This window comes from Mesorhizobium sp. B3-1-6, assembly GCF_006439555.1.
Taxonomy (GTDB): domain Bacteria; phylum Pseudomonadota; class Alphaproteobacteria; order Rhizobiales; family Rhizobiaceae; genus Mesorhizobium.
This window is the reverse complement of sequence record NZ_VFTM01000012.1, coordinates 113,396-166,292: the sequence shown is the minus strand read 5'-3', so window position 1 is coordinate 166,292 and position 52,897 is coordinate 113,396. Positions and strand designations below refer to the sequence as shown.

50 protein-coding genes and 1 pseudogene (1 of these 51 only partly in view) are annotated in these 52,897 nt (G+C 64.4%); 30 read left to right on the top strand and 21 right to left on the bottom strand.

Features of this window, described 5'->3' with window-relative positions; genetic code table 11:
* From FJ414_RS13340 to FJ414_RS13270, 15 genes and pseudogenes are all read left to right on the top strand, one after another.
* Positions 1 to 747: pseudogene (locus FJ414_RS13340) on the top strand (extracellular solute-binding protein); the annotation flags it as partial.
* Positions 748 to 855: 108 nt separating this feature from the next.
* Positions 856 to 1,803 (top strand): sugar ABC transporter permease, encoded by a 948-nt coding sequence (locus tag FJ414_RS13335; RefSeq protein ID WP_140644837.1) that lies wholly within the window; start codon positions 856 to 858, stop codon positions 1,801 to 1,803.
* Complete coding sequence (locus tag FJ414_RS13330; protein ID WP_041001244.1) at positions 1,800 to 2,750, top strand: carbohydrate ABC transporter permease; 951 nt, start codon at positions 1,800 to 1,802, stop codon at positions 2,748 to 2,750. The genes FJ414_RS13335 and FJ414_RS13330 overlap by 4 nt, the downstream gene beginning before the upstream one ends.
* Before the next feature lie 214 nt (positions 2,751 to 2,964).
* Positions 2,965 to 3,168 carry a hypothetical protein gene (locus FJ414_RS13325; RefSeq protein ID WP_140644836.1) on the top strand — a complete coding sequence of 68 codons (204 nt, stop codon included), beginning with the start codon at positions 2,965 to 2,967 and terminating at the stop codon, positions 3,166 to 3,168.
* Positions 3,169 to 3,170: 2 nt separating this feature from the next.
* Complete coding sequence (locus tag FJ414_RS13320; protein ID WP_140644835.1) at positions 3,171 to 4,277, top strand: ABC transporter ATP-binding protein; 1,107 nt, start codon at positions 3,171 to 3,173, stop codon at positions 4,275 to 4,277.
* Positions 4,270 to 5,283, top strand: a complete 1,014-nt coding sequence (locus FJ414_RS13315) for an ABC transporter ATP-binding protein (RefSeq protein WP_140644834.1) — start codon at positions 4,270 to 4,272, stop codon at positions 5,281 to 5,283. The genes FJ414_RS13320 and FJ414_RS13315 overlap by 8 nt, the downstream gene beginning before the upstream one ends.
* Positions 5,284 to 5,359: 76 nt before the next feature.
* Positions 5,360 to 7,000: a dihydroxyacetone kinase subunit DhaK gene (locus tag FJ414_RS13310; RefSeq protein ID WP_140644833.1), complete on the top strand. Its 1,641-nt coding sequence runs from the start codon at positions 5,360 to 5,362 to the stop codon at positions 6,998 to 7,000.
* Between the two features lie 10 nt (positions 7,001 to 7,010).
* The gene (dhaL, locus tag FJ414_RS13305) at positions 7,011 to 7,610 is read left to right on the top strand and encodes a dihydroxyacetone kinase subunit DhaL (RefSeq protein WP_140644832.1); all 600 of its coding nucleotides are present in this window, start codon (positions 7,011 to 7,013) and stop codon (positions 7,608 to 7,610) included.
* The gene (gene dhaM, locus FJ414_RS13300) at positions 7,610 to 7,999 is read left to right on the top strand and encodes a dihydroxyacetone kinase phosphoryl donor subunit DhaM (protein ID WP_140644831.1); all 390 of its coding nucleotides are present in this window, start codon (positions 7,610 to 7,612) and stop codon (positions 7,997 to 7,999) included. The genes dhaL and dhaM overlap by 1 nt, the downstream gene beginning before the upstream one ends.
* A 19-nt stretch (positions 8,000 to 8,018) precedes the next feature.
* On the top strand, positions 8,019 to 8,321 hold the full coding sequence (locus tag FJ414_RS13295) for an HPr family phosphocarrier protein (RefSeq protein WP_140644830.1): 303 nt from the start codon (positions 8,019 to 8,021) through the stop codon (positions 8,319 to 8,321).
* 41 nt (positions 8,322 to 8,362) lie between these two features.
* Positions 8,363 to 9,937: a phosphoenolpyruvate--protein phosphotransferase gene (ptsP, locus tag FJ414_RS13290; protein ID WP_140644829.1), complete on the top strand. Its 1,575-nt coding sequence runs from the start codon at positions 8,363 to 8,365 to the stop codon at positions 9,935 to 9,937.
* 7 nt (positions 9,938 to 9,944) lie between these two features.
* Complete coding sequence (locus FJ414_RS13285) at positions 9,945 to 10,376, top strand: hypothetical protein (protein ID WP_140644828.1); 432 nt, start codon at positions 9,945 to 9,947, stop codon at positions 10,374 to 10,376.
* A 79-nt stretch (positions 10,377 to 10,455) separates the two neighbouring features.
* Positions 10,456 to 11,442, top strand: coding sequence for a dihydroxyacetone kinase subunit DhaK (dhaK, locus tag FJ414_RS13280; RefSeq protein ID WP_140644827.1), 987 nt, complete (start codon positions 10,456 to 10,458; stop codon positions 11,440 to 11,442).
* A 281-nt stretch (positions 11,443 to 11,723) separates the two neighbouring features.
* The gene (locus FJ414_RS13275) at positions 11,724 to 12,749 is read left to right on the top strand and encodes a nucleotidyltransferase family protein (protein ID WP_140644826.1); all 1,026 of its coding nucleotides are present in this window, start codon (positions 11,724 to 11,726) and stop codon (positions 12,747 to 12,749) included.
* Between the two features lie 7 nt (positions 12,750 to 12,756).
* Positions 12,757 to 13,740 carry a formyltransferase family protein gene (locus tag FJ414_RS13270; protein ID WP_181181605.1) on the top strand — a complete coding sequence of 328 codons (984 nt, stop codon included), beginning with the start codon at positions 12,757 to 12,759 and terminating at the stop codon, positions 13,738 to 13,740.
* 120 nt (positions 13,741 to 13,860) lie between these two features.
* Here FJ414_RS13270 and FJ414_RS13265 read toward each other — a convergent pair whose 3' ends face one another.
* From FJ414_RS13265 to FJ414_RS31440, 4 genes are all read right to left on the bottom strand, one after another.
* Positions 13,861 to 14,844 carry a serine kinase gene (locus FJ414_RS13265; RefSeq protein ID WP_140644824.1) on the bottom strand — a complete coding sequence of 328 codons (984 nt, stop codon included), beginning with the start codon at positions 14,842 to 14,844 and terminating at the stop codon, positions 13,861 to 13,863.
* Positions 14,841 to 15,272 (bottom strand): lasso peptide biosynthesis B2 protein, encoded by a 432-nt coding sequence (locus FJ414_RS13260; RefSeq protein ID WP_140644823.1) that lies wholly within the window; start codon positions 15,270 to 15,272, stop codon positions 14,841 to 14,843. Before FJ414_RS13260 ends, FJ414_RS13265 begins: the two co-directional genes overlap by 4 nt.
* Positions 15,272 to 15,559: a PqqD family protein gene (locus FJ414_RS13255; RefSeq protein ID WP_140644822.1), complete on the bottom strand. Its 288-nt coding sequence runs from the start codon at positions 15,557 to 15,559 to the stop codon at positions 15,272 to 15,274. Before FJ414_RS13255 ends, FJ414_RS13260 begins: the two co-directional genes overlap by 1 nt.
* A gap of 531 nt (positions 15,560 to 16,090) precedes the next feature.
* A complete protein-coding gene (locus FJ414_RS31440) occupies positions 16,091 to 16,276 on the bottom strand; it encodes a hypothetical protein (protein ID WP_181181604.1) in 186 nt (61 codons plus the stop codon).
* Between the two features lie 150 nt (positions 16,277 to 16,426).
* On the opposite strand from FJ414_RS31440, the gene FJ414_RS13245 reads away from it, so the two are divergent.
* The 3 genes from FJ414_RS13245 to FJ414_RS13235 all read left to right on the top strand — a co-directional run bounded on the left by FJ414_RS13245 (position 16,427) and on the right by FJ414_RS13235 (position 20,401).
* Positions 16,427 to 18,334, top strand: a complete 1,908-nt coding sequence (locus tag FJ414_RS13245) for a propionyl-CoA synthetase (protein WP_140644821.1) — start codon at positions 16,427 to 16,429, stop codon at positions 18,332 to 18,334.
* Between the two features lie 123 nt (positions 18,335 to 18,457).
* Positions 18,458 to 19,537: an acyltransferase gene (locus FJ414_RS13240; protein WP_140644820.1), complete on the top strand. Its 1,080-nt coding sequence runs from the start codon at positions 18,458 to 18,460 to the stop codon at positions 19,535 to 19,537.
* 150 nt (positions 19,538 to 19,687) lie between these two features.
* Positions 19,688 to 20,401, top strand: coding sequence for a metallophosphoesterase (locus FJ414_RS13235; protein WP_226892031.1), 714 nt, complete (start codon positions 19,688 to 19,690; stop codon positions 20,399 to 20,401).
* A gap of 10 nt (positions 20,402 to 20,411) precedes the next feature.
* Here the strand turns inward: FJ414_RS13235 and FJ414_RS13230 are convergent, their stop codons facing one another.
* The 6 genes from FJ414_RS13230 to FJ414_RS13205 all read right to left on the bottom strand — a co-directional run bounded on the left by FJ414_RS13230 (position 20,412) and on the right by FJ414_RS13205 (position 27,988).
* Entirely contained in the window at positions 20,412 to 22,793 is a 2,382-nt protein-coding gene (locus FJ414_RS13230; RefSeq protein ID WP_140644818.1) for a polysaccharide biosynthesis tyrosine autokinase, read from the bottom strand.
* Positions 22,794 to 22,960: 167 nt separating this feature from the next.
* On the bottom strand, positions 22,961 to 23,857 hold the full coding sequence (gene galU / locus FJ414_RS13225; protein ID WP_140644817.1) for a UTP--glucose-1-phosphate uridylyltransferase GalU: 897 nt from the start codon (positions 23,855 to 23,857) through the stop codon (positions 22,961 to 22,963).
* 28 nt (positions 23,858 to 23,885) lie between these two features.
* Positions 23,886 to 24,872 (bottom strand): glycosyltransferase family 2 protein, encoded by a 987-nt coding sequence (locus tag FJ414_RS13220; RefSeq protein WP_140644816.1) that lies wholly within the window; start codon positions 24,870 to 24,872, stop codon positions 23,886 to 23,888.
* Positions 24,862 to 25,800 (bottom strand): glycosyltransferase, encoded by a 939-nt coding sequence (locus tag FJ414_RS13215; RefSeq protein WP_140644815.1) that lies wholly within the window; start codon positions 25,798 to 25,800, stop codon positions 24,862 to 24,864. Before FJ414_RS13215 ends, FJ414_RS13220 begins: the two co-directional genes overlap by 11 nt.
* A complete protein-coding gene (locus tag FJ414_RS13210) occupies positions 25,800 to 26,789 on the bottom strand; it encodes a glycosyltransferase family 2 protein (protein WP_140644850.1) in 990 nt (329 codons plus the stop codon). Before FJ414_RS13210 ends, FJ414_RS13215 begins: the two co-directional genes overlap by 1 nt.
* 23 nt (positions 26,790 to 26,812) lie before the next feature.
* Positions 26,813 to 27,988, bottom strand: coding sequence for a glycosyltransferase (locus FJ414_RS13205; RefSeq protein WP_140644814.1), 1,176 nt, complete (start codon positions 27,986 to 27,988; stop codon positions 26,813 to 26,815).
* 195 nt (positions 27,989 to 28,183) lie between these two features.
* Here FJ414_RS13205 and FJ414_RS13200 point away from each other — a divergent pair, with 195 nt between their 5' ends.
* Both FJ414_RS13200 and FJ414_RS13195 read left to right on the top strand, forming a co-directional pair.
* Positions 28,184 to 29,680, top strand: a complete 1,497-nt coding sequence (locus FJ414_RS13200) for a lipopolysaccharide biosynthesis protein (RefSeq protein ID WP_140644813.1) — start codon at positions 28,184 to 28,186, stop codon at positions 29,678 to 29,680.
* Between the two features lie 46 nt (positions 29,681 to 29,726).
* Positions 29,727 to 30,749: a phosphoribosyltransferase gene (locus FJ414_RS13195; protein WP_140644812.1), complete on the top strand. Its 1,023-nt coding sequence runs from the start codon at positions 29,727 to 29,729 to the stop codon at positions 30,747 to 30,749.
* 4 nt (positions 30,750 to 30,753) lie between these two features.
* Here FJ414_RS13195 and FJ414_RS13190 read toward each other — a convergent pair whose 3' ends face one another.
* The 9 genes from FJ414_RS13190 to FJ414_RS13150 form a co-directional block, all read right to left on the bottom strand.
* Positions 30,754 to 31,833, bottom strand: a complete 1,080-nt coding sequence (locus FJ414_RS13190; protein ID WP_140644811.1) for a glycosyltransferase — start codon at positions 31,831 to 31,833, stop codon at positions 30,754 to 30,756.
* Positions 31,834 to 31,877: 44 nt separating this feature from the next.
* On the bottom strand, positions 31,878 to 33,098 hold the full coding sequence (locus FJ414_RS13185) for a glycosyltransferase family 2 protein (protein WP_181181603.1): 1,221 nt from the start codon (positions 33,096 to 33,098) through the stop codon (positions 31,878 to 31,880).
* Between the two features lie 34 nt (positions 33,099 to 33,132).
* The gene (locus FJ414_RS13180; RefSeq protein ID WP_140644809.1) at positions 33,133 to 33,576 is read right to left on the bottom strand and encodes a hypothetical protein; all 444 of its coding nucleotides are present in this window, start codon (positions 33,574 to 33,576) and stop codon (positions 33,133 to 33,135) included.
* Positions 33,577 to 33,587: 11 nt separating this feature from the next.
* The gene (locus tag FJ414_RS13175) at positions 33,588 to 35,036 is read right to left on the bottom strand and encodes a GMC family oxidoreductase (protein WP_140644849.1); all 1,449 of its coding nucleotides are present in this window, start codon (positions 35,034 to 35,036) and stop codon (positions 33,588 to 33,590) included.
* Positions 35,037 to 35,126: 90 nt separating this feature from the next.
* Positions 35,127 to 36,458, bottom strand: a complete 1,332-nt coding sequence (locus FJ414_RS13170) for a UDP-glucose/GDP-mannose dehydrogenase family protein (protein WP_140644808.1) — start codon at positions 36,456 to 36,458, stop codon at positions 35,127 to 35,129.
* 132 nt (positions 36,459 to 36,590) lie between these two features.
* Entirely contained in the window at positions 36,591 to 37,475 is an 885-nt protein-coding gene (locus FJ414_RS13165; protein WP_140644807.1) for a glycoside hydrolase family 16 protein, read from the bottom strand.
* 131 nt (positions 37,476 to 37,606) lie between these two features.
* The gene (locus tag FJ414_RS13160) at positions 37,607 to 37,984 is read right to left on the bottom strand and encodes a hypothetical protein (protein ID WP_140644806.1); all 378 of its coding nucleotides are present in this window, start codon (positions 37,982 to 37,984) and stop codon (positions 37,607 to 37,609) included.
* 124 nt (positions 37,985 to 38,108) lie between these two features.
* Positions 38,109 to 39,149, bottom strand: a complete 1,041-nt coding sequence (locus FJ414_RS13155) for a glycosyltransferase family 2 protein (RefSeq protein WP_246672385.1) — start codon at positions 39,147 to 39,149, stop codon at positions 38,109 to 38,111.
* 4 nt (positions 39,150 to 39,153) lie between these two features.
* Positions 39,154 to 40,428, bottom strand: coding sequence for a nucleotidyltransferase family protein (locus tag FJ414_RS13150; RefSeq protein WP_140644805.1), 1,275 nt, complete (start codon positions 40,426 to 40,428; stop codon positions 39,154 to 39,156).
* A gap of 500 nt (positions 40,429 to 40,928) precedes the next feature.
* Between FJ414_RS13150 and FJ414_RS13145 the strand changes: the two genes are divergently transcribed.
* The 6 genes from FJ414_RS13145 (at position 40,929) to FJ414_RS13120 (ending at position 46,834) form a co-directional block, all read left to right on the top strand.
* Entirely contained in the window at positions 40,929 to 41,081 is a 153-nt protein-coding gene (locus FJ414_RS13145; RefSeq protein ID WP_127229803.1) for a lasso RiPP family leader peptide-containing protein, read from the top strand.
* A 156-nt stretch (positions 41,082 to 41,237) separates the two neighbouring features.
* Complete coding sequence (locus tag FJ414_RS13140) at positions 41,238 to 41,537, top strand: PqqD family protein (RefSeq protein WP_140644804.1); 300 nt, start codon at positions 41,238 to 41,240, stop codon at positions 41,535 to 41,537.
* Positions 41,521 to 41,937, top strand: coding sequence for a lasso peptide biosynthesis B2 protein (locus tag FJ414_RS13135; protein WP_246672384.1), 417 nt, complete (start codon positions 41,521 to 41,523; stop codon positions 41,935 to 41,937). Before FJ414_RS13140 ends, FJ414_RS13135 begins: the two co-directional genes overlap by 17 nt.
* A gap of 3 nt (positions 41,938 to 41,940) precedes the next feature.
* On the top strand, positions 41,941 to 43,851 hold the full coding sequence (locus FJ414_RS13130) for a lasso peptide isopeptide bond-forming cyclase (RefSeq protein WP_140644803.1): 1,911 nt from the start codon (positions 41,941 to 41,943) through the stop codon (positions 43,849 to 43,851).
* A complete protein-coding gene (locus FJ414_RS13125) occupies positions 43,848 to 44,930 on the top strand; it encodes a serine kinase (protein ID WP_246672383.1) in 1,083 nt (360 codons plus the stop codon). The genes FJ414_RS13130 and FJ414_RS13125 overlap by 4 nt, the downstream gene beginning before the upstream one ends.
* An 8-nt stretch (positions 44,931 to 44,938) precedes the next feature.
* Positions 44,939 to 46,834: an ABC transporter ATP-binding protein gene (locus FJ414_RS13120; protein WP_140644802.1), complete on the top strand. Its 1,896-nt coding sequence runs from the start codon at positions 44,939 to 44,941 to the stop codon at positions 46,832 to 46,834.
* Here the strand turns inward: FJ414_RS13120 and FJ414_RS13115 are convergent.
* Entirely contained in the window at positions 46,808 to 47,080 is a 273-nt protein-coding gene (locus FJ414_RS13115) for an exopolysaccharide production repressor exox (RefSeq protein WP_140644801.1), read from the bottom strand. The two genes, FJ414_RS13120 and FJ414_RS13115, sit on opposite strands and share 27 nt — an antisense overlap.
* Positions 47,081 to 47,687: 607 nt before the next feature.
* Here FJ414_RS13115 and FJ414_RS13110 point away from each other — a divergent pair.
* The 4 genes from FJ414_RS13110 to FJ414_RS13095 all read left to right on the top strand — a co-directional run bounded on the left by FJ414_RS13110 (position 47,688) and on the right by FJ414_RS13095 (position 52,270).
* The gene (locus FJ414_RS13110) at positions 47,688 to 48,365 is read left to right on the top strand and encodes a sugar transferase (protein ID WP_140644800.1); all 678 of its coding nucleotides are present in this window, start codon (positions 47,688 to 47,690) and stop codon (positions 48,363 to 48,365) included.
* Between the two features lie 186 nt (positions 48,366 to 48,551).
* Positions 48,552 to 49,733 carry a polysaccharide biosynthesis/export family protein gene (locus FJ414_RS13105; RefSeq protein WP_140644846.1) on the top strand — a complete coding sequence of 394 codons (1,182 nt, stop codon included), beginning with the start codon at positions 48,552 to 48,554 and terminating at the stop codon, positions 49,731 to 49,733.
* A gap of 120 nt (positions 49,734 to 49,853) precedes the next feature.
* A complete protein-coding gene (locus FJ414_RS13100) occupies positions 49,854 to 50,945 on the top strand; it encodes an acyltransferase (RefSeq protein WP_140644799.1) in 1,092 nt (363 codons plus the stop codon).
* A gap of 41 nt (positions 50,946 to 50,986) precedes the next feature.
* Positions 50,987 to 52,270, top strand: coding sequence for an O-antigen ligase (locus FJ414_RS13095; protein WP_140644798.1), 1,284 nt, complete (start codon positions 50,987 to 50,989; stop codon positions 52,268 to 52,270).
* Here the strand turns inward: FJ414_RS13095 and FJ414_RS13090 are convergent, their stop codons facing one another.
* On the bottom strand, positions 52,271 to 52,897 hold the end of the coding sequence (locus FJ414_RS13090; RefSeq protein WP_140644797.1) for an ABC transporter permease subunit. The gene runs 1,470 nt beyond the window's last position; the window shows 627 of its 2,097 coding nt (coding positions 1,471–2,097); its start codon lies beyond the right edge, outside the window — the gene reads right to left on this strand; it ends in the stop codon at positions 52,271 to 52,273. It abuts the gene before it with no gap.

Below are 52,897 nucleotides of genomic sequence, written 5' to 3'. Positions count from 1 at the left end.
ACCTCGGCCGCTTCATAGATGTATTCGGGGATCGAGCGCGGCTCGGAAGGCATCACCATGGGCGCCATGGACGTGCTCTACAGCTATGGCTTCCAGTATGAGAACCCGAAGAAGCCCTACGAGATGGAAGGCTTCGTCAACTCCGAGAAATCGGTGAAGGGGCTGGAATTCTACAAGTCGCTCTATGATTGCTGCACGCCGCCCGGCGCCTCCAACAGCTACATGGGCGAAGGCGTCGACGCCTTCAAATCCGGCCAGGTGGCGATGCATATGAACTTCGCCTTCACCTGGCCCGGCCTGCAGAAGGACGAGAATGTCGGTGGCGACAAGATCGGCTATTTCGTCAATCCGAAGGGTCCCGACGGCGCCCAGTTCGCGCAGCTCGGCGGCCAGGGTATCTCGGTGGTTTCCTACTCCGACAAGCAGGAATCGGCGCTGAAATACATCAAGTGGTTCGCCAACAAGGACGTGCAGGCCAAGTGGTGGTCGCTCGGCGGCTATTCCTGCCTGAACTCGGTGGTCAAGGACCCGAAATTCCCGTCCAGCCAGCCCTATGCGCAGGCCTTCCTCGACTCGATGGCGATCGTGAAGGACTTCTGGGCCGAACCCAGCTACGCGCCGCTGCTGCAGGCCTCGCAGAAGCGCTTCCATGATTATGTCGTGGCCGGCCAGGGCTCGGCCAAGGACGCGCTTGACGGTCTCGTCAAGGACTGGACGCAGGTGTTCCAGGACGACGGCAAGATGTAACCGCTCCTCCCGAGCAACATCGACGCGTCCCGTGCTGCCCTTGGCACGGGACGCAGTTCAGATAAATTCCATAGCCGAGACTTACCCGTGACCGAAGCAGGACTTACCATGCTCAATCGGACTGCGGACAACGTTGCCCGGGCGACGCCGGAGCCGTTGGCCAAGAAGATCCGGGGCATCAGCGACAAGGGCCTCGCCTGGCTGTTCATCTCGCCGACGATCCTTTTGCTGTTGGCCATCAACATCTTCCCGCTGTTCTGGGCGATCTATCTCTCCTTCACCAATTATCGCGCCAACCGCCCCAACGAGGTGGTGAAGAACCTCGGGCTCGCAAATTACCAGCGCATCCTCGGCGACCAGGACATCTGGATCGCCATGCAGACGACGGCACATTTCGTGTTCTGGACGATCCTCTTGCAGACCGTCATCGGCTTCACGCTGGCCTGGCTGATCGACCGCAAGTTCCGTGGCCACGCCTTCTGGACCACCATCATCCTGGTGCCGATGATGCTGTCGCCGGCTGTGGTCGGCAATTTCTGGCGCTTCCTCTACGAGCCGCAGATCGGGCTGTTCTCCTATGTCATCTCCTTCGTCACCGGTATTCCGCCGACGAATGTCCAGATGCTGTCCAATGTCGAACTGGCGCCGTGGGCAATCATCATCGTCGACACCTGGATGTGGACGCCTTACGTCATGCTGATCTGCCTCGCCGGCCTGCGCTCGATCCCCGAATACATCTATGAAGCGGCCGAGGTCGACCGCGCCTCCAACTGGCGGCAATTCTGGTCGATCACGCTGCCGATGGCGCTGCCCTTCATCATGCTGGCCGTGCTGTTCCGCGGCATCGAGAACTTCAAGATGTTCGACATGGTCAACCTGCTGACCGGCGGCGGACCCGGCTCGACCACGGAAGTCGCCTCGATCACGCTGAAGCGGCAGGCCTTCGAGAGCTGGCGCACCGGTTATTCCTCGGCCTTCGCCATCATCCTGTTCGTAGCGGTGTTCGGCCTCGCCAACATCTACGTCAAGGCGCTCAACAAGGTGAAGCAGAGATGAGCCTGACCACCGCCCATTCCGTCGTAGCACCCTCGTCGAACGCGAAGCTGATCGCCGGCACGATCATCATAGCCTATGCGCTGATCTCGATCGTGCCGCTGTTGTGGATCTTCGCCACCAGCTTCAAGACGCCGCCGGATTCGATCGCCTACCCGCCGAAGATCGTCTTCCAGCCGAGCATCGAGGGCTATTGCAACCTGTTCACCACCCGCACCCGGCAGACGCCGGAATACATCAACTCGCTCGGGCCGGCGACCGGCTTCTGCGACGAGACCGTGCGCAAGCGCAACATGGTGATCGCCGGGCCATCGAACTTCCTGCCGCGCTTCGTCAACTCGCTGATCATCGCCTTCGGCTCGACCTTTTGCGCAGTGTTCCTCGGCACGCTCTCGGCCTATGGCTTCTCACGCTTCAAGGTGCCTTTGGCCGACGACCTTCTGTTCTTCATCCTGTCGACGCGCTTCATGCCGCCGATCGCGGTGGCGATCCCGATCTACCTGATGTATCGCGAGCTCGGACTCTCCGACACAGCGCTCGGCATGATCCTGCTCTACACCGCGGTCAACGTCTCTTTGGCCGTGTGGCTTCTCAAGGGCTTCATCGACGAGATCCCGCGCGAGTACGAAGAGGCCGCGATGATCGACGGCTATACGCGGCTGCAGGCCTTCTGGCGCACCGTGCTGCCGCAGGCGACCACCGGCATCGCGGCGACCGCCATCTTCTGCCTGATCTTTGCCTGGAACGAATATGCATTCGCAGCGCTCTTGACCTCCGGCACGGCGCAGACAGCGCCGCCCTTCATCCCGACCATCATCGGCGAGGGCGGCCAGGACTGGCCGGCGGTGGCGGCGGGCACGACCATCTTCCTGGTGCCGATCCTCGTCTTCACCATTCTGCTGCGCAAGCAGCTCCTGCGCGGCATCACCTTCGGCGCGGTGCGCAAATGAGCAGTGTGGGAATAAGTCGACCCCCACTCCGTCGAGCTTCGCTCGACACCTCTGCCCCGATCGCCGGGGTAGAGGAAGGGCGCGAACTTCATTCAGCCAGGCTCCCTTCCTCTCCCTCTGGAGGAAGGAGAGGTGGCGCTGCGAAGCAGCCACGGAGTGGGGGAACCACCTGGCAACCATCTCTCCCCTTGAACGAGAAGGAAGCGAGGAACGCATGAGCCGCACCGTTGTCTCCAAGCGCTCCTCTTGGCCCCGCTGGGCAAGGCGCGGCCTGATGGAAAACATCGCGACCGCAGTCATCGCGATCGGCTTCCTGATGCTGTTCCAGCCCTTCGCGCTGTCGCTCTACACCTATTCCTTCATCACCATGCTTGCCGGCACGGTCATGTTCATCATCGTCTCGAAATTCCCGGAATAACGATGGCCGAGATCCGTGTTCAGAACCTGAGGAAAGCCTTCGGCGCATTCGTCGCCGTGCAGGATTCCAATTTCGTCGTCGAGGACGGCGAGTTCTTCGTCATGCTCGGGCCGTCCGGCTGCGGCAAGACGACGACGCTGCGCATGATCGCCGGCCTCGAGCTGCCTACCGGCGGCAAGATCCTGCTCGGCGGCGAGGACGTCACCATGCGCCGGGCGCGTGAGCGCGACATCGCCTTCGTCTTCCAGCTCTTCGCGCTCTACCCGCATATGAACGTGCGCCGGAATATCGGCTTTCCGTTGCTGGCGCAGGGCATGGCGTCGGCCGAGATCCGCAGCCGCGTCGAGGAGACCGCCAAGCTGCTGCGCATCGACCATCTGCTGGACAAGTCGGTCTCCGGCCTCGCCGGCGGCGACCGCCAGCGCGTCGCGCTCGGCCGCGCCATCGTGCGGCGGCCGAAATGCTTCCTGATGGACGAGCCGCTCGGCACGCTCGATACCGAGTTCCGCGACCTGATGGTGCATGAGCTGCGCGAGCTGCACAACCGCATCCACGCCACGACCGTCTATGTCACGCACGACCAGATGGAAGCCATGTCCATGGCCGACAAAATAGCGGTGATGAACCATGGCGTCATCGAGCAGTTCGGCACGCCGCGCGAGATCTACGACCGGCCGGCGACGATGTTCGTCGCCGATTTCATCGGCTCGCCGCCGATGAATTTCCTGAAGTTCGGCGGCGGGCTTGCCAGGGGCGCGAAGGAGGTCGTCGTGCAGGGCGCCAAGGTGGCGGTGCCGGAAGTCCGCGAGGACATCGAACCCGCCGACATGGCGCTCGGCATCCGGCCCGAGCACATCCGCTTCGACGATGCCTCGAAGCTGCGCGGCGCCATCTACGGCACCGAATATCTCGGCACCACGCAGATCGTCGCGGTCGAGACAGCCGACGGCATCATCAAGGCGCGGGTGCCGGCCGGCATCCATCTCAGCCCCGGCGAACAGGTCGGACTGGCCTTGAGCAGCGCCCGGTTGTCGCTATTCGAAAAGGGCTCCGGACGTGCGGTCAGGACCGCCATGCATGATCAAGCAGTGGAGGCGCGCCATGGCTGATGTCCATATCAAGGGCGTGACCAAGAGTTTCGGCGACACCGTCGCGATCAACGATCTCGACCTTGCCATCAAGGACGGCGAATTCGTCGTGCTGCTCGGTCCGACCGGCGCCGGCAAGACGACGACGCTGAGGCTGGTCACCGGGCTGGAGCGGCCGGACAGCGGCACGATCCATATCGGCGGCCATGACGCGACCGCGCTGTCGCCGGCCGAGCGCGACACCGCCTTCGTCTTCCAGCAATATTCGCTCTATCCGCATCTTTCGGTGTTCGACAACCTCGCCTTCCCGCTGCGCTCTCCGGCGCGGCGTTTTCCGGAGGAGGCGGTGCGGCGCCGCGTCGAGGAAGTGGCGCGCATGGTGCGCATCGACCACAAGCTCGACAACCGCTCGACGAAACTGTCGGGCGGCGAGATGCAACGCGTCGCCATCGGCCGCGCCCTGGTGCGCAAGCCGGCGATCTACCTGATGGACGAGCCGCTGTCCTCGCTCGACGCCAAGCTGCGCGCCGATCTCAGGCTCGAGTTGAAGCGGATCCAGTCCGAGCTCGGCGCCACCATGCTCTATGTCACGCACGACCAGATCGAGGCGATGACCATGGCCGACCGCATCGGCATCCTCGCCGACGGCGTGCTGGTGCAGATCGGCACGCCGCGCGCGATCTATTCGGAGCCGGCAAACCTTCATGTCGCGGCGCGCCTCGGCCAGCCGGCGATCAACCTCCTGCCGGCCGGGCTGCTGCCCGACGGCGGCGCGCCGACCGGAACGGCGATGATCGGCGCCCGCACCGAGCATCTCGCGATCGAGAAGGCGATGAACGGCCATGCCGACGGCGTGGTCGACTCGGTCGAGCATCTCGGCGACCAGAACCACCTGCATGTGACCGTGGGAGCGAAGAAGCTGGTGACGCTGACCGATCCCGACACGCCGCTCGCAAAGGGGGACAAGGTGACGATCCGCTACATGGCGCCGCTCTATTTCGGCTCGGACGGGCAAAGATTGATGTAGCGGGGGACTGATGTAGCCGCCTCCCGCCTTATTCGCACACCTATCGACGACCGCAGATACGGACTGGACGAAATCCATGAAGCACTTTTTCAACCGCAAGGACACGATCGTCACCGAAGCGCTCGACGGCTTCCTCGCCACGGCGGGATCGGGCGCGCTCGCCCGCCTCGACGGCTATCCCGAGATCAAGGTCGTGCTGCGCGCCGACTGGGACAAGACGAAGGTGGCGATCGTTTCCGGTGGTGGCGCCGGGCATGAACCCTCGCATGCCGGCTTCGTCGGCGCCGGCATGCTGACGGCGGCCGTCTCCGGCGAGATCTTCGCCTCGCCGAGCGTCGAGGCGGTGCTGGCGGCGATCCGCGCCACGACCGGGCCCGCCGGCTGCCTGCTGATCGTCAAGAACTACACCGGCGACCGGCTCAATTTCGGGCTGGCCGCGGAGAAGGCGCGCGCCGAGGGCCTTGCGGTCGAGATGGCGATCGTCGGCGACGATATCGCGCTGCCCGATATCGTGCAGCCGCGCGGGGTCGCCGGCACGCTGTTCGTGCACAAGATCGCCGGGCATCTTTCCGAAAGCGGCCGTGACCTGGCGTCGGTCGCGGCCGCGGCGCGCGCGGCGGCGAAGGACATCTTTTCGCTCGGCATCTCACTGTCCTCCTGCTCGATCCCCGGACAGGCGCATGAGGAGCGCTTCGGCACCGAGGACGGCGAGCTTGGCCTCGGCATCCATGGCGAGCCGGGCGTCGAGCGCATCGCCCTGCAGAGCGCCGGCGCATTCGTCGCCATCATGGCGGAGCGCCTCGCCGCGCGGCTTGACACCGGCAGCCGCTATGCCTTGCTGATCAACAATCTCGGCTCGGTGCCGCCGCTCGAAATGTCCTTGATCGCCAATGCGGTGCTCGCCTCGCCGCTCTGCAAGGCCGTGGCGCTGACGATCGGCCCCGGGCATCTGATGACGGCGCTCAACATGAACGGCTTCTCGCTGTCGCTGATCAAGCTGGACGCCGAGCGCGAGGCGGCGCTGCTCGCGCCCGTCGGCCCGCATGCCTGGCTGCCGGCGAAGCCGGTTCGCGCGCCGGTCGTCGTGGCGATGGCCAAGCCCGCCATCGGCACAGCCACAAAGCCAGCTAGCCACGATGCGGCCGCCGAGCGGCTGATCAGAGCCGTCTGCCAAAGGCTGATCTCGCTGGAAGAGCCGCTCAACGCGCTCGACGCCAAGGCAGGCGATGGCGACACCGGCTCGACCGTGGCGACCGGGGCGCGCAGCATCCTCGAGCGCATCGAGACGCTGCCGCTTGCCGATCGCGCCGCGACCGCCGCCGCGCTCGGCGATACGCTGGGCACGTCGATGGGCGGTTCCAGCGGCGTGCTGTTGTCGATCTTCTTCACCGCCGCGTCGCAGTCTCTCGGCGCCGGCGCGTCGGTCAGCAAAGCCTTGCTCGCCGGGCTCGACCGGATGACTTTCTATGGCGGCGCCAAGGTCGGCGACCGCACCATGGTCGATGCGCTGGAGCCGGCGCTGCGGGTTCTCGACGCGACCGGACTGGAAGCGGCGGCACAAGCGGCGCGGCAAGGCGCCGAGGCAACCGCCGCGATGCGGAAGGCGAAGGCCGGCCGTTCCGCCTATATCGGCAGGCAGCTCGACGTTGCGGATCCCGGCGCCTTCGCGGTGGCCGAAGTCTTCGCTGCTATGGCGGCGCTGTTTGCCCCGGCATGAAGGACAGAAAATGGCCGCAGCCGATTTCTCCAGACTGATCGCGGCGGCGGCCGATACGATCGCGGCGCATGCCGAGGAACTGACCGCGCTCGACCAGGCGATCGGCGACGGCGACCACGGGCTGAACATGAAGCGCGGCTTCGAGGCCGTGCGCGCCGAGGCGGACGCCTTTTCGGCCAAGCCGCTGCCCGAGGCGCTGAAGGCGGTCGGCACCAAGCTGGTGATGACCGTCGGTGGCGCCTCCGGGCCGCTGTTCGGCACGTTGTTCATGGCGCTCGGCAAGGACATGCCGGCAGCACCCGATCGAAACGGGCTGGCCGCGGCGCTGGGCAAGGCGATCGAGGCGGTCGCGGTGCGCGGCAAATCGCAGCCGGGACAAAAAACCATGCTCGATGTGCTGCAGCCGGTGTATGAGGCGCTGACGCAAGGCAAGACGGCCACCGAAATCGCCAATGCGGCCGACAAGGCGGCGGAAGCCACGGTGCCGATGAAGGCCCTGCGCGGACGCGCTTCCTTCCTGGGAGAGCGCTCGATCGGGCATATGGACGCCGGAGCGCGCTCGACCGCGCTGCTGGTGCGCGCAGTCGCGGAAGCGATAGAGGGTATTTGATGAGCAATGTCGGGATCGTCATCGTGTCGCATTCCCCCCTGGTCGCCGAGGGCACGGCCGACATGGTGCGCCAGATGGTAGGCGACGAAGTGCCGCTTGCATGGTGCGGTGGAAACGGCCATGGCGGGCTCGGCACCAGCGTCGAGGCGATCATGGATGCGATCGACAAAGCCTGGTCGGAAGCGGGCGTCGCCATACTTGTCGATCTCGGCGGCGCCGAGACCAATTCGGAGATGGCGGTCGAGATGATCGGCGAGCCGCGCTCCCACAGAATAGTCGTCTGCAACGCGCCGATCGTCGAAGGCGCGGTGATGGCGGCGACCGAATCCTCTGGCGGCGCCTCGCTCAAGGAAGTGGTGGCGACGGCGCATGAACTGTCGCCGGCGTGAACGAACGGGAACCGACTGAATGTCCGCATCCGCCGAAGCAACGGTCCTGATCACCCACGCCGTGGGCCTGCACGCGCGCCCTTCGGTGAAGTTCACCAAGCTCGCGAAGTCGTTCGCGGCCGAGGTGGAAGTGGCGGTGGCTGCAAACGGTCCCTGGTTCGACGCCAAGAGCATCGTCAAGGTGATGGCGGCGAAGGCGCCGAAAGGGACCATGCTGCACATCCGCGCCAAGGGTGACGGCGCGGTCCAGGCGGTGAAAGCGCTGGTCGATCTGGTGCAGCGTGACTTTGACGAGGACGCGGATCATGCCAGGTCCGCTTGAGACGGATCCGCATGCCCATAGGCCCGCAAGGAAAGCGAGCCATGCGGATTGACGGCATTCCCGCCTCCCCCGGTTACGCCGAAGGCCCGCTGTTCGATCTCGACCAGTCTCCGGCCGGCTACGAAGCCAAGGCGGGCGCGGCGGAAGAGAAGGTTGCGCTGGAAGTGGCGATCGGCAAGGCCGTCGGCCGGCTGGCGGCGCTGATCGAAACCGCCGACGGCGACGCCGCCGGCATCCTCGAATTCCACATCGCCATGCTGGAGGACGACGCGCTGAGCGGTCCGGCCTTCGCGGCGATCGGTTCCGGGCAGGCGGCGGACGCCGCCTGGCGCGCGGCGCTGGACGGCGAAGTCGCCGGCTACGAAGCGTCGGACCAGGACTATTTCCGCGCCCGCGCGGCGGATCTGCGCGACATTCGCGATCAGGTGCTGCGCGCGCTGAGCGAGGACAGCGAGGCCGCGGCGCCCCCGGGCGCGATCCTCTATGGCGAGGACATCGCGCCGACGCGTTTTCTCGAAACCAATTGGAGCAAAGGCGGCGGCATTGCGCTCAAGCGTGGCAGCACCGCCAGCCATGTCGCCATGCTGGCGCGCTCGCGCGGCGTGCCGATGGTCGTCGGTCTCGACATCCCGGCTGGACCGCTCACCGGCGCGGCGCTGCTCGATGCCGAGCGCGGCGGGATCGTTTTCTCGCCGTCGCCGGCCGAGATCGAAGCCTTCCGGCAATCCGCCTCCGCCTTCGCCGACCGGCAGGGCGCGGCGCGGACATTCCTGACGGAGCCGGCGGTGACCAAGGCCGGCACCACGGTGCGCGTCCAGGTCAACATCGCCTACCCGTCCGACGTCGACGGCATCGATATCGCAAGCTGCGACGGCGTCGGCCTGATGCGCACCGAATTCCTGTTCGGCAAGACGCTGCCGGACGAGGAGACGCAATACCGTGCCTACCGCAAGGTGCTGGACTGGGCCGGCGACAAGCCGGTGACCATCCGCACCGTCGACGCCGGCGGCGACAAGCCAATACCGGGTTTCACGGTCGAGGAAACCAATCCGTTTCTCGGCTTGCGCGGCATAAGGCTGTCGCTGGCGCGGCGCGATATCTTCCGCGTACAGATACGGGCATTGCTGCGCGCCGCCATCCACGGCAATCTGAAGGTGATGTTCCCGATGATCGCCACGCCCGACGAGTACAGCCAAGCCGCCACGCTGTTCGCCGGGGAACAGGCGGCGCTTGCCGCGCAGGCCGTCGCGCACAGGCTGCCGCCGCTCGGCATCATGGTCGAGGTGCCGTCCGTCGCACTGGCGCCGGAAGCCTTCGCCGATGTCGCCTTCTTCTCGATCGGCTCCAACGATCTGACGCAATATGTGATGGCGGCCGCGCGGGACAACTCAGCCGTGGCGCATCTCAACTCCGTCCGTCACCCGGCGGTGCTGCGGCTGATCGCTGCGGTCACCGCCTTCGGGCGGGAAAGAGGTATCCCGGTCAGCCTGTGCGGCGACGCGGGCGGCGATCCGGCAGCCATCCCGGCGCTGCTCGAAGCGGGCCTGCGCGACCTGTCGGTCGCCCCCGCGCAACTCGCCATGGCCAAGGCGGCCATCGCGGACGTGCCGGTGTAGGCGCGGCATGGGCAGGACCGAGAAGATACCGGAAACAGGCTCGGAAGAGGCGATCCGCGCCTACAAGACGATCCTGTCGCAGGTCATCGACCAGCGCCCTTCGGGCATGCGCCAGCGCCTTGCCGATGCGCTCGGCAAGCACCGCAGCTTCGTCACGCAAATTTCCAGCCCGGCCTATTCGATCCCGATCCCGTCAAAGCATCTGCCGTCCATCTTTTCCGTCTGCCACTTCAGCCAGGCCGAGCGCGACCAGTTCATGGCCGCCTATCACCAGGCGCATCCCGGCAAAGTGCCCGCGGCTTCCGGTCCGCGCAAGACACGCCATGTCTCGCTCATCGTGCCGGATTTCGGCGACGACAGGCAGAACGCCGCGCTCGACCGGGCGATCAACGAATTCATCCAGAAGATAACCAGCATCGCCGGCAAGAGCAGCGGCTGAGCAAAAGCAATTCCAGGAAAAGTGTGTGGCGGTTTTCCGTTCGGAATTGCGTAAACTAAAGACCGTCGGGAGGACTGCCATGAAGAAATTCATCAATTCGGTGGACACGGTCCTGACCGAGAGCCTCGATGGCTTTGCGGCGGCTCATGCCGACATCCTCGTGCTCGGCGAGGAGCACAAGTTCATCCGCCGCAGGGAACTGAAGCCAGGCAAGGTGGCGTTGATCTCGGGCGGTGGCTCCGGTCACGAACCGCTGCATGGCGGCTTTGTCGGCCATGGCATGCTCGACGCCGCCTGCCCCGGCCAGGTCTTCACCTCACCGACGCCCGACCAGATGCTCGCGGCCGTTGAGGCCGTCGACACCGGCGCCGGCTGCCTGTTCATCGTCAAGAACTACGAAGGCGACGTGATGAATTTCGACATGGCGGCCGAGATGGCGGACGGCGTGCTGCAGGTGGTGACCAATGACGACGTCGCGGTCGAGAACTCGTCCTACACGACCGGGCGGCGCGGCGTCGCCGGCACGCTGGTGGTGGAAAAGATCGTCGGCGCGGCGGCCGAGCAAGGCATGCCGCTGCCCGCGCTCAAGGCGCTGGGCGACCGCGTCAATGCCGCGACGCGCTCGATGGGTGTGGCGCTGACCAGCGGCACGGTGCCCGCCGCCGGCAAGCCGACCTTCGAGATCGGCGACGGCGAGATGGAATTCGGCGTCGGCATCCACGGCGAGCCCGGCCGGCGGCGCGACACGCTGAAGAGCGCCGATGCCATCGCCGAGGAGGTCTGCGCCGCGATTGCCGGCGACCTCGGCGAACGGGCCAAAGGACCGGCGCTGCTGTTCGTCAACGGCTTCGGCGGCACGCCGTCGATGGAGCTATATGTGATGTATAACAGCGCCCGCAGAATGTTCGAGAAACAGGGCGTGACGGTTGTCCGCTCGCTGGTCGGGTCCTATGTGACCTCGCTCGACATGGCGGGATGCTCGATCACGCTGACCATGCTGGATAACGAAACGTCAGCACTTTGGGACGCGCCGGTTCACACGGCGACGCTGCGCTGGGGGATGTAAGCGGTTTCAGCCGAGCTGAAGCTGCGGATTGATGGCCTAGACCACCTTTGACGGGCCAGCGACGACAGCGGACAGCTTGCCCACCTTGCGCAGCACCGGTGCTTGATATTGCTTCTTGGTCATTTTCGTGCCCTCCGACTCCAGCTTGTGAGAATGCGGCAAAGCTATTCGCACTGTCAATTCATGCGCGGGGTTTGCCCTCGCGCTGCTGGCATCCCTGATGCTTTTCTGCAACCATGTTCGCCATATCTGTCTTCCATGGACGAATCTCGACCAGATCGATGCTGCCTTCTCTTGCGCCTGCCGATGAGAAACTGCTGCTGACCTTCGCCGACCCCGAGGCATCGGCCGCCGCGGGCAATGGCCTTGCGGCCAAAACCCTGCTGGCGCTGCTCGCCAATGCGGAGTTCCATGGCGTGCTGCCGATCATGCTGCGCAAACTGAGGGAAGTCGGCGACGCTCAACTGCCGCAGGACACAGCCTTGCAGCTGAAATTGTCGGAGTTGCGCGATGAAGCGACGATGGCGACCGGTCAGTCGATGTTGTTGCAGTACCATGGCGACCGCATCATGAAGGCATTGGCGGCGAAAGGCGTGCCGGCCCGGATCGTCAAGGGACCGGTTTTCGCACGCAAGCTTTATCGCCAGGTTGCGGACCGTCCCTTCACCGACATCGACATTCTCGTCGACCCCGCCAGCATCGAGGAAGCCAACAAGACCATCGGCGAATGCGGCTTCGAGCTCGGCAGCGACGAGGCCGAGTCGCATGAATTGCAGGAGTTCAAATGGCTGGAGAAAGAGAACTCCAGCCTGCTGATCGAGTTGCATGGCGATCTGGTGCACGACACCGGTATGCGCCGGCGCCTGTCGCTCGGGTTTCGGGAATTGCAGGCTATCGACGACGGCGAAACCGACACGCCGGCCGCGCTGCTCACCATCGCCATCGTCCATGCCGCCGGCGGCCACAAATTCCACCGGCTGCAGCTCTGCGTCGACGTGCTGCAAGGCGTGCGGGGGCTGAAATCGCCGGAGGAGGAAACGCGGCTGCTCGAGGCCGCCCGCATGACCGGCATCGAGCTTGAGCTGGCCACGGTCCTCAACGTCACCGGACGCCTGTTCGGCGCGCCACGCGCGATCGAGCTTGCCAACCGCATCAAGCCTGACCTCTCGATACGGCTGGCGAAATGGCTCATCACCGGCAACATGCTGCTTCGGGTCAATTCCCGCGAAAAGCTACGCTCGCGCCTCAGCCGCGATGCCTTCCGCTGGGTGCAGAGGCTGGCGCGGCCGCGACCATATCCAGCCTGAGCCTGGGATGGAGAAACCGCTCTCGGCCGTGTTCGTCACCGAGGTTTCTCCCGTCACCGCGCCCATGCTTGCGCGCTGGGCAAATGGCGGCCACGGCATCGCCGCCGTGGTCGTGCCGGGCCCACGTGCCGGCAAACGCTTCAGCTTCAGTGTCCTGCGCCGTCGCCTGCGGCGACGGTTTGCGTTGGTATTTCATCCCAGACACGCCATGCCCCGGCTGATCGAATTCAGCCCGCCCTACGACTGGGATACGCTCGGGCGGGAGCTCGACGTGCTCGGCGCCGATCTTCTGATCTGTTTCGGATATGGCAAGCTGATCCCGCGAACCGTGCTGGAGCTGTTTCCAAACGGCGGCCTCAACCTGCATCCCGCGCTTCTGCCGCACTATCGCGGCCCGCATCCGATTCACCGGCTGGTTATCGACCAGATGCATGAAGCCCATGGCGGCGTGACCTTGCACAAGATGACGTCCGGCTTCGACGAGGGCGACATCCTCGCGCAGGTTGGCTTTGCAGCAGAGGACTGGCATTCGGCCGCAACGGTGAACCGTGCCCTGGCCGACGCGATGGCTGCGCTCGCGGCGGATATTGCGCCCGAGTTTTGCCGTAACGGGCTTGCCGGATTGCCCCAGCCGGATGGGGCATATGTCTGGGCGCAGATCGATCAGGGCCCGTTGATCGTCGGCACGCAATCGTCAAGCGACCATGTCGCGCGGCTGTGCCGGATCGTCGGGTCGAGTGTTCCGGTCAGTGTGCTGATCAATGGAAGACCGGTCCGGCTGGCCCAGCCGGTCCGTCGCCTGGGACCACCCAGCGGCGAAGCGGCGAAATGCCGATGGGGGCTGGTGGAGTTCGACTGCGCCGACGCGCGCGTCGTCCATCTGGGCTACAACAAGCTGTCCAGGCTGTTGTTGCGATGGCAGTCGAAACCCCGCCAGGCCCCGCGGGAACAGCGATCCTTCCACATCCGGCGTTTCGGCGCGAAGGGCTAACTCTTTGTTGGAGCATGATCTTCTCCGAGAACCGGTTCCCACTTTTCGGGATCATGCTCTAGGCTTTTGTTTTGTCGCAATTCCCGGACGCAAAGCCGCTCACACTTTCCTGGAATTGCTCTAACACGCCTCAAGCGCAGCCTGGATCAACGCGGCCGCATCGGCGGGACTTGCCCCGACTTCGAGCGTGAAGGTCGGCACCGCCTTCACCAGGGCGGCGATCATCGCCATGCGCCTTTTCTGCAGCGACAGCAGGCCGGTCATGCCGGTCCGCACATTGTCCGTGGCCAAAGCCACCATGGCGTCGGTCCTGGCCATCGGCAGCAGCCGGGTCTCGGTGCCTGCCGAACGCGCAAGATGCAGGAGCGCGGCGACGGGTCTGGCGCGCACATCCTCGACGCGGATGATTTTGCCGAGGCGGTCCAGCGAAACGGACTGCTCGCCCTCGGTGTCCCATTTTTCGCCCAGGCAAGGCGCCACGAAGGGCAGCATCGCCGCCGTGTTGCGGTGGACCTTCACCCTGCGCGGCATGCCCCAGGCGGTGATGCCCTGCCCGCTTGCGTTGAGGATCATCACGTCGTCCGAGCAGAGGCCGAAGCCCCGCGACGCAAGCGCGAGCGATGTGGTCGACTTGCCTGTGCCGCTTGGCGCATGAATGAGAACCAGGCCGTCCTTTCCAGGCAAGGTGAGGCCTGCGGTGTGCAGCATATGCTGGCCGTCCGCGTCGAGCGCTGCGTCCAGCACCATCATCAGCAGGGTCCACTTGATCTTGCTGTCCGGATGAAGACGGATTTCGGCCTGGCCCCCGCCGTCGTGGATCGACACGGTCTGCTGGCCTGGGAAGACGAGATGGAAGACGCTTCCGGCGTCGATCATGCGGCAATGGCCGTCCACCGGCACTTCGCCGTCGAAAGCCAGCTTTCCTTCGGGGTTCTCGTGCAACTCAAGCGTTTCGACGATGTCGACGCGAAAGCCGGGCTGGACAGGCTCGTCCACACGCAAGGCGCCGAGCATCAGGTCGAAGCTCGGCCACAGATCGGCACGCGCGGCGGTGATGCCCAGAACCTGACCGTTGAGGTCGTAGCGGAAAGTCTGGTCGCTCAAGCGGCTGGCGCCTTCATCCTGGCCGGGTGGCGGTAGATCTCCACCATGCCGGGCTGGCTGTCGCTGACCACCGGCTTGTCGTCGAGGCAGACCCAGCAATGCGCCGACAGGCGAGGCTCGTTCATCGACTTGGCATCGACGCCGAAACGCAGCTCCGCATCAAGGCCGGCCATGCGCAGAAAGCGAAAACCGAGCAGGCCTTCCCGAAGGCACCTGCGGTCGCGCATCAGCCAGGGACGCCGCACCGTTCGCTTGACGCGGTGGACGATGTAGGTCCAGGGCAAGTCACGATAGGGCGCCGGCGACTGCAGCGGCGCCAGTTTCAACACACCTTCGAAATCGCGCCGCCCGACCAGCACCGGCATCAGCCGGGCGCTGAGCCACAAATGGACGCGGAACAGGATGCGCAGGGCAGGGCCGTCGGCCATCACGCGCCCGGGTCGGCGAGGATGCCTTCGGCCACCAGTTCGGCGGCCAATTCGGCCATGTCCTGGTCGAGCGTTGCCTTGTCGACCTCGAACTCGTCCGACAGCAGGTCGACGATCTGGTCGAGGTTGCGCGCACCGTTCACCTTGTCGAGGAAAGCCTCGGTCGTGTCGTTGCAGGTGTAAAGCTGGCCGCTGCGCGCCAGAAGCACGACGGCGCCATCGCCGACATGCTGCACGGACGCATCGTCCGCCATGCGCAGCACCGTTTCAGAGCCGATTTCCGCCATCCGCCCGCTCCCTTCGCTTAAGAGCAATTAGCGCGGCACAGCAAGGCTGTCCATCGCTGTGGGGTGGCGAAGGGGACGATAGCTCGGCAGGCCTTGCCCGTCGCGGGACGAATATTAGCGAAGTCTTGCCTTCCTGCCCTTGGGTAAGCTATGAGTCCGCCGGGCTTTGGGGAGTGATGTGTATGCGTTACAATTGGGAACGGGCTCCGACGGCGTTCGAGCGCCATCGGAAGGCGCTTGCGGCGGCCATCTTGATCGCCGGCGGCGTCGGGCTGATGCTGGCGGCGCTACCGCTCTAAGCCGGCTGATATCGCGGACCAGGCATAAACGGCGCTCTCGCGAGAGGGCGGAAGAATCGTTTGGCCCTTGTCTGAGCGACCAGGACCTGGCGATCAAGGCAGTTGGCCCGTCACCGCCATGAAGCGGCGGTCGCGGCCTTCGAAGCCCTGGCTGAGCGCTGGACCAGCGCGGCAATCGCCACCGGCTTGCCCTTGGGCGCGAACTCATAGATCACCGACAGGCTGCAGGATGTCAGGCAGGTGCGCGCGAACCAGGCACGGCCTTGACCTCGTGCAGCACCTTCATCGGCCTGCCGTCCTGACTCTGCAGCATCCAGCGAGAAGCCGATGATGCGCCGCGCGGCCCATCGCCCGCGTGTGTCGCCGCGCCGGCAAACACGACGCACAGGCCGAGCGCCACGGCAGGCAAATCTCTCATCTCCCTCTCCTTCGGCCGAAACCCGACGGTGCCGCGTATTGGCCGGCAAGGCGAGAGCGGAGTGGACCAAAATGCAGGAAGACATGGCCTGCGGAACCGGCTTAGGCTATTTGCCGGTTGATGAAAGCTATTCCTGGGGAGGAAGACCACATGGCCTCACGCTACCGCGAAGTCTATGAGGGCTGGAAAAACGACCCCATAGGGTTCTGGGCCGAGGCGGCGAAGGCCATCGACTGGTACACACCAGCCGAAAAGGTCTTCGATCCGGCGGAAGGCGTCTATGGCCGCTGGTTCATCGGCGCCACCTGCAACACCTGCTACAACGCAATCGACCGCCATGTCGCCGGCGGACGCGCCGACCAGCTGGCGCTGATCCATGACAGCGCCATCACCGGCACGATCCGGAAATTCACCTATGCCGAATTGAAGCGCGAGGTCGTCGCGCTTGCCTCGGTGCTGAGGCATCGCGGCATCGGCAAGGGCGACCGCGTCATCATCTACATGCCGATGGTGGCGGAAGCTGCGATCGCCATGCTCGCGTGCGCGAGGCTGGGCGCCGTGCATTCGGTGGTGTTCGGCGGCTTCGCCTCGCATGAGCTTGCCACCCGCATCGACGACGCCAAGCCGAAGCTGATCATCACCGCGTCCTGCGGGCTGGAGCCGGGACGCGTGGTCGCCTACAAGCCGTTGCTCGACAAGGCGATCGAGATGTCGAAGCACAAGCCCGACGCCTGCCTCATCCTGCAGCGCGAGCAACTGCGCTGCGAGATGAAGGACAATTACGACTTCGACTATGCGGACGCGGTGGCGCGTGAACGTGCGGCCGGCGCCAATGTCGACTGCGTGCCGGTGCTGGCTACCGACCCGCTCTACATCATCTACACCTCCGGCACGACCGGCCAGCCGAAAGGCATCGTGCGCGACAATGGCGGCCACATGGTCGCGCTGAAATGGACCATGGACAACGAGTTCGGCGTGAAGCCCGGCGAAGTGTTCTGGGCTGCCTCCGACGTCGGCTGGGTGGTCGGTCATTCCTATATCGTCTACGGGCCGCTTCTGCATGGCTGCGCCAGCGTGCTGTTCGAGGGCAAGCCGATCGGCACGCCGGATGCCGGCACCTACTGGCGGGTGATCGCTGAGCATGGCGTGGTGGCGCTGTTCACCGCGCCGACCGCCTTCCGCGCCATCAAAGGGCAGGATCCCAAGGGCGAATTCGTGCCGAAATACGATCTGTCGAAATTTCGCGCCCTGTTCCTGGCCGGCGAGCGCGCCGACCCCGAAACCATCAAATGGGCCGAGCAGAAGCTCGACCGTCCGGTGATCGACCATTGGTGGCAGACCGAGACCGGCTCGCCGATGACGATCAACCCGGCGGGGCTCGGGCTGTTGCCGGTGAAATACGGCTCGCCCGGCGTGCCGATGCCGGGCTACGACATCCGCATCCTCGACGATGCCGGCCACGAAGTACCGCGCGGCACGCTCGGCAATGTCGTGGTCAAGCTGCCATTGCCCGCCGGCTGCCTGCCGACGCTGTGGAACGCCGACGCCCGCTTCCGCCAGGCCTATCTCGAAGAGTTCCCCGGCTACTACAAGACGGCCGACGCCGGCATGATGGACGAGGACGGCTATCTCTATGTCATGGCCCGCACCGACGACATCATCAACGTCGCCGGCCACCGGCTCTCGACGGGCGCCATGGAGGAGGTGCTGGCGGCCCATCCCGATGTCGCCGAATGCGCGGTCATCGGCATTGCCGATGCCATGAAGGGCCAGGTGCCGCTCGGCTTCGTCGTGCTCAATGCCGGCGTGTCGCGCGATACCGGCGCGATCGAAAGCGAGGTGGTGGGGCTGGTGCGCGAGCGGATCGGACCGGTTGCCGCCTTCAAGACGGTGGTGACGATCAAGCGGCTGCCCAAGACCCGCTCCGGCAAGATCCTGCGCGGCACGATGCAGAAGATTGCCGACAAGGAGGAATGGACAATGCCGGCGACCATCGACGATCCCGCCATTCTCGACGAGATCACGGCGGCGCTGAAGGGCCGCGGCATCGGGGTGTAGTCGCCAAGCAGACGGCCGCGTTAAGGAAGAATTCACGAATTTGTCCCGCACTGCAATCGCTTGTTGTGCAGCGCAGCAATAGACTTTAAAGTTTGCGTTGGGGGGCCATACCGAAGGCGCGGCATGGCTCAGCACAAGACGACATTCGGCGGTGTCGACATCCTGCGTTTCCTGGCTGCCGTCATGGTGATGTTCTATCATTATGGCTTCTGGGTCTGGGCCTTCCCCGACGGCGTTTCGGCGCGCGCCACCGGCGGCATCCCGCCGCATCCCGAAATGGCCTTCGCCGGTTCCGGCTGGGTCGGCGTGCAGGTGTTCTTCGTCATCAGCGGTTTCGTCATCGCCTTCAGCGCCGAGAATTCCACGCCGCTGAAATTCTTCGAGGCGCGCTTCCGGCGGCTGATGCCGGCGGTCTGGATCTGCGCGCCGATCTCCGCCATCGTCCTGCTCGCTGTCGGCCTCTCCTGGCCGACGGACGCCGTGATCCGCCTCGTCCGCACCGGGCTGTTCGTGCCCTTCGAACCCTGGGTGGACAGCGTCTACTGGACGCTCGGTATCGAGATTGCGTTCTATGCCATCGTCTGGGTCCTGCTGCGGTTCGGCCGATTCGACCTGATGGAGATAGTGGCCATCGTCATCGGCCTCGCCAGCACATTGTTCTGGTGCGCCTATTTCGCCTTCGGCTGGACCGCTCTCGCCGAGACGCGCTGGCTGCAGCTGGCTCTGGTGCATCACGGCGCGTTCTTCGCCGTCGGCGTGCTCCTGTGGCTGATGCGCTTCAAGGCGATAACCCTGCCGCGGCTTGCCTTCGCGGCCCTGTTCCTGTTCGGGGGCGCATTGCAGATCGCGAGCTCGGTCGACGTGCACAGCGTCAAGGTGGAAGCCGCGATGCCTTACACGGCGCCGATCGTCGTCTTCCTCGCGGCGGTGGCGCTGATGGCGTGGTCGCTGCGCCTAGACCTGTCCTGGCGCGGTTGGCGGCGGATCGGACTGATGACCTATCCGCTCTATCTCATCCACGATGTCGTCGGCGCGGCGATGCTCGGCGCCCTGACGCGCGCCGGCGTGCCCTATCTGGCCGCTATTCCGGTTGTCGGCTCCGCCATGATCGCGGTGAGCTGGCTGATCGCGGCCGAGGCCGAGCCGCGGATCCGGCGGCTCTTGGACTACACGCTGTTCCGCTATCGGTTGAAGGCCGCCTGACGACGCGACTGCCGATCGCGCGCCGGTGTGGAATTGTTTGCATTCGGCATGATATCGAGGCGCAGATCAGTGCAAATAGCCGAGCCTCAATCCGTGAATCTTTTCCAACGATCGAGACGCCCTCGACCCGCGCCACGCGAGCGCCTCGTCATGGACATGCGCGACACGGTCGTCTACGCGATCGGCGACGTGCATGGCTGCCACGACGAACTGCGCGCGCTGGAGCAAAAGATCCAGCTCGATGCGCAGCGGTTCAGCGGCCGCAAGATCATCATCATGCTGGGCGACTATATCGACCGCGGGCCGCACTCGCGGCGCGTGGTCGACCATCTGATGGCGCCGCCGCCGAGAGGGTTCCTGCGCGTCTGCCTGGTGGGAAACCACGAGGTCGCGCTGCTCCTCTATCTGGATGGCTATCTCTCGCGTGAGACCTGGCTCGGCTATGGCGGGCGCGAGACGTTGTTCTCCTACGGCATCGATCCGGACCGCCTGGCAAGCCTCTACGGTTCCAGCGAACGGACGGACGCGCATATACGCGAGGCCTTTCCCGCCGGCCATGTCGACTTCCTGCGCACGTTGCCCATAATGGTCTGCTCCGAGCATTTCGTCTTCGTCCATGCCGGTATCCGGCCCGGTATCGCGCTCGAGGCGCAGGACGAGAGCGACCTCCTCAACATCCGCGAGGAGTTCTTCGAGGCTGCGCACCGTCTCGACCGCTGGGTGGTGCACGGACACACGGTCGTGGAGGTTCCGACGCTCGACGGGCGCCGGCTCGACATCGACACCGGCGCCTTCCAAACCGGGCGGCTGACCGCGCTCAGGATCGTCGGCAAATACGGCCGGCTGCTGTCTTCAAGAGATTGAAGACGGCGCGTCACGCAGCCTGTTTGGCGCGCGATTCCGACTTGTCTAGATAATAGGTCGAATAGCGGTCGAAGAACCTTTCCGAGCCACCGAGCGAGCCGTATTTGGCCAGCTTCTTCAAATCGACCTTGTTGAGCACCGCGCCGATCACCTTGTTGGCCATATAGGGCTCGGATTCCAGCATCGAGCGCACCATGTTGCGTGGCGTGCGGCCCCATTCGGTGACCAGCACGAAGCCGTCGACCAGCGGCGCGAAAGCCTTGGCGTCGACGACGGGGCCGAGCGGCGGCAGGTCGACGATGATGTACTCGAACGTCTCCTTGGCGTTATCGATGAAGCGCCGCATGCCGGCCGAGCCCAGAAGCTCGCTGGTGTGCGAGAACTGGCCGCGCAGCACGGCGGGAATGATCGCGAGCTTGGTCTGGCGGTCGACCTTACCGACCGACTGCCAGGTCTGGCCGTTGACCACCGCTTCCATCAGGCCCTGCTCGGCCTCCATGCCGAGGCTGCGGCTCAAGCCAGGATTGCGCAAGTCGCCGTCGATGAGCAGGGTCTTGGCGCCGTTGGCGGCGAGCAGGCCGGCAAGGTTTGCGGCGACCGTCGACTTGCCTTCGCCGGGCAGCACCGAAATGACGCCGATCACCCGGCTGCCGCGGTCTTCCATCACCACGTCGAAGGCGATCTTGGCGTTGCGCAGCGTCTCGGCGAACATCGAGGCCGGGGCGTCGATGCTGACGCGCATGCGCGCCCGTCTCTCAGCCGCGGAAAGGCTGGCCACCTTGCCGTCGGCCGGCAGGTCGTCGGCTTTGCTATCCTTGGCCTTGCCGCCGCCGATCGTCGGCAGATAACCGAGGAATTTCAGGCCGACGCGGTCGCGAATGTCCTCGCCCGTCCTGAAGAAACGCTCGTTGAACTCGTTGAGGCCGCCGAAGCCGGCGCCAAGCATCAGGCCGAGCACCAGCGAGAGCGCCAGCACGCGCAAGGTGCGCGGGCTGGAAGCCGCGAGCGGCATCGTCGCGTCGGAAATGATGCGGACCTTGCCGACCGGGAAGGACTGCTGCTGCGAAGCTTCCTCATAGCGGCTGAGGAAGGTCTGATAGAGCGTGGTCAGCGCCTGGGCCTGCTGGTCGAGCTCCTTGAGCTTCACCTGCGACTGGTTGTCGATCGAGCTCTTGCCGGCGGCGGTGGAAATCTTGTCGCGCAAAGCCGTCTCGCGCGCCTGCGCCACCTCGAAATCGTTGCGGTAGCTTTCGGTGAGCTGCTTCAGCTGGCCGAAGATCTGCGCCGAGACATCGGCCTTTTCCTTGGCCAGCGCGATCGCCTGCGGGTGATCCTTGCCGAAATTCGTCTCGACGTCCTGCAGGCGCTTGGCGACGGCCAGATAGCGGGTCTTGAGCGCGATGATGACCGAGCTGCTCGGCTGGTCGGCGCCGATAGCCGAATCGTTGAAGGCGCTTTCGGAGCCGCTGTCGACGATCGCCTTGTATTGCTGGTAGCGGGCGCTGGCTCTGGCGGTATCGGCCTGGGCGACGATGAGCTGTGCGTTGAGATCGGCGAGCTGCTTGTCGCTCAAGAGCTGGCCGTCGCTGTTGGCGGACAATCCATGTTCGGCCCTGAACTTCTCGACGGCCATCGCTGCCTGCTGAGAGCTTTCGCGCAACTCCGTGAGCCGGCCCTGCAGCCACAAGGCCGCGCGCTCGGTGGCGTCGAAGCTGGCATTGAGCTGGTCGGCCAGATAGGCGTCGGCATAGGCCTTGGTGATGGCCGTGGCCAAGGCAGGATCAGGCGCCTGGTAGCCGATGGAAATGACGTAGCTGCGGCCGTTGCGCTGCGCCAGCACCTCGCTCTGCAGCTTCAGCACGGCATAATCGTGGCGTGCCGTCTTGATCATGGCCTGGCGCGTCGCTTCGTCGACATTCTGCATGCCGGGGATGTCATCGGCCGAACTGCCGCGGAAATAGCCGACCGCGCCGCGCAAGAAACCGATGCCCTTGGCCAGAGCCGATTGCGGCGGGTTCATGAACGCTTCGTTCTGGTCGAGCTTCAGCTTGTCGACCACCACCGATGCAAGGCGCGCGGACGTCAGGATCTCGATCTGGCTGAGCAGCGAAGCGTCGGTCTGCATGGTTTGCGACGCCGCCGAGATATCGTCGACGACCTTGTTCAGGCCCTCATCGATCAGGACGCTCGCCACCGACATATATTGCTTGGGTGTGGTCTGCAGATAGATCACGCCCAGGAACAGGCCGATGATGGCGCAGACCGCCACCACCTTGACCTGTCGGGCGGCCATGCCAAGCAGACGCTCGATGTCGATGAAGTCTTCACCCTTTTCCGGATCGGTGCTGGGCAACGGCATCCTCTTGTCGAGAGGGAAGTTGGCATAGTTCATCTTCGGTCCAATTCCAGGTTGCAGGCGCTATCGGCCTTGGTAGATCGGCGTCGTGACCAGAAAAGACCGCGCAACGTCCTTGCCAGGATGCGCCGGGCCGGAAGGCCCTGGCGCTTGAGTGGCTGTCGCGCCATCGCGGGTTCGTATATGCACCCGAAAGATGGGCATTATGCGGCTACTTCCCGGCGCTCATGCGACCGGACGAATTGCTGCAGCATCTCGAGGACAGGCCCCTTCATGTCGTCGCGCGCCAGGGCGAAGGCGATGGTGGCCTCGATGAAGCCTTCCTTGGAGCCGCAGTCGAACATGCGGCCATCGAAAGGCCGCGCGTAGAAAGGCTGGCTTTGGGCCAGCCGCACCATGGCATCGGTGAGCTGGATCTCGTTGCCGGCGCCGCGCTGCTGGTTGCCGAGCAGCGCAAAGATTTCCGGCTGCAGCACGTAGCGACCATTGATGTAGAAATTCGACGGCGCGTTGGCCGGCGCGGGTTTTTCGACCATCGCCGTCACTTCGAAGCCGGATGCCACGTCGGCGCCGCGGCCGACAATGCCGTATTTGCTGGTTTCGGAGGGATCGCAGCGCTCGACAGCGATCACATTGCCGCCGGTCCGCTGGTAAAGATCGACCGTCTCGGCAAGGCAACCGCGCGCACCAAAGGACACCATGTCGGGGAGCAGCAGCGCGAAGGGCTCATTGCCGATCACGTCGCGCGCGCACCAGACGGCGTGGCCGAGACCTTGCGGCGACTGCTGGCGGATGAAGGAGGTGGCGCCGGCCTCCGGCAGCAGGCTTTCCAGCGATTGCAACTGCGCCTTTTTGCCGGTCTGCTCCAGCGTGCCGATCAGTTCAGGATGCAGGTCGAAATAGTCCTCGATGACCGCCTTGTTACGGCCGGTGACGAAGACGATGTGCTCGATGCCGGCCTCGAACGCCTCGTCGACGGCATATTGCACGACAGGCTTGTCGACGACGGGCAGCATCTCCTTCGGCATCGACTTGGTCGCCGGCAGGAACCGCGTTCCGAGCCCCGCCACCGGGATGACTGCCTTCCTGATTTTCTGCATCTGCTCTTCCTTCTGAGAGAAAAGATTTCTACCTATCGCCGGCTATCAAATCGCCCGCATGCTTCATCTCCCCACCCCCACGGCGAACTTGCGCCGCAACCCTTCTGAGCCGGACCGCGATCGGCATCGACATATGCCCGATCGCGGCCGGATCCCTGAGCGCCGCGCCGATCGCCTTGAGCGGGGCGCGTGCCTTGATATGCTGAACCAGGGACAGGAACGACGCCGCCTTGCGCAGGCTGCGGCCACGCCTGGCGAAGGCTGCCTTTGCGCTGCTGTCCATGGGATATGCCGCCGCGAAGGCGGCGTCGGCGCGCGTCATCGCCTCGACGTGATGCAATTCGAGCACGCGCGAGATCGAGCCGGAGCGGATGTGGTAGACATAGCCGACTGTCGGCTCAACCACGCAGCGGCCGCCGCTGGCCAGCGCGCTCGCCAGGAGGATGTAGTCCTCGCCGATGCGCAGCTTCTCGTCGTAGCGCAGCCTGTTGTCGTCGAGGAAGCGGCGCTGGAAGATCGGCTTCAGATAGCCGAGATTGAAACGCGATTCGAAGACCAGATTGCCGGCGATGTAGTCGGCCAGCGAGATTTCGCGCAGGCCCTCGAGATAGCCGGCCGGGAACATGATGTCGTCGGGCGTGCCGTCCTCGAGCACGACCTGCACATTGTCGACCGCAATTTGCGCACCCGCCGCTTCGGCGCGCGAGATCATCGTGGCCAGGCGGTCGGGAAGGACCGCGTCATCGGAATCGAGCACTGCCACCCAGCGGCCGCGCGCCAGATCGAGGCCGGCATTGCGGGCGCCGCCAGGACCACGATTGGCGGGCAGCGCCATCACCTTGACGATATCTTGCGGATAAGCGCGCGCCACATCCAGCGTGCCGTCGCGCGACCGGTCGTCGACGACGATGACCTCGACCGTCACGCCAAGTTGCGCGATCGCGCCGGCGATGGCGCGGTCGAGAGTGGCCTCCGCGTTATAGGCGGCGATGACGAAGCTGACGTCAGGCTGCACGCTTGTTTCCTTGTTCTGGCGAAGTGAGGCCGTACTGGCGGATTTCGCGGACGCCGACCAAACCGCTGATGACGCCAACGTGCATAATGCCGCGCAGCACGCTGCGGTTCCGTCGAACCGGGCTGATCGCGGTCAAAATGGCCATGCCGAAGCAATAGACGGCCTTGGCCGCAGCCAGCCCGACCTGGCCGCCGCGGCGCACGCCGCCGGCGCCGCGCCCGATCAGGTGGCCATGCGTCTGGCCGAAGCGGAAGCGGCGGCGGCGCAGCCAGTCGAACGCGGCCCTGGCGCGCGGCACGACCTCGTCGACGAAAGCCTCGGGTGCAAAGGCGATGCGGCCGCCGGCCTTGACCATGGCATCGAAGAACTCGGTGTCCTCGCCGCCGGTCTGGCCGCGCGCCAGGCTGAAGCGCCGGCCGCGCAGGCTCGCATCGGTCATTCGGAGCAGGACGTTGCAGGTGTAGCCGGTGTGGATCTCGCCGCGCACCCAGACCGGCAAGGTGGAATGGAAGTCGCCCTTTTGCATCCAGTCCGGCGCGTCCTGGCGATAATGCGCCCGCACCGGTCCGAGCACCGCCGTGGCGCCCGTGGCGTCGGCCGCCGCCATCAATTCGACCAGCCAGCCGGGAGACGCCGTCTCGTCGTCGTCGATAAAAGCGGCGAAATCCGACACGCTGGCGTCGAGGCAGGCGTTGCGGGCGATCGAGATGTTGCGCGCCGGCGCGTGGCGGTAGCGGACCGGCAGCTTCAGTTCCTCGGCCAATGCCTTTACCAGCTTCTGCGCGCTGGGCTCGTCGTCATTGTCGGCAATGACGATGCCGATCACCGCGCCCTCGGGCTTCTCCAGCGCGGCGACGGAGCGCACCGTGTCGGCCAGTTCCGGCCGGCGGAAGGTGCAGATGCAGATGTCGATCGAGCGGCTGGCCATCACGCCACCTTGCGCTGGGAGCGCGACGCCAGAAGCTGCTGCCAGAAGCCGGCCGACCAGCCGAAATGCATGACCATCGCCGAGACCCCGGCCAGCGCGATGCTGGCGTTGCGCTGGCGTAGCGCCGTCACCAGCCCGTAACCGAGGCACACGGCCATCCACAAAAGGAAAGGCACCGCCGCAGTCCAGTGGACGAAGGAAAACAGGGCGAGCAGCACCACGGGCGCCACCAGCAGCGGGATCATCTGACGAACCTTCGGCACCATGCGATGCTTCAGGACGTTCCTGGCGCGGCCGCGGCCATAGCCGAGATACTGGAAATAGAGGCTCTTCAGCGTCGAGCGCGGATAGTAGACCATCTGCGTCCTGCCGCTCATCCAGATGCGGTAGCCGGCCTGGCGCAGGCGGTAGTCGAGCTCGGCGTCCTCGTTGTGGCTGAAGCTCTCGTCGTAGCCGCCGACATGCCTGAAAGCGGCGATGCGCATCAGCGCGTGATGGCCGTGGTCGACCCATTCGCCCTCGGACACGTGCCGGTGCTTCGAGCCACCGGTGCCGAGCTTGGAATTCTGCGCAGCAGCGACCGCCTTCTGCACGGCGCCGGTACCGGCGGTCAGCATCGAAACGGCGACCGAATCGGCGCCGGTGGCAAGGGCTTCCTCGACCAGCCGCTCGCAGTAATCCTCCGGATAGCCGCCATGCGCGTCGATGCGGATGAGGTAGTCGGCGTCTTCACCAAGGGTCGCCACCGCGAGATTGATGGCAGCGCTCTGGAGACGCTTCGGATTGGCGAGCAGGACGACCCGGGCATCCTTCGCCACGATCTTTTCGACGATGGCTTGCGTGCCGTCGGTGCTGCCGCCGTCGGCGACGACGATGCGGCCGCCGAGCCGCGCCGCAGCGGGCCTCAACTGGTCGAGCAGGCCGCCGATATGGGCTGCCTCGTTGAGGCATGGAATGACGATCAGGATCGATGTGGTGGCCTGCGTCATCGGCTCTTGCGAGTCCCCTGCCATCACGCCACCGCCTCCGTCGTCGCAAAATTTGAAGGCATTGCGGCAAGGCCGCGCAGCTTGTCGACGAAGGCCGCGCAATCGCTGCGGTCGTAGCTCCAGGTTCTGGGGTTGCGCGCCAACACCCGAGACTTCAGGCCGCGATATCGATCCTGATCCATCCGACCGAGCATCGCCTCGATGTCTTCGGGCGTCGCTTCGGGCAGGAGCACGCCGATGTCTTGCCGTTTCAGGAACCTGCCGGTTTCGGTGTCCGCCATCGAGATTGGCACGGCGCCGAAGCGGCAGCCCTCATAGAGGCGGTTGGGAAGCAGCCATTCGGAATTCTGGCCGGCTTCGAAGAAATCGATCGCCCAGGAGAAATGCACCTGCCCATAGATTGTCGCCATGTCCTCCGGATTGCGGTAAGGCCCCTCGAACGAAAGCCAGGGCTCTGCCTCGACGAAACCATGAAAATCCGGGAATTCGGACAGCGCCGGGCGGCCTCTCAGCACGACCTCGAAACGGCCCGCCTGGCGGCGGGTGAAATCGGCCAGCAGCTCCAGCGAGCGGCGACAGCGCAGCGCGCCGAACCAGCCGATGCGCCAAGGCGGCGTCGCCGGGCTGTCATCCTCGAAAGAATGCGCGGCGACAACGGATGCCGCCTCGAAATATTTGTTCTCGATCAGCTCGACAGGTGCGACGATCTGCCCGAACGGCTCGAAATAATTGGCGATGAAGGCCGGCGAGCTTGTCACCAGAAGCCTCACGTCGCGGGCGAGATGACGTTCGGCGCCACGCAGCGTCCTGCCGACGAAATCGTCGCGCAGCACCAGACGGTGGATATCGAGGCATTCATAGACGATCGGCACGCTCGCTCCGAGCGCGCTATTGGCGCGGCGGGCCAGCGCCAGCATTTCGAGGTTGCGCGCGATGATGAGATCGGGCCTGGACACGGCGCCCAATTTCGCGCCGATCGACACGGCTGCCTTGGCGACCGCGGCGATGCGCTGTGCGAATCGGCCGTCGCGCGTCGCGCCAAGGTCGACCGGCTCGACACCCTCGATTTCGGCGACCGGACCGGTGGTGCGGCGGAAGCCCGCCAAGGTGACCCTGGCGCCGCCTGCCTTGAGCATCTGAATCCTCCGGCGCACCGCCGGGTCGGATACGTCATGCACAAGGTACAAGACATGCAGCATGTAACTCGACCGCTGTTGGCCCACCCATCGGGGATGCTAGTACAGCTTTTGCTGCATCGCAACAATTTTGGTGCAGCGTAGCAAGCGCCCGCAGATTTTTTGTTGCACTGCAAAAACATCTTGCGGTAGCTTATGCACGGCGGCGGGCGCCGGTCGCGACGATGTCGGACCGATGCAAGATCAGGGATCCTGAATTTGGAAACCAGTGCATTCGATCCGCCTGAGGGCTCTCTGCGCAAATCGGTCGGACGCGGCGCGGTCGTCACCGCGATCGCGCAAGGCGTGCGGGTGGCGACGCAGATCATTTCCGTCATCGTGCTGTCGCGCTTGTTGTCGCCGCAGGATTTCGGCGTCGTGGCGATGTGCGCGCCGGTGCTTGCCTTCATCGCGCTGTTCCAGGATTTCGGCCTGACCCAGGCGACGATCCAGAAGAGCGGTATCCGTCACGATGAGGTCAACTACCTGTTCTGGATCAACGTGGCGGTGAGCGCGCTGCTGGCCTGCGTGCTTGCGGCTTCGGCGCCGCTGGTCGCCGCCTTCTATGGCGAGCCGCGCGTGACAGGCCTCGTTGCCGCCTTCGGCCTGCAGATCATAGCCTATGGCCTGGGAGCCCAGCATGTGGCGCTGTTGACGCGCCGCATGGAGTTCACGCGGCTGGCCATCATCGACATCGCCAGCGCCATCGTCGGTGTCGTCGTCTCGATCGCCTGGACCTTCATCGATCGCTCCTATTGGGCGCTGTTCGCCGGCACGCTGGCGAGCGCGGTGCTGCCGACCTTGTGCTACTGGTATTTTTCGCGCTGGCGCCCCGGCCTGCCGCGCAAGGTCGACGGCATCGGCGCGCTGATCAATTTCGGCGCCGGCATCACCGGCTTCAACTTCGCCAATTTCTTCGCCCGCAACCTCGACAATGTGCTGATCGGCAAATACTGGGGCGAGGCGCAGCTCGGCCTCTACGACCGCGCCTACAAGCTCTTGCTCTTCCCGCTCAGCCAGATCACCAACCCGCTGTCGAAGGTGATGGTGCCGGCATTGTCGCGATTGAAGGACGAGCCGGACCGCTACCGCAGCGCCTATCTGCGCGTCATGCCGCTTATCCTTCTGGTCGCGCTACCGGGTGTCGCCTTCGCCACCGCCATGTCGGACACGCTCATTCCCTTCGTGCTCGGCGAGCAGTGGCGGGGGAGCGCGCCGATCTTCCTGGCGCTAGGCTTTGCCGGATTGCTGCAGCCGCTCAACAACCCCGCGGGATGGCTGTTCGTAAGCCAGGGCCGCTCGGGTGACTTCATGCGCTGGGGTATCGTCACCGCCGTGACCTCGGTGCTGGCCTTCGCCATCGGCCTGCCCTACGGGGCGCTGGGCGTCGCGGTCGCCTACGCAATCAGCGAATATATGCGCACGCCCTTCCTGTGGCTTTATGTCGGCAGGCACGGACCGCTGAAGGCCAGCCATGTGCTTCACGCGGCATTGCCTTTCGTGCTTGGCGCGCATCTGGCGTTTGGCCTGGTCTGGCTCGCCAAACCGATGCTGCAGGCGCCGCCCGTCGTTGCGCTGGCCGCCGGCGCGGCGCTCTCCTATCTTGCCACCATTGTCGTCGCACTTGCCTTCAGCGCCGGCCGCGAAGCGCTTCGCGAGGCCTTGCGGCTGATCCCGGCACGAGGGGTCCTCGCAGCCCCGAGCGGGGCCAAATGAGCCCGGCCTGCTCGCGAAATGCTGACTTCAGGACAGGGATAACCGCATGAACTACCGATCGATTTCAGACATGAACGACGCGATCGTACGCAACCTGCACCGGCTGCCGCGCGACATCGACCTGGTTGTCGGCGTGCCGAGGAGCGGCATCCTCGCCGGCACCATGGTCAGCCTGATCGCGAACATCCCGATGACCGATCTCGACAGCTTCCTGGCCGGCAGGATCTATACTTCCGGGATCACGAAACGCTGGGCGGGCCTCGACCGGCAGGCTTCCGAGATGCGCAAGATCCTGGTGATCGACGACAGCATCATCGGCGGCACCGCCATGCGCGATGCGCGCGAAAAGGTCGCGGCCAGCGGCATCGAGGGCGATTTCATCTTCGCCGCCGTGTTCGGCCTGTCGCTGCAGCACGAGGAAACCGACATGGTCTTCGAGGCCGTGCCGCATCCCAGGATGTTCCAGTGGAATTTCATGCACCATGTCTTCCTCGAGCAATGTTGCGTCGACATTGACGGCGTGCTTTGCCTCGATCCGACCGAGGAAGAAAACGACGACGGCCCGGCCTATGAGAAATTCCTGGCCGAGGCGCGGCCGCTGCTCGGGCCGACCCGCAAGATCGGCTGGCTGGTGACGAGCCGGCTGGAAAAATACCGCAAGCTGACCGAGGCATGGCTCGCCAGCCGCGACATCAAATACGATCATCTCATCATGCTCGATCTGCCCAACAAGGCAGAGCGGCAGCGGCTCGGCGCGCATGGCAGCTTCAAGGCCGAGTTCTACCGCAAGTCGGACGCCATCCTGTTCATCGAGAGCGAGCACGAGCAGGCGCAGAGGATCGCCAAGCTCTCCGGCAAGCCGGTGCTGTGCGTCGAAACCAACATGGTGAGCCTGCCCGATCCGCTGTCGCTGCCGGCGCTGCAGCAGGCGGCGCGCAACCTGCCGGCGCGGCTGAGACAAATCAATTCACTCGACGGGCGAAAGCAGGCCGTGAAGGCGACGGCGCGCGCGCTGCTCGGCGAGCGCGGCTACCAGGCGCTGAAGAACCGGGTGAAGCGCCCGGCATAAGAAATTAGGCGGCGCGGCGGACGCCCTGCCGGGCCGCCCTTTCGAGAAGATCGAGAAACACAACCAATTGCCGCGCGGGGTCGAGCTCCGGGCGTTTGGAGAAGGCGATAGCCGCGGCCGAAAGCCGTTCGTATTCCGGGCGGTCGTTCCACAGGCGCCGGACCGCCGCGGCCCAGTCGGCGACCGGAGCATCGTAGTCGAGCAACACGCCGCCGGGCCCGATGGCTTCGGGCAGGCCGCCACGCTTCGATCCGACGACCGGGATGCCGCTGCAATGCGCCTCGGATGCGACGCGGCCCCAGGCTTCCTCCCATTTGCTCGGGGCAAGCAGGATCCTGGTGCGGCCATAGACCGTCTTCATGTCGTTGGTGCGGTTTTCGAGTGTAACGTTCGAGAGCGGCGCGATGGTCTTCTCGACGCGGGCGCGATGGTCGTCGTCCAGTTTCCAGCTTTCCACGAACAGGAAGGGAATCTCCGGACAGGCGGCCGCAATCTTGACCGCCAGATCGAAACCCTTTTCCTCATAGGGATTGATCATGGTGACGAATTCGCCGGTCGTGTGCGTGCAATAGAGCGCGTCGTTGATGGTCGGCGGAAGAACGATGGACTCGATGCCGAATTTTTCCTTGTAGGTGCGCGCCGTGAACTCCGAATTGGCGATGTATATAGCCGAACCGAGTTCGCGCGGATCGCCGGCGAGTTCGTGAAACTCGACATTGTGGAGATAGACGACCAGCGGCACTCCCTCCGCCAGAAGCGCTTTTCCGAGCAGGACCGACTTGTGGCATTGCACGACGGCGACGTCGGGTCTGGTTTTCCCGACGGCGAAGCCGGCCGCCTCCCAGGGGTACCAGGCGCGCATCACCGGATAGCCGGGGAAATTGTCGACAACGGCGGGCTGCCGCAACAGCTTCATCTTGGCGCGCGCCTTGAGGCCGAACATGCCGTCGCCGAACAGCGAGGCGAGGACCGATGCCTGGTGGCCGTGCTCGATCAGCTGTTCGACCAGATGGTGGGTGTTGGATTGCACGCCGCCGGTGAACTCGGGAATGTATCCGTTGCCGCTCGCAAAAAGCACTTTCATCATTCGACTCCTAATCCGGCCCGGCGGATGAGCATGCGGGCCGATCAGCTTGCGCTGCGCGCCAATGGAAGCTTCGAAGTCATTGCCTGACACAGGCGGCTGACCGAGGCGGAAAGCGACAGCGTCGAGTACTCCCGCAACAACTTCGATGCCGGGATCACCTTTCCCGCCTTCAAGTCCTGCACCAGGTAGTGAGGAAACGAATGCATGTATTCCCTGACGATGTCGGCCTTCAGCGCTCCCGACTTCCATGCCTTCACCGCCGAGACGAATTCGTCGGCAGGGGCGGATGCCAGGCCCGTATCGTAGGCTTCGAATGTACGCCGCACGATGGCGCGTTCCTTGTCGCTGAGCGAGGTCTTTCCGGCTCGTTCGGCAAGCAGGGCGTAGCGGCGGATGTCTTCGGCCGCGTGGTGCCATAGACCCTTCCTGGCCATGATGCTCGAACGCTGCAGCAATGCCTGCATCTCGAGATCGGCCGTCTTCGGCAAGGCCTGCTCCGAGCGGTCGAGATACTCATGCAGATCGACCGACTTGTAGATTTCTTCCATGATCACCCGGTCGTACGAGCCCCAGGCCTTGATCCGGTCGGTATAGGAAATCACCACCTTGGTGCTGCCGCGGACCATGTCGTGCTGGCGCTGGAAGAACATGAGGCCGTCGACCCTGATGCCCTTGAACCGGCGTGCAAGCCTCAGCATCATCTCGTAGTCCTGCGACCGGACAAGGGTTTCATTGAAGCCTCCAACCTCGTCGTAGCATTTGCGGCGCACCAGCAGACCCGGCTGGTGGACGTGGCAATATTCGAGGTGGGACGGAAAGAAATTGTCCTGGCTGACGTGGCCGAACGCGACGATCTCGTAATTCTGCTCTCGGATCTGAGCCGACTGCTGGAAACGTGCATATTCACCGAAAGCGAAATCGGCGGCCGGCTCCCGCTCGAAGGCGGCGAGAAACCGCTCGAGCGCCGTCGGGTGCGCGACGTCGTCGTCGTCGAATATCCAGACGAAATCTCCCCTGCTGTGCTTCAGGGCGAAATTCAGCGCCGTCGATTTGCCGCCATTCTCCTTGCGGTAATATTCCACAGGCGCGGGGAAAGAGGCCGCCACCGCGCTGGTGTTATCCGTCGAGCCGTCGTCCACGATCAGGATCTGATCCGGCGCCACGGTCTGCTGGAGCAGGCTGGCGATGGATTCGGGCAGGAACTTTTCCCGGTTGAAGGTAGGAACGATGACGGTGACCGTCGGTTTCCGCGGTGCAGCCATTGGTGACCTCATACTGTCTTCTGTTCCGCCTGCCTTACGCATTCTGCAGATCGAGATTGGCGAAGGGATTGGTGCACGGATGCCAGCCGGTGAAGCGGATCGGATCGTCGGGCGAGCTGCGCCAGGCATAATCGGTCAGCATGTGGAACTCGGCGATGACCCAGCGGTCGAAATGGCGGAGGTCGCGCCGCTTGTCCTGAGGCAGCAGCTCGCGCGCCTTGCCGAGCTTCACCGTTTCCGCCAGCGTCACCACATCGGCAACCTTGGCGCTCGGGAATATCCAGGGGTTGCGGTTCTGGAATTCGAGCACGAATTGCTGCAGGTGCTCGATGCGCATGTTGAGCGGCCCGAAATATTTTTCGAGCGTGACGCGAACCAGATCCTCGTCCGATAAGGACGAGATGGCAGCGGCCGCGATGCCGGTGGAGGCAATGCCGCCGGCGACGATGGCCAGTGCGGTGCGGCGCGTGATCTTCATCGACCCCTCCCTCATGCCGCCAGCTTACCCGCCGCCCGCAAGGACAGGGCAGCCGCGGTCAGGCTTGGATTGGCGCAGGAACAGCTCGGATAGGTGCTGGTGCCGACGACCACGAGGTTCCTGAACTGGTGGTGGATCATGTCGCGGTCGACCACGGAATCGACCGGGCCCGTGCCCATGCGCAACGTGCCCTGCACATGCGATTCGGTCGGCCTTATGCCGCGATCGAAAATCTGTTCGACCGGCAGCGGCTTGAGCAGTTCCGGCAACCTTTCCAGCGCTTTCGCCATGCCCTTGGTGGCGTAGTCCGACGCGCCCCTGAAGGTCACGAAGGCGTTCTCGTCCTTGTCGAGCACGACGCGATTTTCCGGGTCGAGCAGGTTCTCGGTGACGATGACCAGCGGCAGCACCTGCCGCAGCCTTCCCTTCTCTGCGCGCATGCCGTGCTGCCAGCGGTTCTCGAAATAGACGAGCGCCGCCGCATGCTCGGCCCGGTGCGGCCCGTCATAGAGACCGAAATTCAGGCCGGTGGTGATGGTCGAGCCGTCGAAATTGTCGACGCCGCCGAGATAAGCTTCGTAATTCCAGCCATAGGATTCGTGCAAGCCCAAGCCGACGAACTCGCCGCCAAGTCCGGAGCGCAGCATGATCGCGGGGCTCTGTATGGCATTGGCGCCGAGGATGAAGAGATCGCCGCCGACCGAATATTCCTTGCCCTTGTGGACGAAGGTGACGGAGCGGACCGCACCGCCGGCATGATCGAACCGGCGCACCTCGGCGCCGAGACAGACCGAGACGTCCGGATGCTGGAACACATGCATCAGTCCGTTGTTGACGGTGAACTTGGCGTCCGCCGGACACAGCCAGCATCTGAGATTGGCGCAGCATGAGGCGCGTTGCGAGGTCGCCACGCGCGCCCGGGCGGTCGGCATGACGAAATGCTGATCCGGCTGCGCCGCCTTCATCATGCGGTCGGGTGTCGACATGCGATGCGGCGGCTGCGGAAACGGCCGCGAGCGTGGCAGCATCCGCGCCATATCGGGATCGCCGGAGATCGACATGACCTCCTCGGCATCGCCATAGAACGGTTCGAGGTCGTCATAGCTGATCGGCCAGTCATTGCCGACGCCGTAGGTGCTCTTCAGCTTGAAGTCGTTGGGATGGAAACGCGGCGTCTGCGCGAACCAGCAATTGGTGCCGCCGCCAAGACCGATCGTGTAGTTCCACGGCTTGTCGGGATTGTCAGTATCGTAGGTGGTTTCATCGTCTATGTCGGTGTTGGCGTTCTGGCTGAGCTGCCACTCATGCGTGTTGTGGCGGCCCCATTCCAGCACCAGGACGCGGGCTTTGCGCCGCTTCAGGAATTCGTGCAGGAAGAAGGACGACCCGAAGCCGGATCCGATGACGACGAGATCGAAATGCTCGCTGGCGATTTGTTCGGGCCGAACGTCGAGCACCATCAGATCGAACCCTCCTGCTTCACGCGCATGGTCATTGTCGGCGCCGTTGTCGTTCGCGGCAGCGATCGTCCTCAAGGCAAGCGGCCATCGTCATGCCGCCATCCTGCCGATCGAGAAATATTCGATGCCGTAGCGCGCGATCACCTTGGGATCGTAGAGGTTGCGGCCGTCGAAGATGACCGGCGTCGTCAGCGCATCCTTGAGCGCGTCGAAGGACGGCGCGCGGAAGCTCTTCCATTCGGTGCAGATCAACAGCGCGTCGGCGCCGCGCAGCGCCGCCTCCTTGGTGCCGCACAAGAGCAGGTCGTCGCGCAGGCCGTAGATCGCCTGGCATTCCTGCATCGCCTCGGGATCGTAGGCCTGGACCTTGGCGCCGGCCGCCCACAGCGCTTCCATCAGCGTGCGCGACGGCGCCTCGCGCATGTCGTCGGTGTTGGGCTTGAAGGCCAGCCCCCAGACGGCGAATGTCTTGCCCCTGAGCGCGCCCTTGAAATAGTGGTTGACCTTGTCGAACAGGACCGACTTTTGCGCATTGTTGCGCTCCTCGACGGCGCGCAGCAGCTTGGCGTCGAACTTGACGCCCTCGGCGGTCTTGATCAGCGCGCGCACGTCCTTCGGGAAGCAGGAGCCGCCATAGCCGAGGCCGGGATAGATGAAGTGGTAGCCGATGCGCGGATCCGAGCCGATGCCCTTGCGCACCTCCTCGATGTCGGCGCCCAGCTGCTCGGCGAGATTGGCCATCTCGTTCATGAAGCTGATCTTGGTCGCCAGCATGCAGTTGGCGGCGTATTTGGTGAATTCGGCGCTGCGCACGTCCATCACGATCATCTTCTCGTGGTTGCGGTTGAAGGGCGCGTAGAGCTCGCGCATCACCATCTCGGTGTCCTCGCTGGAGGTGCCGACGATGATGCGGTCCGGCTTCATGCAGTCGGCGACCGCCGAGCCCTCCTTGAGGAATTCGGGGTTCGAGGCGACATCGAAGCCGAGATCCTCGCGACCGCGTTTCTTCAGCGTTTCGGCGATCCTGGCCTTCACCTTTTCGCAGGTGCCGACCGGCACGGTTGATTTGCCGACGACGATCTTGGCGCTGTCCATCTCACGACCGATGGTTTCGGCGACGGCGAGCACATATTTCAGATCGGCCGAGCCATCCTCGCCCGGCGGCGTGCCGACCGCGATCATCTGGATCTGGCCATGTCTGACCGCCGCTGCCGCGTCCGTGGTGAAGCGGATGCGGCCGGCCGCGTGGTTTTCCTTGACGAGGGCCTCCAGGCCCGGTTCGAAAATCGGGATCAGGCCCTGGTTGAGCCGCTCCACCTTCTTCTCGTCGATGTCGACGCACACCACCTCGTGACCGACCTCGGCAAGCACAGCGGCCTGGACGAGACCGACATAGCCAATCCCAAACACCGTCAAATTCATTTGGTTCTATTCCTGTCAAAGGCCGGGCCACAAAAGGTGGTCCGGCCGGTTCAGATGTCCCTCAGGCCCAACGGCCTAGTTGGTTCGGCATGATCTTAATCCGCAAACCAGTTCCCACTTTCGGGATCATGCCTAGTTGGAATTACTTATGCTGCATGCCAGCGATTCAGGAAACTGGCATGGTTGGCCCAAAGCGGTGAAAGCGACGCGCTTGACCTCCATGGTCACCTTGCTGCCGGGATCGACGAAGGCGCCCATCCAGTTGGTCAGCTTGTCGCTGCCCCAGAGGCTGAAGAAGATTTTCTGCGAATGCGTCGGCAACTCGTCGGGGTTGGTCACTTCATGGACGAGCTTGCCGTTGACATACCAGCGCAGCCGGTCCTTCTCCCAAACGAAGCCGTAGTCGTTGAAATCCTTGTCGGCGCCGCCTTCGACGTCGACCAGCTTGCCGTTCTTCGGCTTGCCCTGGATGTAGCTGTTGACCTGCACCTTCGACGGATCCTTGGTGAGGACCTCGAAGTCGATCTCGTCCCAGGGCTGTTTGTCCTGCGGACCGATATAGGAGAAGAAGGCGGCGTTGAGGCCTGAGCCGGTGCCGGTCTTCATGCGCGCCTCGTAGACACCGTAGCCGTAGCGCTGCTTGGTCTGGATCTCGGCGCAGGCGAAATCGCGATCCTTCAGCTTGCGCTTTTCGAAGCCCAGCGACAGCACGCCATCGGAAAGCCGCACGAGATCCTTCGACCAGGTGCAATTCTGATGGGCGCCATTGGTCCAGCCGTCCGAGACGAACCAGCGGGACCGGTCTAAATTCGAGAAATTGTCGACGAAGGACGGCGCGCTTTGCAGTTCCTGTTGCGTCCCTTGCGCGTGCGCCGGATGCGGACTCGCCGCAAGGGTCGCTGCGATGGCGAACAAGGCGCCGACCACGCCGAGCCGCAGGCTGTTTAATCCATTCCCGGGCGTATGCGACTTGTCGCACACCGCCATGGTGGAGGTGTTGCTGGGATCTGCGTTCATAACAAACTCACCTTGTGTTGTCCGCCCAACCCAAAGTCTTCCTTGGGCCCGCGCGAGCGAGCCGCTTCCGATCCTTCGCCCTCTTGAACTCCTCTAATGTCTCGTACCGATGACGACACCCGAAGGCGCCGTCAGCCTCTTGCCGCGGACTGCGGTGCAGACCGATCGGCACCATCCTCGACGATCGCGTCGAGCGAATGACGCAGTTCCTTCACCAGGCCTTTTTGGCGAACGAGCTCCGCAATGCGCCGCTCGCAGTTCAGGATCGAATTCGTCATCGCGCTGACATCCGAGCCCTTGCTGGTCGACGCCGAACCATTCTCCATCGCCTCGACCAGAAAGGCCGCGTTGGCGGCCGTCGACCTGTAGCGATTCTCCAGCCCGGTCTTCTCCGCCTCGATCTCGGCAGCGATCTGGTCGAACAGCTTCGCGAGCCGGTCGAAACGCTGGAGATCGGTCTGGCGGTCGCGAGCCGGATCCCGGGATCTGAAGCCAAAAATCGAAGCCATCCTGTCGGCCTTTCGAAATTGCTGCATTGCAGCATAGACTGCCACTACCGCGGCGACTAGGCAATATCATAGTTTTGCGAATGCGGATTTTTTGAGGGATGACGGCTTGCGGCGTGATGCGGGATCATTCGTTCGCGGCGCTCGTCGCCGCCATCAGGAAGCGCGTCGGCGGTATTTGTTGCTTTGCAGCAATCCCGGCGCGGCGGAACAGCGCGTCGAGTTTGTCGGTGGCGACGCCGCGCACGATCGGGATCAGATTCGACTGGCTGGCGAAGGCATAAGCCGCGGCCGACGCCAGCCCACGCTCGGCTTTGACGTCGAGGAAATTGCGCAACCGGTATTTGTCGCGGACATGGCGCTCGTGGCGCCGCAACGCGGCCTTCGAGCGCTCCGGAAGGTTGTCGAGCGCCAGCAGCGCCAGGTCGGCATCGGCAAGACGCTTCAGATCCTGCGTTCGATGGCGACCGCTCAGCGAATCGGCGCGGACGATCGCGCCATAGCCGCAGGACTTGATGACCTTGAAGCGCGCCCCGCGGGCGACAGCGCGCGCATAGAGCTCGTAGTCTTCACCAAGACGCAAGCTTTCATCGTAAGCCAGCCCATGCCGTTCGAGAAAAGCCCTGCTGATTACCGGCTTCAGGAAACCGAGCTCGCCGCGCAGGACGCGGCGGCGCGAGATGTTGCCGTCGATGAAGCGCTCGAAATCGAGAAATTCCGGATCGGCCGCGAAAGGCGGCGCGGCGACCTTGGCAAAGTCTGTCGCGGCATCGTCGCGGATCAGCATGATGTTGTCGGCCGCGAAATCCCAGTCGGTGCTGGCGAAAAGCCGGCGGAAGCGGCCTTCGAGGAAGAAATCGTCGGCGTCGAGAATGCTGATGAAAGGCGATTTGGAAGCCCGGATAGCGGCGTTGCGCGCGGCGGAAGGACCGCGATTGACGTCGAGGCGGACGACGGCAAGCCGGCCGCTGCCGTCGTCGGCGGCCAAAGCCACGTCACGGGTGTCGTCGGTGGAAGCGTCGTCGACCACGACGACTTCGGCGACCTCCCTCTCGCGCAGCGCCGAAGCGATGGCGGCGGGGATCGTGCGCGCCGCATTGCGGGCGGCGATGATGACGCAGACCCCCAAGGTCGCCATCGGGCTCGTCACAGGCGTCGTCACGGGCATGGGCTCACCTTTCGCTTGCATGAGTGGCCGCCCCGCCCACGATTTTGACCATTTCGCTCCGTGCCGGCTCAATCGTGGCCGGGCGCTCGAAGATGCGCCGGCTGAGGTCGGCGGAGGCAGCCCAGCCGGCTTCAGCCAGGTAACGGACCGGCTCGCGGCCGCAGAGCTCCCACAGCACATGGCGGCGCTGCGGCCAGCGCAGCGACGCGAGCCAGGGCGCGACCACCATGTGGAAGAGATCGGCGTTGTCGATGCGCGCCAGAATGCGGGCGGCGCGATCCGAAAGCAGCGTGCCGGCGGCGCCGAGCAGCACGTCGGCGGCACGCAACCCCAAGAGCAGCGTGTCCGCCAGGCCCTGCTCGGCGGCGTGGTCGAGAACCATCCGCTGCTCGGCTTCGCTCAGGCGGCTGGCGCTGGCCCTGACGTCGCAGACATAGCCGGCGCAGGGCTCGCGGTTGAAAAAGGCCTTGGCGACGCTGATCGCGGACAAAAGCAAGGTGTCGGCCGCCGAGATGATCGGCATGGCGGCGCCGGCGACCGCGACTTCGCGCTTGCGGCGCAGGAAGCCGTCGATGTCGCGGGGGCTGGGCGACCCCGGCTGCTGGAGCCGGTGGTGGAGGTCGACGGTCGAGGCCCTCGTGCCGTCTTCGCGAACCATATGCTGCTCGCCGAGGAAGCGCACCCACCAGACCGAGCGCGACTTGCCGGCAACCTCATAGCCGATCGTGCGCAACGCATCGCGGGCCCTGGCGAAACCGGTCGGCGAAACCAGTATGTCGACATCGCCGGATGGCTTCATGAAATGGTCGCCATAGAGCAGATGCTGCTGCAGCGGCCCCTTGAGGAAGACGAAATCGACCCGGCTCTCGCGCAGCACGCGATCGATGGCCATCGAATCGCCGATGCAGGCGGCATTCATCGACATGGTGCGCCGGCGGTAGCCGTCGAGCCAGGCAGGCAACTCCGCTGGCGCAGCATTCCCGGGCGTATGCGCGAGCGCCTTGAGCAGGAAGACGGCGACCTTGTTCAACCTGGCGATGTCGGCGACATTGGCCGCCGAGATTGTTGGGGCCGCCGAGATTGTTGGGGCTGTCAAGATTGTTGGGGTCGCTGAGATTGCCGGGGCCGACGAGATTGTCGGCGCGGGCATGTCGGCCCGGCCGCCCGTGATGTCGACGCCTGGCGCGAAAAACAGCCTCAGGCAGGCCTGCACATAGGCGACTTCGTCAGCGCAGCCGGCGGCGCGCAGCCTTTCATAGGAGCCATCCTGCATCGCCATGCCCGATGTCGTTCTCCGCAAAATGCCGCCCGCGCGGTTTATACCGCACCTGCGAAGAAAAGCATCGAGAAAATTGACGGGATCGCCCGAAAGCGGGCAGAGGCCGGCTCGCGACTGCAACCGCAGCGTTTAAAACCGCTGCACGCTCAATCACTTTTGAAGACAAAACCGGATATGCCAACGCGAGCCGGAACGTGGCGATTTCTTGCAGCAAATTCTTCGCATTTGCGAAATGAATTTCTCGCCTAGCAAATTATCATAATTAAATCAGATACTTATTTAAACGGCAAAGACCTACGGTTGAATTCGTGGACGGCTGAGGTTTAGGATGACGGCGCCTACACCTTGATTACCAACGAAGGCGAGCGCAACCAAGAATTGATTAATGCTTGGTAAATCAGGCTTGACTCATGGATGGTGCCGTGCAGCAATCGCATTGCAGCATAGCGATATGCTGGCGGCAGCCTGCAGCCGCTTCCAGTCCTTAATTGGAGAGTAAAATGGAACAGAATGTTGAAAAGCATGAGTACGAAACCCCCAGCCTGACGGTTCATGGTTCGATTGAAACGATCACGCAGGGCGGTGCTGGCACGACGGCGCTCGACGCGAGCTTTCCCGCGCACACGCCGATCGGCGAGCTGACTTTCTCCTAAAGCTTACAGGCATCCGGGAGTCGAAGTTGGGGCTCCGGGTGTTCTCCAACAGGTGAGCCCGGGGGGCTTTTGTCCCCCGGCTTCCTGCCGGGGATCGACGGCAACCGATCCACAGCAACGTCTGACGGCGCGGCGGGCCAGCAACGAGGTTTTAGGATGCACTGGAACCCTTCGGACGATGACCGCGTCGTCGCGACCAACGAGGCGGTGGCTTGTGAATTCGGCGCCGGACTGGCGCTGCTCCACCTGAAATCCAATGTCTATTACAGCCTGAACGGCGTCGGCGCCTTCATCTGGGAGCAGATCCAGGAGCCGCGAACGGTCCTCGATATCCGCAGCGCCGTGCTTGCGCGCTACAATGTCGACGCCGAACGCTGCAAGGCCGATGTCGAGGGCTTGCTCAAGGGGCTGAGCGAAGCAGGGCTTGCGAGGCTCCACAGTGAGGAACTGGTCTAGGCTCCGCTCGCTGAGCGGCCAGGAAATGCTGTTTCTGGCGCGCTGCCTGACGGTGGTGAGCGCGGTACGGCTTGCGCTGACGCTGTCTTCCTACAACCGTGTCCGCAGCCTGGTGACGCGGCTGGACGCCGGACGCGACGCCAGCATCGCCGACCTGCGGCGTGTCGCATGGGGCGTCGCCGCCGCGGCGCGGCTCGTGCCGGGCGCCAGCTGCCTTACCCAGGCGCTGGCTGGACAGTATCTGCTCGCCCGCCAGGGCAGCGCCTCGAAGATCAGCATCGGCATCGAGAAAGGAACGGGCAGCGAACTCAAGGCGCATGCCTGGCTGATGAGCGGCAACCACATCGTGCTTGGCGGCTCGATCAAAGGATTTGCCCATCTGGTCGACCATGGGTCGTGAGCGATGAGCGGCGTCGCCGGAATCGTGCTCAGCGACAACGACCGGCCCGCCGGGGCCGGCGATATCCAGCAGATGCTTTCGCGCATGCGCCACCGCGCCCGCGACGGCAACTCGTGGTGGACGGAGGGCAGCGTGGCGCTCGGCCACGCCTGGCTCGGCACGACCGGCGAGGATGGTCCCGGCCCACTGACGATGGCCGGCGGCAAGCTCGCCATCACCGCCGACTGCCGGCTGGACAATCGCGACGAGCTTCTGGCGCGGCTCGGCATGCGCGACCGGTCGATCGCCGACGCGGTGCTCATCATGCGCGCCTACCTCAAATGGGGCGAGGCCTGCCCGACCTATCTGCAGGGCGATTTCGCCTTCGCCATATGGGACGGCGAGCGGCAGGCGCTGTTTTGCGCGCGCGACCATTTCGGCGTCAAACCTTTCTACTATCACACGACCGGCAGGCGCTTCGCGTTCGCCTCGGAGATCGGGCCGATCCTTACGCTGGACGGCATCGGCAGGCGCCTCAGCGAGCACCAGATTTCCGGCTTCCTCGCCGGCCTGCCGGACGATCCGCAGGCCACGCCCTACGCCGAGATCTTCCGCCTGCCGGCACGGCACGGCATGACGGTCGCAGGCCGCCAGGTGGTGCTGCGGCGCTACTGGCAGATCGAGCCGTCGCAACGGCCGCCGCGCTCGGACGCGGCCGAGGAATTCAGGCATCTCTTCGCGCAATCGGTGGAGAACCGGATGCGCGGCACGCCGGCCGTCGGCGCCATGCTGAGCGGCGGGCTCGATTCCTCCTCGATCGCTTGCGTTGCTGGTCTTCGCGCGGCCGCGCAGCGCAACCCGAGGCTCAAGACCTTCTCGCTGGTTTTCGACAAGGGCTCGCCGATGGACGAGAAGCCGTTCATCGATGCGGTGCTCGACGGCAATCCGCTCGACGCCACGTTGATTGCGGTGAGCAATTATGCGCCCTTCGCCGAGTTCGAGCGCATCCTGGAGGAGCAGGAGGGCACGTTCCTGGCGCCCGGCCTGTCCTTGACGCGCGACCTTTACCGGACGGCGGGCGCAAAGGGCGTCAAAGTGCTTCTCGATGGACATGGCGGCGACGAGGTCGTCTCGCAGGGCCATGGACACCTTCACGAACTCGCCAATGCCGGCCGGTGGCTCGAGTTGTGGCGCGAACTGCACAGCGCTGCGAACACCTATGGCGAGGGCATGCTCTCCCTCTATTTCAAGTTCCTGACCATCTACGGACCGGCCTGGCGGATCGCCCGGATACGATCGATGGCCCGACGCCTTGTCGGCAAGGTGCGGCAGAGGCCGGCATCGGCACCGCGCGCCTGGGCGGGCCTGGTCAATCCGGACCTTGCCAGGCGCACCGACCTTGCCGAGCGCTTTCATCGCAGCGGCTACATGCCCGCCGCCGTGAGCGCCAGCGAAGCGCTGACGCATCGCTGGCTTCTGTCCACCGGGCTGGTGCCGCACGCCTTCGAAGTGCTCGACAAGGCCGCCGCCAATTTCGGCGTCGAGCCGCGCTATCCGTTCTGGGACAAGCCGCTCGTCGAATTCTGCCTGGCGCTGCCCGGCGAGGAAAAGCTCAAGGACGGTTTTGGCCGCCATGTGCTGCGCCGAGCGATGCAAGGCGTTCTGCCGCCGGCGGTGCAATGGCGGCGCGACAAGATCGATTTCACCGCCAACCTGGTCAAGGGCATGCTCGGCAACCACCGCGAGCTTCTGGACAAGCTTTTGATATCGGACAGCGAGCGGATCGCGCCCTATGTCAACCTGCCTGAAGTGAACGCGGTTTATGAGCGCATGCTGCGCCAGCCTGAGCAGGCGACGCTGCCCGACGTCCAGCATGTCTGGCGCTCGGTTTCGCTGTCGCTGTGGCTGGGGCAAGTCCAAGGAGGCCCCGCATGAATCTTCCGATCGCTTCCCTAGAGCATGATCCCGAAAAGTGGGAACCGGTTTTCGGAGAAAGATCATGCCCTAACAAAGAGTTAGACCGTGATGGCGATTCAACGAAACGCCATCACGGTCTTGCGCGGCCCGAGCCAGCCACCGAGACGACGGCGCCGGGCGGACGCGTCCGCCATTTCTACAAGGCCTACGGGCTGGTCGTCAGCTCGGAAGTGGCCTTGCCGGAACTGGAACCGATGGCGCCGGCGACACCCGACCTCGATATCGCTATCAGGCCGGTCGACTTTCCCGACAGCGCATCGCTGGGCGCCGCGGCGTTCCGGTTCGAGGCGAGGCGCCAATATCTTTCCTGGCAGGCGGTCGGCACCTTCATGATCAGCGACGCCAGCCGGATCGATGTCGATCCGGCGCCGGGGATCGACGACCCGCTGCTCGCCTTTCCGCTGCTCGGGCCGGTGATGGCGCTTGCCCTGCATCGGCGCGGGCTGCTCGTCCTGCATGCCAGCGCCATTGCCGTCGGCGGCAGGAGCGTGATCTTCATGGGCGACAAGGGCGCCGGCAAGTCGACGACGGCGGGCGCGATGATCCGCGCCGGTCACCGTCTGCTCACCGACGACGTCGTGGCGCTGGATTTGTCCGATCCTGACCGGCCGATGATCCTGCCCGGATTTCCGCAGCTCAAGCTCGCGGCGGACGCGGCCGGCGCCATTCGCCTCGAGCAGGCGGAGGTGCGTCCGCAGGTGCATCCGCAGATCGACAAGGCGCAGCATCGGCTGCATGACGGATTTGCCGCCGAGGCGGTGCCGGTATCGCGCATCTATGTGCTCGAGCGCGGCGGGCGGGCGGCGATCTCGCCATTGATCGGCGCCGCCGCGTTGCCGGCGGTCATCAAATTCTCCTATGTCACGCGGTTCGGCCGGCAGGCGCTGCCCGGCGATCTTGCCGCCGCGCATCTTAGCCAATGCGCGCAGGTCGCCGGACGGGTCGGCGTCAGCCGCCTCGAAGTGCCGGCCGGACTCGCCAGGCTCGATGAAGCGGTCGCCGCGATCGAAACCGACCTGGCGTCCGGAACAAGGTGAGCCAGGGCATGGGCTGGTCCTCGAAGTTTCGCCTGTCGCTTTTCCGGGACATCGCCGGTTTCGGCGCCATGATGGCGCATGTCGGCGGACGGCGCACGGCGACGGCGCTTGCCTTCCTGATCCTGGGCAGTCTCACCGAAGGCATCTCGATCCTGCTGCTCGTTCCGCTGCTGCGCCTGATCGGCAAGCCCGACCAGGACTATGCGGTGCGGGTGCCTGAGGCCTTGCATTGGCTGGTGCCCGGCGGAACGCTGTCGCTCGCGACCGTGCTCTGCCTGCTCGTCGCGCTGGTGGCGCTGCAAGCGACGTTCAACCGCTTCAAGTCGGTCTACATGGCGCGGCTGCTCTACGATTTCGTCAACCGCGTGCGCATGAACCTGTTCGAGAGCGTCGGCAAGGCGCGCTGGGGCGTTTTCACCCGCATCCGCGGCTCCGATCTCGACCATGCGCTGAACGGGGATGTCGACCGGGTGCAGGTGGCCGCCTTCTCGCTGCTGATGCTGACCCAGGCGACGCTGCTTCTCACCGGCTATCTCGCGGTCTCGCTGTTCATCTCGCCGGTGATGACGTCCTTCGCCATCTTCGTCGGCCTGGTGCTGCTGGTTGCGCTGCAGCCGTTCAGGGCGCGCGCCAGCGCCTATGGCCGCACCCTGACCGGCAATCGCCAGGATCAGTACCGCACGGTCTCCGAGTTCCTCGGCGGCATCAAGGTCGCCAAGAGCCTAAATGTCGAGGCAAGCTACTTTGCCGAGCTGGGCGCGACGCTGGACAAGATGAAGACCGACAACATCGCCTTCGTCCGCAACAGTTCGCTCGGCACCGCCCTGTTCCAGGTTACGAGCGTGATCGGGCTCAGCCTCTTCATCTATGTCGCGCTGGTCCGTTTCCACCTGTCGCTGGCCGAGATCGTCGTGCTGCTCCTGGTCTTCATGCGGGTCGCGCCGCGCTTCATGGATATGCAGCTCCAGACCCAGCAGGTGCTGATCAACCTACCGGCCTATGCTTCGATGAAAAGCCTCCAGGCCCGCTTCGATGCCGAGCGCGAGCCGGAAGAAAGCATGGCCGAACAAGGGGCAAGACTGTCTCTCGAGACCGGCCTCAACATCCGCGATGTGGCGTTCGCCTATGGCGAGGGCGACGGCAAGCCGGTGGTCAGCGATATCACCTTCGGCCTGCCGGCCGGCAAGGTGACGGCGCTGATCGGCCCTTCCGGTTCCGGCAAGAGCACGATCGCCGACATGCTGCTCGGCCTGCTCGAACCGACCGCGGGACGCATTCTGGCCGACGGCGTGGAGATCACGGCGCAAAATCGCAGAGCCTGGCGCGATCGGGTCGCCTATGTGCCGCAGGACGTGTTCCTGCTGCATGACACGATCGCCGCCAATCTGCGCCTTGCCGCGCCCGCGGCCCGCGACGAGGAACTATGGGCGGCCTTGCACATCGCCCATGCGGCCGATTTCGTGGAGCGCCTGGCATTGCGGCTGGAGACGGTGGTGGGCGACCGCGGCCTCCGGCTTTCCGGCGGCGAGCGGCAGCGCATCGCCTTGGCGCGGGCACTGCTGCGCAAGCCTTCGCTGCTCATCCTCGACGAGGCGACGAGCGCGCTCGACTGGCAGAATCAGTCGCTGATCGCCCAATCGATCGAGGCGCTGCGCGGCCAAATGACGATTTTGACCATCGCGCACCGGCCGTCGATGATCGCCTTCGCCGACTGGGTGGTGGCCATCGAGAACGGACGCATCGTCGAGGTCGGACAATATCGGCGGCTGAAGGCAAAGGCCGGCAGCCGCCTTGCCAGGATGCTGTCCGGCGAGCAGGCCGAGCGCGAAGGCGCGTCATCGGTCGAGACGGGACTGGTCCCGGCGCCGGTCGAACGTTCAGTGGAAGCTGCGTCTGGCGCTTAGCTTTTCACCGTCGGCGACCTTGTTCAGGATCGTGCCGCGGTCGGCCTCGCGGGCCTTGTCGGCCGATGTCGGCGTGGTTCCGCCGATCATGGCAAAGACCAGGAGGAAATAGCCGGCCTGGATGATGACGGCACAGACGACGGCGCGAAAGAGGATGGTGCCCGCCGACGCGCCATCGAAATAAGACCAGCCGATGACGATCGCCAGCGCGAAGATCATCCCGACGATGAATTTTGGCAGAGACATGTTCGCCGGCCTCTCAACCGAGACGAGCATGCAGAAGCTGCGACTTACCCACCCGCGTAACTCCCCGTTGCGCCAAAGAGCTTTTTCTGGCTGCCCTATCCGGCCGGTTGCTTCCGACCTTCCTTACCCATGCAGACTATGACAGGAACAATTTGCGACTCTATTAAGGCGCGTCGGCCGGAGCAAGGCCGTGCAGGTATGGTTTCCAACGATTTTACGAGATCGACTCTGCCATGCTGCGTCGCACACTCTGGCTCCGGCAGCTATTCAATTAGCCGCCTGCCGCTTCAGTAAAACTCGCCACTTTGATTAGTATTTTATCTGAATAACTTACCATGGCGAGTGCTTCCGACGGCGCGCAACCGCGTTTCTTCTGCAGCAAAGAATGCACTGTCCAAAAATGGCCTAAAAGGCGGACTACATTTTCCTGGTTCGCTCTCACCTTGTCATAAACGTGCCACAAAGGTGAAAATTTGGGCAGGGCAGGTTTATTATTTAGTCAATTCATGACGTGAGCATTTCAGTCCGATGGGAAATTGTGTGTTGCGCTGCAGCATTTTTTTGATATCTTGTCGTAAACCATCCGTTCAACGTATGGAGCTTCTGCATGAGGGACGTCGCCAAGTCGGCTAATGCGGGTTTTGCGCAGGTCGGCGTTGATTTTCCACCCCCCATCGGCGGTCTGCTCAAACGCAGTTTCGATATCGTCGGTTCCCTGGCCGGGCTGATCCTGCTCAGCCCGCTTTTCCTAATGGTCGCGCTGCTGGTCAAGCTTTCGGACAACGGTCCGATCTTCTATGGCCACAAGCGCATCGGCCGCGGCGGCAGGATTTTCTCCTGCCTCAAATTCCGCACCATGGTGCCGGATGGCGAGCGCGTGCTCGCTGCGTATCTGGCGGCCAATCCCGATGCCAACGCCGAATGGATCGCGACACGCAAACTGAAGAACGATCCACGCGTCACCCGCGTCGGGCAGGTGCTTCGCAAGCTCAGCCTCGATGAACTGCCGCAGATCCTCAACATCCTGCAGGGCGACATGAGCCTTGTCGGCCCGCGCCCGGTCGTGCGCGACGAATTGGAGATCTACGGCAGCGCCGCGGTCTATTACTTGAAGTCGCGTCCGGGCTTGACCGGGTTGTGGCAGGTCAGCGGCCGCAACGACGTATCCTACGACACGCGCGTCGCCTTCGATCGCCACTATGTCGAGAACTGGTCTTTGTCCGAGGATATTCGCATCATCTTCAAGACCGTTCCTGCCGTGTGGATGTCACGCGGCAGCTATTGACCGACGGGCCTGCTCCGCCAGATTCGGGGCAGGCATCCGGCAGTGATCTCATCGGGCGGATGGGGCCAAAGCGAATCGGAAACGTATTTGACAAAAAACCCCTTCGGACTGTCTTACGCCTGCAGTCTCCTGTCCAAGACGACGGCCCGCTTCGCGGGCGCGTTGCTTGTTGCGGCATCGCTCGCGATGCCGCAACTGGCCGCCGCCGGCGATTATCAGCTTGGCCCACAGGACAAGCTCAACATCCGCGTCGCCGAATGGCAGACGGTCGACGGCACGTTCCGCGACTGGTCAGCCCTCAATGGCGAATATTCGGTCGGCCCGAGCGGGACGCTCTCGGTGCCGTTCGTCGGCGACATGCAGGCCGCCGGCAAGACGACGGCGGAAGTCGCTTCGGCGATCGGGCTGGCGTTGCAGCGCAAGCTGGCGCTGCCCGACAAGCCGGAAGCCTCGGTCGAGATGGCGCAGTTCCGGCCGTTCTACATTTCCGGCGAAGTCCAGAACCCCGGCCAGTTTCCCTTCGTGCCCGATCTGACGGTGCTCAAGGCAGTCAGCATCGCCGGCGGCATAAGGCGCAACGCCGATTACGGCCCGCAGCTCGGGAAGGATCTGGTTACCGCCAAGGGCAGCTTCGATATCTATGACGATCAGCGCATCCGCCTGCTCGTCAAACGAGCCAGGATCGATGCCGACCTCGCAGGCAAGACGACTTTCGAGGTGCCCAAGGAAATCGAGGGGGGCGATCCGAAACTGGCGACCATCGTCGCCGACGAAACGGCGATCCTGGTCTCCGACCAGAAATCGCTGAAGCTGAAGCTCGATGCGCTCGACGATTTGAAGGGCGTTCTGCAGTCGGAAATCGAATCGCTGCAAAAGAAGATCGCCAACCAGCAGAAGCAGGTCGATCTGGCCGAGAAGCAGGCCGAAAGCATCGGTCCACTGGCGCAGAAGGGCCTGGTTGCCAATGCGCGCCTGCTTTCCTCGCAGCAGTCGGTCACCGACCTGCAGGGCAAGATCCTGGATTACGAGACGGCCATCCTCACCGCCAAGCAGTCGATCAGCAAGGCCGAGCAGGACGCCATCGATGCCAGGAACTCACTGAATTCCACCCTTACCGCCAACCGGCAGCAGGCCGAGGCCGACCTGAACGAGGCGACGTTGAAGGCCGGCATGCAGAAGGGCCTGATCGCGCAGGCGTCGGATCCCGCGACGGCGGCCAGCATCACCGGAGATGAGGAGCCGGCCCTGCTCTATTCGCTAGTGCGGGTTGCCGACGGCAAGACGAGCGAGATCGAAGCCAAGGAAGACACGCCTGTCCTGCCGGGCGACGTGATCAAGGTGAAGCTGGCGCCGACGGCCAGCCAGTAGCGCCGCCGGACCGAGGCTTGCCCGAAGCGAGCCGGGACCCGGAGGCGGGAGGGACAAGCCAGGCTCGTTCGCGTTGCGGCGCGGGCGGGCGATCTGTTTTGGACCGCTTGAAGGCATAACATGCAGCCCGCAGCCCAGCGTCACGTCTATCTGAATCTCGACGCCATCCGCGGCGTGGCGGCGATCAGCGTCATGCTCTACCATTTCTCGCCGTTCCTGGCCGACGGCAAGGTGCTGCCGTCGAGCTATCTCGCGGTCGATCTGTTCTTCCTGCTCAGCGGATTCGTCATCGCGCATGCCTATGACCGCAAGATCGAGAACGGCATGGGCTTCGGCTCCTTCGTGGCCATCCGCCTGATCCGGCTCTATCCGCTCTATCTCGCCGGCACGCTGCTCGGCTTCTTCTACCTGCTGGTCAAGAACAGACTCATGCCGGCCGAATACATGCCGCTGTCCGAGATCGGCATGCAGCTGACGACCGGCATGCTCTTCATCCCGCTGGTCAGCGACGCCTATCACACGATCTTTCCGCTCAATCCCGCTTCGTGGTCGCTGTTCTTCGAGCTCATCGTCAACATCGCCTATGTCGCGGTCTTCGCGCTCCTCTCGCGGCGGGTGCTGACGGGGATCGTCGGCGCCAGCCTCGTGCTGCTCGTCGTCGCCTCGATCTTCGCCGGCACGCTCGATTTCGGCATGACTGGCAAGACCATCCTCAGCGGCCTGCCGCGCGTAACTTTCTCGTTCTTCCTGGGCGTGCTGCTCTGCCGATCGATGGCGCGCTGGCAGGGCAGCCTCGGCTTCCTGCGGCGCGGCTTCTGGGTCGAAGGCGCGATCTTGCTCACGCTTGCCGTCTTCGCAATCGCTCCGGCCGGCGGGGCGCGCGTCGTCTACGACCTCGCCGCCATCGTCATCGTCTTCCCGCTCATGGTGATGACCGGCGCGGTGGCGCCGACCGCGCCGCTTCTATCAAGCTTCTATGGCTGGCTCGGGCGGATTTCCTACCCGATCTACATCATCCATACGCCGATGCTGATGATCATCGCCGGGGCCGGCAAGGCCTTCTCGATCGATCCGTTCGCGCATCATCCCTGGTTCGGCATCGTGATGGCGGCCTCGGTCGTCGTCATCGCCGACATCGCCACGCGCATCTATGACGAGCCGGTGCGGCGCTTCCTGCAGCGGCAGATGCAGCGCGCCCGGGCCGTGGCGTAGCGGTTCATCGCACAAGAAGGGCTCAACGGACAAAATCCGGTATGAAGATTCCGAAATCCATTCTGATCGATCCCGATCGCAACGAGACCTACGGCACTTTCGCCGTCGCGGTTTCCATGCTCGCCTTCGCCTATTCGCCCAATTTCGGCCAGATCCTGATCCTCGCCTACTACGCCGTCTGGCTGCCGCTGCTGTTCGTCGATTACCGGCGCTTCACCTGGAAGCTCTCCAGCGCCTGGCTGCCCATTCTGCTTGCGGCCTATGTCTGCTTCTCGGTGTTCTGGTCCCAGGCAGCGGGCATCAGCGCGCGCGCGGCGGTGCAATATTCCTCGCACATCGTCTGCGCCTATGTCGCGGCGCGCACCATCAACGTGCGCACGCTGGTTGTGGGCTCGCTGATCGGCATCTTCTTCGTTCTGCTCTATTCACTGAAAGTCGGCGCTTACGCGCTCGACACGATCGACGGCACGGTCAATTTCGTCGGCGCCTTCGGCTCCAAGAACCAGATCGGCTTCTTCTCTTCGCTCGGCATCTTCTTCTGCCTTGCGTTCCTGGCCTTCTACCGGCGCAACTGGCTGGGCTTCGTCTGGACCGCGCCGATCATGCTGTTGTCGGTCTACATGCTGGCCATCGCCCATTCGGCAACGTCGGTGGCCTCGCTGCCGGCGGTGATCGGCATCGTGGCGCTGCTCAGCATGACCAAGGTGCTCTCGCTGCGCTATCGCCGTGTGCTGTTCATCGTCGGCGCCGGCGCGCTGGTGACAGGGGTGGTCGCGGCGCTCAACCTCGGCCTGCTGGATGTCGTGCTCGGCATCTTCGGCAAGGATTCGACGCTCACCGGCCGCACCTATCTGTGGGAGCAAGGCTGGGAGGCGGCGCAGCAGCATCCGCTGCTCGGCTATGGCTATGCCGCCTATTGGGTGCAGGGATTTGCCGATCCGGAACGGCTGTGGGCGGAGTTCTATATCTCAACGCGCTCCGGCTTCCACTTCCACAACACCTATGTCGAGACGCTGGTCGAGATCGGCTTCATCGGTGTCACCTTGCTGGCGCTGGTCATCCTGCGTTCTTTCTACGGCCATGTGTCGAAGGTGGTGTTCGGCGACTGGAGCGCCGATTCGGTGGTGCTTGCCGGCGCGATCGGGCTGATGCTGATCCGCTCCTTCTTCGAGGTCGAGATGCTCGGCCCCTACTTCATGGCGTCGTTCATCGTCTATTACGGCCTGTTCACGCTGAGCCCATTGCCGGCTTTCCGACGCCGCAGAGCGGCTATTCCCGCCGAGGACGAGAGGCCTGCCAATGGCCGCATGCCGGCCCCGGTCTGATCAGCGTGACGCAGCTGCGGAGCGGGCGACAGCGGCCTGGATGAGCCGGTCGGCCAGGATCGCCAGGAAAGCGATCGACAGGCCGGCGATGAGGCCCATGCCGGCATCGGCCTTGCCGAGCGCGACATAGACCGCCTGGCCAAGATCGCGCGTGCCGACGAGGGCAGCGATGGCCAACATCGAGAGCGCCGCCATGATGGTCTGGTTGAGGCCGAGCATGACGACCGGCAGAGCGAGCGGCAGCTTGGCCTGCAGCAAGGTCTGCATCGGCGTCGCGCCCATCTGCTCGACCGCCTCGACGACATCGGCGCGCACATGCCGCAATCCATGCTCGACATAGCGGATCGGCGGCACGATGGCGTAGAGCATGATGGCGATCAGCGCCGTGAACTCGCCGACCTTGAAGAACATCAGCGCAGGGATGAGGAAGACGAATTGCGGCATGGTCTGCAGCGCGTCGCAGATCGGCTTCAGGATGCGCGAGACGCGGTCGCTGTGCGCCGCCCATGTGCCGAGGGCGCCACCGACCAGAAGGCAAAGCAGGACCGCCAGCGTGCAGAGATAGAGCGACTGCACCAGCTGCGGCCACAGGCCGTTGACCAGGATCAGCCCGAAGCCGGCCAGCGC

Excerpts from the sequence above, each read along its gene's own strand:
- FJ414_RS13095 (WP_140644798.1), top strand. The coding sequence starts at position 50,987 with ATGAAGATTCCGAAATCCATTCTGATCGATCCCGATCGCAACGAGACC.
- FJ414_RS13170 (WP_140644808.1), bottom strand. The coding sequence starts at position 36,458 with ATGAATTTGACGGTGTTTGGGATTGGCTATGTCGGTCTCGTCCAGGCC.
- FJ414_RS13110 (WP_140644800.1), top strand. The coding sequence starts at position 47,688 with ATGAGGGACGTCGCCAAGTCGGCTAATGCGGGTTTTGCGCAGGTCGGC.
- FJ414_RS13285 (WP_140644828.1), top strand. The coding sequence starts at position 9,945 with ATGGGCAGGACCGAGAAGATACCGGAAACAGGCTCGGAAGAGGCGATC.
- FJ414_RS13105 (WP_140644846.1), top strand. The coding sequence starts at position 48,552 with ATGCCGCAACTGGCCGCCGCCGGCGATTATCAGCTTGGCCCACAGGAC.
- FJ414_RS13165 (WP_140644807.1), bottom strand. The coding sequence starts at position 37,475 with ATGAACGCAGATCCCAGCAACACCTCCACCATGGCGGTGTGCGACAAG.
- FJ414_RS13145 (WP_127229803.1), top strand. The coding sequence starts at position 40,929 with ATGGAACAGAATGTTGAAAAGCATGAGTACGAAACCCCCAGCCTGACG.
- FJ414_RS13100 (WP_140644799.1), top strand. The coding sequence starts at position 49,854 with ATGCAGCCCGCAGCCCAGCGTCACGTCTATCTGAATCTCGACGCCATC.
- FJ414_RS13185 (WP_181181603.1), bottom strand. The coding sequence starts at position 33,098 with ATGGCTGCACCGCGGAAACCGACGGTCACCGTCATCGTTCCTACCTTC.
- FJ414_RS13190 (WP_140644811.1), bottom strand. The coding sequence starts at position 31,833 with ATGAAAGTGCTTTTTGCGAGCGGCAACGGATACATTCCCGAGTTCACC.
- FJ414_RS13175 (WP_140644849.1), bottom strand. The coding sequence starts at position 35,036 with ATGGTGCTCGACGTTCGGCCCGAACAAATCGCCAGCGAGCATTTCGAT.
- FJ414_RS13255 (WP_140644822.1), bottom strand. The coding sequence starts at position 15,559 with ATGGCGGAAATCGGCTCTGAAACGGTGCTGCGCATGGCGGACGATGCG.
- FJ414_RS13240 (WP_140644820.1), top strand. The coding sequence starts at position 18,458 with ATGGCTCAGCACAAGACGACATTCGGCGGTGTCGACATCCTGCGTTTC.
- FJ414_RS13215 (WP_140644815.1), bottom strand. The coding sequence starts at position 25,800 with ATGGCCAGCCGCTCGATCGACATCTGCATCTGCACCTTCCGCCGGCCG.
- FJ414_RS13125 (WP_246672383.1), top strand. The coding sequence starts at position 43,848 with ATGAATCTTCCGATCGCTTCCCTAGAGCATGATCCCGAAAAGTGGGAA.
- dhaK (WP_140644827.1), top strand. The coding sequence starts at position 10,456 with ATGAAGAAATTCATCAATTCGGTGGACACGGTCCTGACCGAGAGCCTC.
- FJ414_RS13120 (WP_140644802.1), top strand. The coding sequence starts at position 44,939 with ATGGGCTGGTCCTCGAAGTTTCGCCTGTCGCTTTTCCGGGACATCGCC.
- FJ414_RS13335 (WP_140644837.1), top strand. The coding sequence starts at position 856 with ATGCTCAATCGGACTGCGGACAACGTTGCCCGGGCGACGCCGGAGCCG.
- FJ414_RS13130 (WP_140644803.1), top strand. The coding sequence starts at position 41,941 with ATGAGCGGCGTCGCCGGAATCGTGCTCAGCGACAACGACCGGCCCGCC.
- FJ414_RS13295 (WP_140644830.1), top strand. The coding sequence starts at position 8,019 with ATGTCCGCATCCGCCGAAGCAACGGTCCTGATCACCCACGCCGTGGGC.
- FJ414_RS13320 (WP_140644835.1), top strand. The coding sequence starts at position 3,171 with ATGGCCGAGATCCGTGTTCAGAACCTGAGGAAAGCCTTCGGCGCATTC.
- FJ414_RS13325 (WP_140644836.1), top strand. The coding sequence starts at position 2,965 with ATGAGCCGCACCGTTGTCTCCAAGCGCTCCTCTTGGCCCCGCTGGGCA.
- dhaL (WP_140644832.1), top strand. The coding sequence starts at position 7,011 with ATGGCCGCAGCCGATTTCTCCAGACTGATCGCGGCGGCGGCCGATACG.
- FJ414_RS13210 (WP_140644850.1), bottom strand. The coding sequence starts at position 26,789 with ATGACGCAGGCCACCACATCGATCCTGATCGTCATTCCATGCCTCAAC.
- FJ414_RS13115 (WP_140644801.1), bottom strand. The coding sequence starts at position 47,080 with ATGTCTCTGCCAAAATTCATCGTCGGGATGATCTTCGCGCTGGCGATC.
- FJ414_RS13235 (WP_226892031.1), top strand. The coding sequence starts at position 19,688 with ATGGACATGCGCGACACGGTCGTCTACGCGATCGGCGACGTGCATGGC.
- FJ414_RS13245 (WP_140644821.1), top strand. The coding sequence starts at position 16,427 with ATGGCCTCACGCTACCGCGAAGTCTATGAGGGCTGGAAAAACGACCCC.
- FJ414_RS13205 (WP_140644814.1), bottom strand. The coding sequence starts at position 27,988 with ATGCTGCATGTCTTGTACCTTGTGCATGACGTATCCGACCCGGCGGTG.
- FJ414_RS13195 (WP_140644812.1), top strand. The coding sequence starts at position 29,727 with ATGAACTACCGATCGATTTCAGACATGAACGACGCGATCGTACGCAAC.
- FJ414_RS13140 (WP_140644804.1), top strand. The coding sequence starts at position 41,238 with ATGCACTGGAACCCTTCGGACGATGACCGCGTCGTCGCGACCAACGAG.
- FJ414_RS13315 (WP_140644834.1), top strand. The coding sequence starts at position 4,270 with ATGGCTGATGTCCATATCAAGGGCGTGACCAAGAGTTTCGGCGACACC.
- ptsP (WP_140644829.1), top strand. The coding sequence starts at position 8,363 with ATGCGGATTGACGGCATTCCCGCCTCCCCCGGTTACGCCGAAGGCCCG.
- FJ414_RS13155 (WP_246672385.1), bottom strand. The coding sequence starts at position 39,149 with ATGCCCGTGACGACGCCTGTGACGAGCCCGATGGCGACCTTGGGGGTC.
- FJ414_RS13150 (WP_140644805.1), bottom strand. The coding sequence starts at position 40,428 with ATGGCGATGCAGGATGGCTCCTATGAAAGGCTGCGCGCCGCCGGCTGC.
- FJ414_RS13160 (WP_140644806.1), bottom strand. The coding sequence starts at position 37,984 with ATGGCTTCGATTTTTGGCTTCAGATCCCGGGATCCGGCTCGCGACCGC.
- FJ414_RS13230 (WP_140644818.1), bottom strand. The coding sequence starts at position 22,793 with ATGAACTATGCCAACTTCCCTCTCGACAAGAGGATGCCGTTGCCCAGC.
- FJ414_RS13260 (WP_140644823.1), bottom strand. The coding sequence starts at position 15,272 with ATGGCCGACGGCCCTGCCCTGCGCATCCTGTTCCGCGTCCATTTGTGG.
- galU (WP_140644817.1), bottom strand. The coding sequence starts at position 23,857 with ATGCAGAAAATCAGGAAGGCAGTCATCCCGGTGGCGGGGCTCGGAACG.
- FJ414_RS13330 (WP_041001244.1), top strand. The coding sequence starts at position 1,800 with ATGAGCCTGACCACCGCCCATTCCGTCGTAGCACCCTCGTCGAACGCG.
- FJ414_RS13270 (WP_181181605.1), top strand. The coding sequence starts at position 12,757 with ATGGAGAAACCGCTCTCGGCCGTGTTCGTCACCGAGGTTTCTCCCGTC.
- FJ414_RS31440 (WP_181181604.1), bottom strand. The coding sequence starts at position 16,276 with ATGAGAGATTTGCCTGCCGTGGCGCTCGGCCTGTGCGTCGTGTTTGCC.
- FJ414_RS13275 (WP_140644826.1), top strand. The coding sequence starts at position 11,724 with ATGCTGCCTTCTCTTGCGCCTGCCGATGAGAAACTGCTGCTGACCTTC.
- FJ414_RS13310 (WP_140644833.1), top strand. The coding sequence starts at position 5,360 with ATGAAGCACTTTTTCAACCGCAAGGACACGATCGTCACCGAAGCGCTC.
- FJ414_RS13180 (WP_140644809.1), bottom strand. The coding sequence starts at position 33,576 with ATGAAGATCACGCGCCGCACCGCACTGGCCATCGTCGCCGGCGGCATT.
- dhaM (WP_140644831.1), top strand. The coding sequence starts at position 7,610 with ATGAGCAATGTCGGGATCGTCATCGTGTCGCATTCCCCCCTGGTCGCC.